Origin of the sequence: Micromonospora sp. NPDC006766 (assembly GCF_040636055.1) — a bacterium.
Lineage (GTDB): Bacteria > Actinomycetota > Actinomycetes > Mycobacteriales > Micromonosporaceae > Micromonospora.
Genome location: NZ_JBEYIX010000042.1, coordinates 1 through 52,643 on the forward strand (window position 1 = coordinate 1; position 52,643 = coordinate 52,643).

Consider the following 52,643-nt stretch of genomic DNA (forward strand, 5'->3'; position numbering starts at 1 on the left):
GGGGGCTCTTGTCGGGGGCGGGGGCCGCCCCCGCCCCCGGGGCGGGGGGGCGCGCCGCCCGCGCCCCCCCCCCCCCCCGGCCGGTTAGGCAGCCTCGTCGTCGACGACTCCCTCCTGCCGGCGGATCAGCCGCCAGGCGGCGCTGCGGGCGCTGCGGTTGAGCGAACTGCGGAAGTTCTGCTGCGGGTCGAAGTACTTGCGCCCCAGGTCGGCGGTGGTGTCGAAGTGGTCCATCATCTTGTCCTCGAAGACCGGGTCGAAGACGTGGCCGAAGTTCTCCTCGTCGTTGGCGACGGCAGCCAGCCGCACCTTCGGGTCGGCGAGTGCTTCGTTGAAGGGCTTGATGACGTCCTGCTCGGTGAACTCCGTGCCGTGCTTCGCGTTGAACCGGTCGATGAGCTCCGACAGCAGTGACTTCTCCGACTCCTTGGCGCCGCCGGAGCCGTCGCCGAAGCCCTTCATGTCGGTCGGCCCTTCCGGCACCAGGCTGACGTCGTGCTCGCCGGTCTTCTCCACCCGCAGGTGGCTGAGGTCCACCTCACCGATGTCCACGCCGCCGTCTTCACGGCGGGGCAGCCGGTTGAGCAGGTGTCGCCCGTACAGGTAGAGGCCCTCCAACTCGTCGTCTGTGTACGGGACGATGCCGGAGAGGAAGCTGTACTTGCGGACATAGTCGTTCAGGTCGGCGCGGAAATTATCGGCCGTCTCCTGGTCGTCCTCGCCGTCGCTGTCGAGCAACGCGGTGAAGCGAGCGACGGCCGGGTCCAGGTGTCGGTACAGCTCGGCGTGCAGCTTCTCCCACTTGGCCGTGTTGCCGGCGGCCTGCTCGTCGGCGGCCAGCCAGGCCGCCGCGAAGGCGAGCATCTCCTCGTCGACGAGGAGGTCCGCGGACATCACCCGACTCTGGGCGGTGTAGAGCAGGTTGGGGTCCGAGGGCAGAGTGGCGGCTTCCTCGAAGTACGGGCGGAAGGCGTCCTGGATCTTCTCCGCGTCGTTGGCGAAGTCCAGCACCGCCAGGTCGGACTGGCTCTTGCGATCGGCGGTGCGGTTGAGCCGGGACAGGGTCTGCACGGCGGCGATGCCGGTCAGCGTCTTGTTGACGTACATCGTGGTGAGCAGCGGCTGGTCGAAGCCGGTCTGGTACTTCTCCGCGACCACCAGGATCCGATACTCGCGCTGCCCGGCACCGCTGGACTGGGCGGCCTTGTCGTCGGCGCGCGTGTAGGCGAACGCGTCCGGCAGGGCGCTCTCGGACAGCCCGCCGTTCTCCTTCGCCTCGGTGATCTCCTCACCGTCGTAGCTGAGGGTGCCGGAGAAGGCCACCAGGACGCCCGGGTCCGGATAGCCGAGGTCGCCGATGTACTTCTTGATCGACCGAGCCATCTGTACGGCCTGCGGCCGGCCCGCAGTGACCACCATCGCCTTCGCCCGCCCGCCGAGCCTCCCGGCGGTGTGGGTCCGGAAGTGCTCGACGATCACCTGCGCGTGCTGGGCGACGGTCGCGTCGTGGGTCAACGCATACCGGGCCAGCAGGGGGTTGGCCTTGGCCCGGTCGACCTTCCGCTCGTCGGGGTTGCCGTTGACGAGCTTCCAGTAGGTGTCGTAGGTGACGTAGTTGCGCAGCGGGTCGAGGATGAACTCCTCCTCGATGGCCTGCCGCATCGAGTAGGTGTGGAACGGATGGAATTTCCCGTCGTCGCCGAGCGTGCCGAAGTCCAAGAGGGTCTTGTGCTTGGGGGTGGCGGTGAACGCGAAGTAGGAGAGGTTGGCGGCCCGGTGCCGCTTTTGTGCCTTGGCCTTCAGCTTGGCCTTGGTATCTGCCGGTGCGACAGCGCTGGTCGCACCCGGATCTCCGGAGTCGGCGTCCAAACCCAGGTCGCGTAGCACTTCACGGACGGAGCCGGCCGCGTCACCGGACTGGGACGAGTGCGCTTCGTCGATGACGATTGCGAACCGTCGGCCCTGAATCTCGGTCGGGTTCTGCTTGAGATAGTCCCGGAGCGCCGGGAAGGTGTGCAGCGTGACGGTGACGATCTTGCCGGTCTCGCGGGACAGCGCCCGGGCGAGTTGCTCCGACTTCGCCCCCCGGTTCTCTTCGATCTTCACGACCAGGCCGGAGGTCTGCTCGAAGCTGCCGATCGTCGCGCGTAGCTGCGTGTCAAGATTCCGCCGGTCGGTGATGATGATGACCTTGTCGAAGACGGGGGCGCCCGGCGTGAGACCGGCCTTGACCGCGTCCGGGTCCAGCTCGGCCACGTCCGTGTGCGCGTGCAGCGACGAAAGGCGGTGGCTGAGCCAGGCGATGGTGTTCGACTTTCCCGACCCCGCCGAGGCCATGATCAGGTAGTTGTGGCCCGCGCCGTGCCGAGCCACGTGCGCGGTCAGCTTCTTCACGACATGCCACTGGTGGTAACGGGGGAAGATCAAGGACTTCCGGGTACGCCCGTCCGCACCCCTCTCCTTGTGTAGGTGGACGAAGCGCTCCAACAGGTCGAGCCAGTTGTCCCGCTGCCAGATCTCCTCCCACAGGTAGGAGGTCGCGTACTTCCCGTACTCCGTGGCCGGGGGGTTGCCCTTGCCGCCCGGTCGACCCGGACCTTCCGAACCGGTGTTGAACGGCAGGAACCGGGTCGGCTTGCCGCGCAGCTGGGTGGCGACGAACACCAGGTCCGGATCAACGGCGAAATTGGCGATCACCCGGCGCGAGAAGATCAGCTCGGTCGGATCCCGTTCGGTGCGGTACTGCTCCTTGGCGTGCTCGACACCCGAGCCGGTCAGCGGGTTCTTCAACTCCGCCGTGGCCACCGGGATGCCGTTGAGGAACAGCGTCAGGTCCAGCCGGTTGCCCCGGTCGGCCTGCTTGGTGGCGTAGGCCAGCTCCCGGACAACCGTCAGCCGGTTGCGCCGGTAGTCGGCGAGGATCTCTTCCGACTCCACGAACGACGGCTTGAAGTAGGCAACCCGGATACGTACCCCGTGGTCCTTCACGCCCTTGCGAAGCACGTCGAGAAGTCCGTCAGTGGCGATCGCCTGGTCGAGACGCTTAGCGAACCCGCGCTGCGCGGCGCTCTGGTCGCCACCGTAGAAGGTGACCAGGTCGTCCCACTCGGCGGCCTGGGTCGCGCCGATGAAGGTGAAGAGTTGCCCGGTGTCCAAGCCGAGATCGGCGCGGTAATCGGCGGCGCTGCCGAGCTCCCATCCACCGGCGAGGAGAGAAGCGACGATCGCGTCACCGAACGCGGCCTCATGATGGATGGGGCTCATGCGTCCTCGCCGAGGTCGTCGTCGTTTCGGGTTTCCAGTGCCAGCCTCCACAGGGACTTCCCCTCCGCGTCGCACCACCGGGCAGGCCCCTGGGCAGCGACGGGCGCCTTGCTCCACTCTGCCAACTGCCACATCTTCTGCACTAGCCCCGAGGGGGAGTAGCGCTTCCCGTCGGCCGCCCAGAGCAGTGGTCGCACCCGTTGGTTGACCCAGGTCGCGGTAGACCGAGCCGGATCTGCGGCGAGCCATGCGGCCATCGCTTCCCGCTCGGGCTGGCCGATAGCCCGGAAGGTCAGTGGCGTGCCCTCGGCAAGCCGGTTGGCATCGACCAGAGTGGGGACGGCGTTGCGTCGGCGCTGTCTCGGGACGCTCCGCACCGGTCGGTACTCCTGCGGCAGGTCGGGAACCGGGGCACCGCTTCGCAGATCCCGCAGCACCAGCCCGGCGAGGATGCGACAGGGCTCGGGCTCGGAGAGCGTGCTGGACACCAGCTGCTTCTTGAACTCGGCGTCGACGTGGTGAACGAGCAAGTCCGTGGCACGTTCGACGATATTGGGCACCTGGGTGAGGGTCCCATCCCAGTCGGTGTCGGGCTCGTCGATGCCGTCGAGGTCTAGGTGTTGGAAGACGATGTGCGCGATCAGCCGATTCCCGCGCTCCACGATCGCCTCGGCCCGCGCCTGACGGTCCTTCGCCGTGCGGTAGAGCGTGGCGTCGATCTCCCGCAGGACGAGGACGCTGCGCCAGATCTGGTAGGCGGAAGGTTGGTCCTGCACATTAAACAGCAGGTGGTAGGCACCCTGCGAGCCTTCCTCCCACAGCAGGTCCGCGCCGAGTTTGGCGCGGACCGCGAGATCGGAGTTCCGGTGCGCGCAGGCCAGCGCGACGGCTGCGACCTCCACCGAGCAGCCGCTGTCCGCTGCGGGCTCCGGCTCACCGCGCTTCACCGTGTAGGTCTTCTGCAGCGAGAGAAGGAAGTCCTGTTTGATGCGCCGCTGCACGGGATCGAGGGCGACGAAGTCGCGCCGCTCGACCCGGTTCTGAGTGTTCGTGGCTGTGGTCACCGCATCGGCGAAGCCCGGCGGGCAGTTCTTGAGCGAAATGACCCGGACGGTCACGTAGCCGTCGGCGATCGCCTCGGGATCCTTGCGGAACGCCCGGTGGATCGCGTGGACGGTCTGCGCGCCGTTCACCACGCTGGCCCCGTCCAGATGGAGCGTGACCGGCGACCGCCGCGCGCCACGCTGGAAGTATTCGGGATTCATCGTGTCGCAGAGCACGGTGATTCCGTTGTTGAAGAACCAGAAGTTGTGCGGGTCAGCGGTCAGGGTGTCAGTCAGGCCCTGGTTGACCTGTGTGATGCCCAGCGGCTTGCGGATGTTGCGGTCGAAGAGGCGGTCCTCGTGAGTGTCGTACCACTCAGCGATGTCGGCGACCGAAACGATTCCCTGGAATGCCTCGTACGGCTCGGTGACTCTGATCCAGTCCTGCATCCTGGCGGTCAGCGGGATGGGCGGTTCCGCGAAGTCGTTGCGGACCACCTCCCAGATGTCGCGGGCCAGGTAGATGCGCTGGCCGAGCATGTTGCCGAACTGGTTGAACTCCTCCTGCGCGTCGGAGAGCCGCTGCACGACGTCTTCCGCGAGTGGCTCGGTCCGCATCACGGTCGGAACCAGGGTGATCTTCGACCCCCGGTTGCTGAGCACGGCGGTCACCTGGTCCGCGAGATTCTGGAACCGGATGTTGAAGCGGTCGAACCTTCGTGCGTCAATACAGCGAAGACCCTCGATGAATTTGAGCGCGTCGGCAACCACGAACTTCCCCTTGCCGCTGTCGCTCCACTTGGACTGGACCAACCAGAGATGCGACGCGTTCTTGTCGGTGGCCACCGCATCGATGCCGATGTCATCCCGGCCATCGATGACTGCGTCGGCGGCGGCTGCTGAGTCGCAGCCCGTCAGGTCGCGGACCGTCAGCGCGGCCAGTGCCCTCGACAGAAATGCCTGCTCACGATCGACGGCTGACTTGTTGGCGAGATCCTCAACGTCGATCAGCCCGTCGAATTCCCGCAGGAGGGCGTCCCGGACCTGTCGGACCTGCGTCTTCGGGGCAGTGTCGTAGGGCGACGCACCAGGCGCTCCAGGCTTCCCGCTCACTCGATTACCTAACTGCCGACCGTCATCGTCATCTGCCGCACGTCGCGCTGGACGGGCCGAGCGCGCCGGGGCTGCGGCCGGACGGATGCGTCTCAACCGAGCTAGCGTGCCCCGCGCAGCGTCTTGCGCGTCGATCACCGATACAACTGATCTTGGCGCGCGTGCGCCACCCATGGTAGCGGCCGTCGTGGATTCGTGGGCCCGCCGAGAAGGCCCTGTCGGGAATTGAGCGCTTGGCTTGCGCCGGGGTCTGCTGACGCTGCGGCCGCCTGATCGGGTGCGCCGATGCCTACGTCGCGGCCTACCCACGGTGCGGCGGACGTCACCGCAGCCACAAAGCCATCGCGGCCTGGATGAAGCAGCGTTCCGCGTTCCCCATCGTCGCGGCGGAGGCCGTGACGGCGACGGCCGCGATGAGGGCGAAATGGTCGCGGCCAAGGGCGCGAAGCGCTTGCTTGAGGGCGATGGTGGCGGCACCGGTGCGGATGGGGTCGCCGGTGACGGCCCGGCCGGCGGCGCGAGCCATGCGAGATCGGCCGCACCGACCTTGACGAGCACATGAACCTCTCTCCGTAGCCCCGTCTCGTGGACGGTGCCGCAGCCGCGTAGACCGGGCGGCAGCTGGTCAGTCTCCGCTGCCCCGCCCGCTGGCGGTGGAGACGTCAATCTGGCCGGTGACGGCGGCCGTGATCAGGGTCTGACGACGCTCGGCAAGTAGTGCGATCTGACGATCTAGCTCCCGCTTTAACCGCCTGATCGCGTCGATCTTGCTGCTGGCGCTACGAACTAGCTCACGTTGGCGAGACAGGGAAGGCAGCGGGATCGGGAAGCTGAGAATCTTGCTGCTGTTGGTCGACGCAAGATTGGTCGTTTTCGAGCCGGTGCTCTCGAAATAGCAGCGTCCGTGCACCGTCCGAGTCATGAGCGCTAGGTAGTCACCGTCGAGTCGGTCCGCATCTGGACGAAGCGCGAAGACGTGGTTCTGGTGCAGGCAGCCTGGTAGCTCGCCGTTCCACACAGTGCCGCGGCCGAGCTTGTCCAGATCCCCACCCTCGGTCATCAGGACGTCCCCTGTGCGTAGCGTGCAGCGTCTTGCGGTTTCGCGCGGCACGGTGACCTCGGTAACTGTCGTCAAGTCGACGTAACCGGCCTGCACATTTGCCACCCGCAGGTACGGGCGAGAGACGACATCGCCACTCACGTCACGGTTGCCATCCACGGTCAAGCCATTCTGCAATCGGCAAACGTAGCCGAGGCGGACCAAAGGTCCGCCTGCGGAATTATCAGGCAACCAAGGCCAGGGCGAATTTCCGCTCGGAGCGGTTAGCGCGCCGGGTAGAAGCGTCTCGGAAACCTCGGCGTAGGAGCGCTCCTCGAGAAGAGCATGCTGTTGCATTCGATCCCCTGCAAGCGAGTCGACACGCGCGGTTTCGGCGTCGAGAAGCTCGACGATGCGGCGCTGCTCTTCGAGTGGCGGCAAAGGGATCGGTGCTCCGCCGAGCTTCTCGCTGTTCAGCTCGATCTGATTGGTAGCCCCGACGATAAGCGCCGAATAGATGAAGCTTTGAAACGGCTGGGATCGCATCCAGTAATAGCCGAAGCGGGGGTGGACAGCGTGCGACGAGAACCGTGCAACTGTTACGTGGCTGTCGGCAACGCAAGGGATGCTCCCCGGCGAACCCTGGAAGTACCCGACTCGCCCGAGCGTGCCCGTGCCAGTCGAGTTGATAATGACGTCGTCTGGCTCGAGGTAACCCTTCAACTTCCTGGGATCACCACTGAAACCATGGAACCTTGTCCGCGACCAGTCGATTCCAGCGTCCTGGTTTGAAGCCTGGCTGATGGCTACAATCGGCCCGACGTCGACGTAGTTGGGCGCCAAACCACGGTTTATCAGTGGGGTTACCCGCTTGAGCGGTGCGACCGTCCAGTGCGCAGGCAGGGGTACACCGAGGACCTCAGTCATTCGGTCACCTCACCCAACAGCGTTTGGATCTCGGCCTCAAGCGCCTTCAACTCGGCATCGATTTCCGCGAGCGGTCTCGGGGGCTTGTAGACGTAGAAGTGGCGGGTGAAGGGGATCTCGTATCCGATTTTGGTCTTCTCGTGGTCGATCCAGGCGTCTGGGACGTGCGGTAGCACCTCGCGGCGCAGGTGCTCCTCGACGTCCTCATCGAGCGACACGTTCTCGTAGTCGCGTAGCTCGGGGTCGGGCTCGGGGTTGCCCTTGACGAGCTGGACCTCGCCCTCGGGGTCGCGGACCCCGATGATGTCCCGCATCGCCTTCTGGAAGGGGGTGCCGGAGGGCCAGAGCACGCCAGCCTCGGCCATGGCCTTCCGCAGTGCGTCCCACGCTGCCCGCTTCGTCGTCCACATCTGCCCGACCAGGGGCTTCAGCGCGGTGGTCAGCGCGTCGGCATCCGACACCTTCTGGATTGGCTTCGAGACGGCCAGTGCGGTCAGCGTTTCGTCGGTGACCTCGAAGCGAAGCCTCAGCGGGCGCTCGACGGTGATCCGGCGGTAGCCGAAGTCTTCGTTGGCGAAGACCTTCACCTTGCTGTGCTGCGGGTGCTCGGAATCCTTGGCGGCGTCGAGCGCCTCCGCGTACAGCCGGGTGATCTGCTTGATCTGTTCAGGGGTGACGAGCTTGCGCTTGTCGCCGAGTGACTTGCGCATCTTGGCGAACTGGTCGCGGGCGTCGAGGAGGACGACCTTGCCCTGGTGTCCCTTGGCCTTGCGGTTAGTCAGGATCCAGAAGTACGTGGAGATGCCGGTGTTGTAGAAGAGCTGGTCAGGTAGGGCGACGATGCCTTCAAGCCAGTCGTTCTCCAGGATCCACTGCCGGATCCGCGACTCGCCAGACTCGGCCGCCCCGGTAAACAGCGGGGAGCCGTTGAAGACAATGGCGATGCGGCTGCCGCCCTTGCCGTCGGCGGTGACCGGTTTCATTTTTGAAATCATGTGCTGGAGGAAGAGCAGCGAGCCGTCGTTGATCCGGGGCAGCCCGGCGCCGAACCGGCCGCTCTCCCCGAGCGTCTCGTACTCGGTCTCGATCTCGTCCTTGACCTTCTTCCACTCCACGCCGAAGGGTGGGTTGGCCAGGAGGTAGTCGAAGTGGGCGCCGCGGTGGCCGTCGTCGCTGAACGAGTTGCCGAACTTGATGTTGTCCGGGTCCTGATCCTTGATCATCATGTCGGACCGGCAGATCGCCCAGGACTCCGGGTTGAGCTCCTGCCCAAAGACCTTTACGGTCGCCGACCGGTTGAGCGTGGTGATGTGCTCCTCGGCCGCCGCCAGCATGCCGCCGGTGCCGCAGGCCGGGTCCAGCACGGTACGGGAGATGCCTGGCACGGTCAGCACGTCATCATCGGGAGCGACGAGCAGACTCACCATCAGCTCGATGACCTCGCGCGGGGTGAAATGCTCACCGGCGGTCTCGTTGGAACTCTCGGCAAAACGCCGGATTAGCTCCTCGAAGACGTACCCCATCTGGTGGTTGGTGACATTGGGGATGGGCTTGCCGGTCTCCTTGTCGAGGATCAACTCGCCGGTCTTCTTATTGCGCTGGCAGGGGTGCAGGTCAAGGTCGGCGAACCGTCCGGTCACCCGGTAGAGCAGGTTCGCGTTGTCGAGGCGTCGCACCTGCTGGGCGAACTCGTAGCGCTCCATCACCTCCTGCGCGTTCTCGGAGAACGCACCGATGTAGGCGAGCAGGTGCTTCGCCATCTGGCCGGAGTCGTTGACGATCGACTTCAGCGTGTAGCGGCTGAGGTTGTAGAAGCGGTGCCCGGCGACGCGAGGCAGGAACCGCGCCAGGTCCAGGTTCTGGTCCTTGCGCCGGTTGTATTCGGCCAGCACCTTGTCGCGGGTGGGTTCGAGCACGCACTCCAGGCGACGCAGTACGGTGAACGGCAGGATCACCTTGCCGTAGTCGGACTGCTTGTAGTCGCCGCGCAGGAGGTCGGCGACCGACCAGGCGTGGTTCGCCAGTTCGGTGTGCTTGCTGCTGTTCAACGGATTCCTTCCGATGAGCCGGTGCCGGGTGGCTGGGGGAGTCGGGCCAGTTCAGGATGGCGTCTGATCGGCGCCAGGTGGTTGCAGCGCGCCGCCAGTGAGGCCTGCGGCCAGCGTGCGGGCGGTTTCGTCGGCGAGGCGGCTGGCGATGTCGGCTGCGGTGCGAAGAGCGTGCAGTTGGCGGAATGCCCTGCCGTATCGCTGCTGCTCGGCAAGAGGTAGCAGCGGCACTCGCAGGCGGCGGGGGTCGAGGCGGACAACGGTGGCGCCGGATGATGCGGCGTTGATGTTCTCCTCGGCGACCAGGAAGCCGGCCAGGAACCACGGGTCGAGGCGGGTGGGATCGGGCCGCAGGAGATGCAGGTGACGACCGAGGCGGTTGCCGGCGTCGCGGGCATCGGCGACACGGGCAGTGCCAGTGGCGTTGTTGTGGAGTAGTTCCGGGAGGATGACGTCCCCTTCCCGGATCTCGATCCCGGCGCCTGTGTGCTCCTCTTCTCCGGGGCCGGAGGCGGGGCGGTGCGACATCACGTCCCCTGCGGTCAGGGTGCGAGGCGCGGACGGGTCCTCCACGAGGGGAGAGGGGTTGCGAATCGCCGCTGGCACCCGCAGCAGCTCCAGCGCGTTGCCGCGTAGAAGGTCAGCGACGCTGGCGGTGCGCCACGACTGGGGGGCGCTGCCGACGGGCGGCCACGGTTGGCCGCCGCTGAGAGTGATCAGCCCGGTGGCTGCTCGCCGTAGCCGGGTGCGCAGCTCATGGCCGATCGCAGCGAGTTCGTCGGGCATCGCCGGCACCGGCGTGGCCCGGACGTGGCGGGCGGGCGTGAGATCGACCGTCTCGTCGAGCAGGTCGATGATGGGGACTGCTTGAGCGACGCCCGGAACGGGATCGAAGTTGTCCGGGTGCCGGTCGTAGTCGTTCCATGCCTTCAGGACGCTGTCGCGGAGGGCGGGCCAGTCCAGCGTCGGCCGCTTGCTCGGCGACTGGACAGGGCGGGAGGCATCGGGCGCGGCGGTGTCGACCATGAGGACGTTCAGCGGCAACGTGGCCTGCGGGTGCGGGCGTTCGATCACCCACAGGTGAAGCCCGACGTGCAGGGGTTGCGCGACCCCGGGCGGAAGGGCGATGACGGCCCGTAGCGCGCCGCTGCGGAGGATCTCGGCCCTGATTCGGCGGCCCGAACCGCGCTCGGCGGTGGCTGGCGGCATGAGGAGGACCGCGCGTCCACCGTCTGCCAGGTGTGCGACGCAGTGCTGAAGCCAGGCGAGCTCCGACTCGCTCTTCGCCGGCAGACCGAACATCCACCGTGAGTCGTACGCCAGCTCCTCGTGGCCCCACTCGCGGTCGCCGTAGGGTGGGGCGCAGAGCACGGCTTCGGCGGTCACGGTTGGGAACGCGTCGGCGCGGATGCTGTCGCCGGCGTGCACGCTCACCTGAACTTTGGTCCCCACCGTTTGGAGGGCGAGGCGTACGGCTGCCTGTGCGGCCTGTGCGGGGACGATGTCCTGGCCGTACAGCTTCTGTGCCCCTCGATCGGCGGCAGCGACAAGGAGGCCACCGGCGCCGCAGGCGGGGTCAAAGACAGCCGCCGGGTACGGCTTGCCGGGCTCGGCGAGCAGGTCGGCCATCAGTGCGGCCACGGGCGCGGGCGTGTCGTACAGGCCGCTGGCACTGGTGCCGTCGAGGTCGTTCTCCGCGAGCACGTCCGCGGCCCGCAGTGCTCCCTCGTCCGCGACGCAGCACAGCAGCGCGCGCAGCAGCGGTGCCTCGCCCGCGCCGTACGTCAGGTCGGCAGTCCCGGGTATCTCGGCAAGGTGTGGCCGGATCGCCTGTTGTGCCCGTTCGGGCAGTTGGCGGTCGGGCAGGTCGACGAGTTGCTTCAGGTCGCTGTCGGTCATCCGGGCTGCGGCCAGGACCAGCGGAAGCAGTCTGGTCGGCGTGCCGGCGCTGGCCCGGGTGGCGCGCACGGCGGTGCGTAGGTCGTCGGCAGGTGAGGTGGCGGGGAGTTGACCTCGCGCGGCGAGCCAGGCCTGGACCGCGTCCAGGTCGTAGGCCGGGCTGGTCTCGGTCCCGCCCGTGGGGGCCGGGAAGTCCGGGTGACGCCGACGCCAGTTGCTGACGGTGGCGCGCGTGACCCCGGCTAGCCGGGAGATCTCGGCGGCGGTCACCTGGGCGTGTCTGGGCATCGGCGTCCTGTCAGTTCGTGCATCGTCCTGCTCGCGGCTCACTCTACACGAGCCCTGAGGCGTGTAAACGGTTTGACGCTGCTTTCACGTTCGAGTGTGCTAGTGTCGGTTTCAGTGAGCGGGCCGAGTATGCCTCGGCTGCCGCCGATGCTTCCTGTCCGGGTGTCGACGCCCGGGCGCGCCACCCCATCTGTAGGACCACGCAGGCACCACGTCCGGCTCAGCGCCTCCGCCGGACAGATCCCCCATGCCGACGTAGCGAGTAGCGCCCTCTTCCAGTGCGGCCACTCGTCAGCCATCCCGCGAGAGGAGGCACCACATGAGCATCGACCCTCAAGCTGACACCGTCGACCAGCTCATCCTCGACCACCTCGACCAATCCGACCTGCCCGAACCCGCCAAGGACCTCGTCATCGCCGCCCTGCTCGGCGGCGAAGAACTCTCCTCGGTGCTCGGTGGCGCAGCACCGCGCCGACCGGCGCCCCCATCGCCCGACGCCGAAGCCCTCGAGCCGATCGGGACCTACCTCGCCAGCATCGAGGTGACCGGGTTCCGCGGCATCGGGCCCACCGCCACGCTCAACCTCGTACCCGGCCCGGGACTGACCATCGTGACCGGTCGCAACGGCTCGGGTAAGTCCAGCTTCGCCGAAGCCGCCGAGTTCGCCCTGACCGGCCAGAACAAGCGGTGGGCCGGCCGCAGCTCGGTCTGGCAGGAGGGCTGGCGCAACCTGCACGCCACCGAAAGTCCCCGCATCCACGTACGACTCGGGGTCGAAGGCCACCGCAACGGCGCCAGCGTCGAATGCAACTGGGAGTCCGGAGCGGGCCTCGACGACCGTACGTCGTTCCTGCAGATCTCTGGCGACCGCCGGCAGTCTGTTGCCGATCTCGGCTGGGATCAGCCGTTGGAGCTGTACCGCCCGTTCCTGTCCTACAGCGAACTTGGTGGCCTGCTCAGTGGCCGACCCAGCGACATGCACGACTCGCTGCACCGCATCCTCGGTCTCGGCCGGCTCGTCGAGATCGAGAACATGCTCAAGACCGCCCGCCGGGAGATGGACGACCGGCGCAAGCTGGCCGCCGCTCAGTTGCCGGAGCTGCGGTCCACGCTCGCGTCCCACCCCGACCTGCGCGCCCGCCGCGCCGAGCAGGCGCTCAGCGGCAAGGCCGCCGACCTGGACGCGCTTGCGGCGTTGGCCACCGTCGAGGAGCCCAGCACCGACACGACCAGCGTGCCGCTGCGCCAGCTTGACGTGCTCGACCTGCCCGAACGGGACGGCCTGGTACGCGAGGTCGAGCGGCTCCGGGGCGCGCTGCAGCAGATCGACGACCTGGCCGGCACACCGGTGGAGCAGGCGCGGGCGCTCGCCAAGCTGCTCGGCGACGCCCTGCGTCACTACCACAGGCACCCGGGCCAGCCCTGTCCAGTGTGTGGGGGTCGCACCCTGGACGAGGCGTGGGCCGAGCAGGCGCAGGCGCAGCTGCACCAACTCACCGAGCGCGCCGAGCGGCTCGACGAAGCCCATGAGGTCGAGCGGGAATCGCGTCGCGTGCTGCGGAGCTGGCTACCCAAACTGCCGCCCGTACTCGCCCTCGACCTCGGTGCTGAAGGGGTGGAGTCCGGCGACGCCCGGGTCGCGTGGCAGCACTGGGACGAACTGATCGGGTCGGCCGACCCGCACAAGATCGCCGAGGGCGTGCTCGTCACGTTCGACGCGCTTGCCGCCGCCCTGCAGCCGGTCAAGGCCGCGGCGCGACAGGCGCTCGAACGCCGGCAGGCTGCGTGGCAGCCGGTCGCCGACCAGATCCGCGCCTGGATCGACACCGGGCAGGCCAGCCGGCACGCCGCGCAGGTGTTCGCGGCGCTGAAGGCGGCGGTCACCTGGCTGCAGAAAATCGGTGGGAAGATTCGCAACGACAAGCTCGCACCGGTAGCCGCGGAGGCGACCGAGATCTGGAACACCTTGCGGCAGGAGAGCAACGTCGACCTCGGCCCGATCCAGCTCGCCGGCACCGGCACGAGCCGCCGGGTGGACCTGAAGGTCAACGTCGACGGCGTACCAGGGGCGGCGCTGGGGATGATGAGCCAGGGCGAACTGCACTCGCTCGCCCTCGCGCTCTTCCTTCCCCGCGCCACGATGCCCGAAAGCCCGTTCCGCTTCCTCGTCATCGACGACCCGGTGCAGTCCATGGATCCGACCAAGGTCTACGGCCTAGCCAAGGTCCTGGACCAGGTGGCGAAGCACCGGCAGGTCATCGTCTTCACCCACGACGACCGCCTCCCGGCCGCGGTGCGGCACCTGCAACTCGACGCCCGGATCCGGTTCGTCAGCCGACTGGCCCAGTCCCAGGTCACCGTCACCGGCGACGCACACGGCGACCCCGCCCGGCGCTACCTCGACGACGCGATGGCCATCGCCCGCGACGACGACCTGGCCGACGAGGTCCGCCGCCCGGTCGTCTGCAACCTCATCCGCGACGCCCTTGAGTACACGTGCCACGAGCGGATCCGTACCCGCGACTTCCGGGCCGGACGGCCGATCGCGGAGACCGAGGCGGCGATCAGCGAGGCGCAGGGGCTGCGGGCGACCCTCGCGCTGGCCCTCCTGTCGGACCACCGGCGGGCCGGCGAACTCAAGGAGCCGCTGGAACGGCTGCACCGCGCGGCCCGGCGGGTGGTGGCCTTCGCCAACCGCGGCGCGCACGGCGACAGCTCGGGCGACCTTGGAGGGCTGGTGACGGACGCGCGGGCGGTGGTGGGGAGGCTGAGCCAGTCGTGAGTCCACAGAAGTACCTCGACGCCGCCGGTGAGCTGCTGATCCAACCACCGTCGAGCATGCGTCGCTGCTGGCAACGCGGATCCGCCTGCCTGACCCGCCTCGCCCTCGAACAGGGGCTGCGGGACTACTGGAACCGGGTCGCCTCGTCCGTCGCCGACCGCCCGATGCGCCACCAGCTGCTCGTCCTGCCCACCTTCGCCGGCACCGAGGCGGCATCGATGGCGTGCACGGCCTGGCACGGCCTGGCACGGCCTGTCCCGGGCGATGCACCACCACACGTACGAACTCGCGCCCACCGTTGCGGAAACTCCACGGCTGGCACCAGGACGTCACCGCGCTGCTACCCCAACTCGAGCAGGCCGACCCAACCCCGCCATTCCCCCGAGTGGGGCGGCGGTCAACCTGACCCGCCCACCGTCGTGGCCGACCGGGCCCACTCTGCTGACCGATCGGGCGGGGTGGATGCCATGGTGTTCGGTTTGTCTTGAGTCCACCGCAGCTCGCTTGCATAGTCGCCAGACGGCACCGACCCAGTTCACATGAGGGAGACCGTGTCACACGCATCCGAGATACTTCGGCTTCGGGAATCCGAGTGGGCGCCGTCCCTGCGCGCGGTGTCGCTCGTCGCCGAGATCGACGCGCCGGAGGACCACGCCAAACAGGTCATCCGCGCCCTGGGACGGGTCTACTGGTACAGCGCACTCCACGACCGGCACCGGTTGCTCACCCGCCAATACCCGGCGTGCCTGGTCGTCGGCCTGGCCGGGATCGGTGCCGTCGGGTACGAGCACGGCGACTACTGGACCGCCGTCCACAATGAGCTGCCGGGCCAGATTGACCAGACGCTGTGGGGGAGGGCCTTCCGCGCCAACCTCGACCACTTCCGGCTGGCCCGGTTCCATGGTCTGCCGCAGGTCAACGTCGGTGAGATCCTCATGCACGCCGGGGTCCCCGCATACTGCCTCGGCGACCTGCTGAATCTCCTCCTGCAGCGCCAGTCCCGCGACCCCGGACTCACCGGTGAGAGCTTCCTCGCCTGGGCGCTCGCGTCCGGCCGCGAGTCGCGCCTGAGCGGGACCGACAAGCCGGTGCAGCGGTTCCTTCAGCGCGGCGAAGACTACGCCGAAGACCTCATCGACCGCTGCCTCGACCTTCTGGAGCGGCTGCGGCAGCCGGGGATCACCGCGGACGGACTCGGACTGTCCCCACACCTGATCGCCAAGGCCCAGGCGCTCGCAGAGGCGGGCCAGCTCGACTGGACGGGCAGCTCAGACCGCATCGACTCGGCCACGCAGCCAGCGCAGCAGCGTCCCCACCTGGAGTTGGAGCCGTTCGGTCGGGGCCTGCTGGTGTGGCTGCCGCCGGTCCACGACGCACTGGACGGTCGTGTCATGTGGCGGTTGCGCTTTGACGGCGAGGTCGAGTCGGTCGTCAGCCAGTCGCGCTGGCCGGGCACGACCGAGACGGCACCCGCAACAGCGGTAGCCATCACGCGCCCCGCCCGGCAGGTGGCGGTCGAACTGGCCGGCTACGACCAGGAGTACGAACTGGACGTGGTCGACCCGCGCGACCCCCTCCTGGTCTTCACCGCGGACGGTCGACGGGTGCCGGCAACCTCCGGTCTGCCGCCCGAGCCGGTCTGGTTGCTGTATCCGCAGGAAAGCGACGGCGGTGGGCCGCTCGAACTGCGGGTCGACGGCGACTTGCTCGACACGTACGACGTGCCGGCCCCGTACGGCTGGCTCGGCTGGACGCTGCGCCGCGCTGACCTTCGCCAGGTGTCCCAGCTGCGACTGGGGGATGGGACACCCCGCCGGGTCAAGGGTGCCCGCCGCGCCCAACTGCAGCTCGCCCAGCCGTTGCCCGGGGTGAGCAGCCTCGACGGCGCGCCGGTCGTCGCTACGGCCCCGCGGCTGGCCCTGCCGACCGATCCCGGCGTGACCACCGAATGGTCGATCCGGATCCGCCGGCCCGGCACCGGCCAGCTCCTGCACACCGAAAGCCTCTCCGTGGGCGACGACACGACGGTCGACCCGTGGCGGCATCTGGTCCGTCCCCTGGTCGGCACGTACGAGATCACCGTCCGAGGTCCGCTCGGCCGCGGCCTGTCCCGCACGCTGGAGATCGCCGAAGGCCTGTCGGCCATCTCCCACCCCTCCTGGCGGGCGATCACGGCGGACGGGCTGGAACCGGCCACGGTAGGGGCCCGCGCCACCCTGCCCGGCTTGTCGGTCACGTCCGCCACTATCCACCTGGGTGCCGCCGAGACCACCGCCGAACTTCAGCTCGACAGCACCGGTGGCGGGACCACCGTACGAGTCACGCCCGCACACATGGCGGTCCAGCGCCTCGGCGGCGGCAGCCGCGCCGAATGGTCCCTGCAGCCTCTGCGACTGGACACCGAGACGATCGGCGAGGGTGAACTCCTGGTCCGGCTGCCGCGGGCGGCGGACGCACGGCTGATCGTCCGGTCCGGGGGCCGCGAGCGGCAAACCGTTCCGTCCGGGGCGACCTATGGGCAGCCGATGGCCCGGTTCCGGCTCGCCGACATCGCCGACACGGTCGGCGCCCACGGCCTCGCTCAGCTGGACGTCCGCTTGGACGGGCAGGACTTCCCGGTGGCGCGCTGCACGCCTCGACGCCTCGCCAGCGCGGTACGCGTCGAGGACGACCGGTTGGTGCTGGTCGACGGCGTGCGGGCCGGAGGACTGACGGCTGGGCTGTACCAGGTGTACGCGCCGTGGCAGCCGCCGCACATCACGCACCTCACCGCGGATCTGGTCAGCGACCCGCTCCCGACGCACGTCACGACCGCCGGCCCACTGGTCGCGCTGCTACGCATCGAGGATCCGTGGCTGCCGGCGGACTGGCCGGACTGGCCCGGACGCGACAACGCCTACGACATCACCGACCTCACATGGGAAGCGACCGGGCAGGACCCGGCGGGCGAGGCGCTCTCGGCGTACCTGGCCGGAACAGGCGACCTGCCAGACCGGCCAGACATCGCGCCGCTGCTGTTCCACCTCTACCCGCGCGCGGACGACATCCGCGCCCGAGGCGTCACCGCCGACGTCCGCGGCACCGCCGTGCTCCTTCGCCGGCATCCCGCCGCGGCGCTGGCCGCGCTCACCAAACACCAAGCCTCAGCCGACCAGGTAGTCGCGCCCCTGGTGCACTCCGGCCTGATCACCCTGCCACCCGAGAACTACGTCAGCGAAGCCGCCGAGGCACGGCTGTGGACCGCGAGCCCCCTCGCCGGCATGCTCGCCTCGGCACACCGACTCCCTGACATCGCCTCCCATGCCGATCTGCGCGAACAGATCGCCGCAGTGTGCGGGGAGGTGGCAGACCAGCTGCTCGCCGGCGGCCCCGACCCGTATGAGACGGTCGGCAGATTCGACCAGTCGGCCGAGAGGTTCGCGCTGCTTCCCCCCGAGGAACGCGACCGGGTATGGCGGGCGATGCGGATCGTCCCCGGCGGCCTGCTCGACGCGGACGAACGGCTGGCGGCGGCCCGCCACCTCTTCGAAGTACGGGTGCGGCCCGGCCTGGGACGGGTCTCCAGCCATGCCGAAGGGCTGCTGCTGACCCTAAAAAAGCCGTTGGCAGAGTTCGGTGGACCGAGGGTCGTCGCCGCGGTGCAGGCCCGCCAGCCGACCCGCGGGTGGCTCGCCCTCCCCGCACTGTCGCTGGCGTTCGCCCTCGTGGCGCGGCTCGCCGCCCGAGGGCACACCGCCCTGGAGCCGCAGCTGCCACGAATCCTGGCCCACCACGCGACGCTCGCCCGCAGCGCGCCCCGCCTCGTCACCATCGACCTCCTCCTCGCGGAGTTCCTCCTGACCGGAGCCGGAGCAGCCGAATGATCCTCGACCCCCTCACCACCAGCGACGCGATCGTCTCCACCTACCGGCGCTATCTGCGTACCCTGGTGGAGCCCAAGGATCCCCGGCTCGCGACCGCGCTCGACGCCGCGATCGGCGAGGCAATCAACCAGGAGATCACCAAGGGACCGCTGCTCGAGGCGACCCCGCCCTACGTCACCGGTTCCACACCCCGCCAGCTCATCGACGCGGGCGCGCTGGAACCCGGCATCGCGACCCTCGGCGACGGCCTGGCCGTGGACCGCCCGCTCTACCGACACCAGGAGAGGGCGATCCGGAAGGCGGCCGCGGGCCGCAACATCGTCGTCGCCACCGGGACCGGATCCGGCAAGACCGAAAGTTTCCTCATCCCCATCCTGAGTCGGCTGATGGCCGAACGTGCGGCGGGCACCCTCGGGCCGGGCGTCCGGGCGCTGCTGCTGTATCCGATGAACGCGCTGGCCAACGATCAGATGAAGCGGCTGCGGAGCCTGCTGGCCGAGGCGCCGGACATTACCTTCGGTCGGTACACGGGAGAGACCCGCCGCAGCCGCCGGGAGGCCGTGGAGGTCTTCGAGCAGCAGAACCCCGGCGAGCGCCTGCTCACCAACGAGCTGCTCAGCCGGGAGGAGATGCAGCAGCGGCCGCCGCACTTCCTGCTGACCAACTACGCCATGCTCGAATACCTGCTGCTGCGCCCCTTGGACATGGACCTGTTCGAGGGTGACCACGCCGGGCACTGGCAGTTCATCGTCGTCGACGAGGCGCACGTCTACGACGGGGCACGCGGGGCGGAGCTGGCAATGCTGCTGCGCCGACTCGCCGACCGGGTGGAGTCGGGCCGGCCGGTGCAGTGCATCGCGACCAGCGCGACCGTCGGCGGCGACATGAAGGCCGTGGTCGACTTCGCCGCCTCCCTCTTCCCCGTCCCGTTCGAGTACGACCCCACGGATGAGGCGAGGCAGGACGTCGTCACCGCCGACCGGGTCGAGCTGCCACCCGGGCCCGAGTGGGGCCCCCTGCCCGCATCGGCGTATGAGGAGCTGCTCAACGCGCCGGATCCCGCCGGCGCCGTCGTCGCCCTTGCCCCCAAGCACGGGTACGCCGGGGACGATCCCGCCCAGGCGCTGGCCTACGAGCAACGCATCCGCCGGCTCAAGGCGATGCTCGCCCACGGGCCGATACCGCTGCACGAGGTCGCCCAGGCCCTGCTCCCCGGTCACGGTCCGTCCGCGTCCGCGGCGATGGTCGCCCTGGCCAACAGCGTGCACGACAAGACCGGCACCCCGGTGCTCTCCGCCCGCTACCACCTGTTCGCCCGCGCGACGGAAGGCGCCTTCGCCTGCCTCGGATCCAACGGGCCGCACGTCAGCCTGACCAGGCACGAGCGGTGCGGACGGTGCGGCGACGCGGCCTTCGAGTTCGGCACCTGCCGCCGCTGCGGCACCGTCTACCTGATGGGCACGGTGGAGCAGATCGGCACCCTCAGGGTATTCCGGTCCCGCCGCTCCCGTGACGAGCAGCAGGTGTGGATGGCGCTGGTCGACGGTGTGGCGACCGACGAGGACGAGGAAATCTTCAGCGCTGCCGCTAATGCGGCCGGCGAGATGGGGGCGATGTGCACCCGCTGCGGGGTGTTCCAGGCCGGTGCGACAACCAGCTGCCCGCGCTGCCCGAACAGCGCCATGCGCGCCGTACGCTTCCTGCGACAGCGCACCGACGAGCTCACGGCATGCCTGGCGTGCGGCGGACGCGGAGACGGCCTGATCCGACTGTTCGCCAGCGGCAACGAAGCCTCCGCCTCGGTCCTGGCGACAGCCCTCTACCAGAAGCTGCCCGTGGCGCCCGACCCCGTTCAGCAGGGCCTACGAGGCGGCGGACGCAAACTGCTGCTGTTCAGCGACAGCCGGCAGTCGGCGGCGTACTTCGCGCCGTACCTTGAAGACTCCTACGAACGGATGCAACACCGGCGGCTGCTTCACGAGGGCGCCGTCACCGCCACGGCAAGCGGTGACGAAGTACGCCTTGAGGACGTCGTCTACCACACCTCCCGCGCCGCCGACCGATACGGCATCTTCGAACGCCGACAGAGCCGACAGGCACGGGAGCGGCAGGTCGCCCTCTGGGCACAGGTGGAAGCCGTCGGCGTCGACGAACGCAACTCCCTGGAAGGCAGGGGACTGATCGCCTGGGACATGTCCCGCGACCCCGCCTGGCGGCCACCCCAGCCACTGCTCGCCCTCGGCCTCACCGACGAGGAAGCCTGGGCGCTGCTCGCCGAACTGATCCGCTCGATCCGACTCCAGGGCGCCGTCGCTGCCCTCGACGGCGTGGACCCGCGCGACGAGGCGTTCCAACCGCGGCTCGGCCCGATCTACGTACGCGGCACCGGCTCCGACAAGCGCCGCAAGGTGCTCAGCTGGCTACCGACCAAGGGCACCAACCGGCGGGCCGACTTCGTGGCCAGAGTGCTCACCCGGCTCAACCGGCAGGCGAATCCGATTCAACTGCTGGAGGGCGTGTGGCGCCTGCTGACCAAGGGGCCGCAGGCCGAGTGGCTGATCGCCGGCACCGAGCCCGGCATCGGGCAGGTCTACCAACTTGACCCCGCCCTGATCACCTGCACGCCCACGGCCGGCGGCCTGGCCCTGTGGCAGTGCACCCGATGCCGCAAGCTCACCCCGTTCAACGTGCGCGCCACCTGCCCCACTATGGCCTGCACCGGTGACCTCGAACCCTGGACGCCCCCCACGGACGACACTGACCCGGACCACTACCGCAACGTCTACCGGGACATGAACCCGGTGCCGCTGCGCGTACTCGAACACACCGCCCAGTGGACGAGCGAGCGCGCCGCCGAGATCCAGCAGCAGTTCGTCCGCGGCGAAGTCAACGCCCTCTCCTGCTCCACGACGTTCGAACTCGGCGTCGACGTCGGTGAGCTGCAGGCCGTCATGCTGCGCAACATGCCACCGACCACCGCCAACTACGTCCAACGGGCCGGTCGGGCCGGCCGCCGAACCGATTCGGCCGCGCTCGTGCTCACCTACGCGCAGCGCCGTTCGCATGACCTCTCCCGTTTCGCCGAGCCCGACCGGATGATCGCCGGGGAGGTCCGGGCACCGTACGTGCCCCTGAACAATGTGCGGATCGACCGACGGCACGCCCACTCCGTCGCGCTCGCGGCGTTCTTCCGGCACCAGTTCCGTGCCCATGGCACCATCTGGCGTACGGCGGGGGAGTTCCTCCTGCCAGGAGACGACGGGATCGCCCCGGTCACGTTGGTCCGCGACTTCCTCACCCCTGTTCCTGCGCAGGTCACCGCCTCACTGCGGCAGGTGCTGCCGCCCGACGTGCGAGACAGCGTCGGCGTCGACTCCGAAGAATGGGTCGAGCACCTGCTCTACCTGCTGGAATCGGTCCGGGCCGAACTACAGCAGGACGTCGACACGTACGAGCAAAAGCGGCAGGAGGCATTCGCCGCGCGCCAGGACGACAAGGCCGCGCGGTATGGCCGCGTCATGAACACGATCACTCGCCGTGAACTGCTCGGGCTGCTCGCCAACCGCAACGTCCTGCCGAAGTACGGCTTCCCCGTCGACACCGTCGAACTGCGACTGGCCTTCGCGGACGCCCGACATGCCAAGCAGCTCGAGCTGTCCAGAGACCTGTCGTCCGCCATCTACGAGTACGCGCCCGGTGCGGAGGTCGTCGCCGGGGGACTGGTCTGGCAGTCGGCCGGCCTGTACCGGCTGCCCGGGCGAGACCTGGAGCGACGCTACTACGCGGTGTGCGACGGATGTGGCCACTACCGCGACTCGATCGACCGCCTCGACCAGGAATGCCCAGCCTGCGGCGCCGCCCTGATTGGCGCGCCCCGCCAGTACGCCATCCCGGTCTTCGGATTCGTTGCGGCACGGGGCGCCGGCAGGCGACCCACCAGCGCACCCCGTCGTGCGTGGCACGGCGCGACCCATGTCGTCTCACCCGGCGCCGAGCTCTACGCGGACAAGCTGGACCTCGCCGGTGGAGCGGTGACCATCCGGGCCGGCGCCCGGGGTGAGCTGGTCGCGATCAGCGACGGCGCGATGGGACGTGGCTTCTTCGTCTGCGCGACCTGTGGCTTCGCCTGCCGGGCCATCGACGGCCGCGCCGATCACCAAAGCCCACTCAGCGGCCGCGAGTGCCGTGGCCGCATGGAGAACCTGTCGCTGGCACACAAATACCAGACGGACGTCCTCGAACTGAGCTTCGACGGTGCAATCGTGGCCGGTGTCGACGAGAGCGCCTGGCGATCGATCGCCTACGCCCTGGTGGAGGGAGCGGCAATCGCGCTCGAGATCTCCCGCGACGACATCGACGCGACGGTCTACCGGACCGAAGCGGGCCGTAGCGTGATCATGCTGTACGACACCGTGCCCGGCGGCGCCGGCCACGTCCAGCGCATCGCGGAGCGGCTGCGAGACGTACTGGACCAGGCCCTGCGGCGGGTCCGCGACTGCGAATGCGGCCCGGAAACCAGTTGCTACCGGTGCCTACGGGTGTTCCGCAACGAGCGCTACCACGAGCAGCTACGCCGCGGCGCAGCGGCGGACGTGCTAGGCCGCCTACTCGGCAAACGCGACCAGGCGTCCGTCGGCGCCCTACGGGTGTCGCTCACCGATGTCGGACCCGCTCTCACCGCGACCCGCCGCTTCCTGGTGACGGAGGCACCCGGCGAGGTCTTCGAGCCGGTCACCTCTGGGCAACTCGACCTCTACGAAGGCCGAGTCGTCCTCGCCACCCGCGACGGCGAAGCCGCAGTAGGACGGCTCTGGCTCCGACGCGACGCCTACGGCGTGATCGGGGCGGGCCTGCAACCGACAGCCGGACCGCCGCTGGACAACGGCGCGGACGGGCTCACCCTGATCGGTGTTGCGGTGCTCTGATTCCGGCGGCTGTGCCCGTGCACGACCGCGTGGCTTTCCTCTGTCCATGGACGAAACCGCCACCCAGCTCGATCAACGCCCGGGCGCGAGCAATGCTCAAGACCTGTGAATCGGCCGGAAGGGGCGTACCTTCCCGGTGGTCGATTCGTGTAGGTCTCGAGTAAGGCCCGTTGGCGCGTCGGTCGGGAAGGCACACCCGTGCTGACTGTAGTCGCGGAGGACGGACAGCGACGCGAGGGCGTTTCGCTGCTGGATGACGTTGTTCGTGAGGGGGTGCGGCGGATGTTGGCTGCGGCGTTGGAGGCCGAGGTCGATGCCGACCTGGCCGAGCTGGCGTCCGAGCGTGACGAGCGGGCCGCAGGTTGGTGGTACGCAACGGCCACGCCCAGCCACGGCAAGTGATGACCAGTGCTGGGGTGATCGAGGTGGTCGCGCCGCGGGTCGACGACAAGCGCATCGACCCGGTCACCGGACAGCGTCGACGGTCCCGTTCAGCGATCCTGCCGCCGTGGTGTCGCAATTCGCCGAAGCTGGCCGAGGTACTGCCGCTGCTGTACCTGCACGGCCTGTCGTCCGGGGACTTCGTGCCGGCGTTAGAGCAACTCCTCGGCTCGGCGGCCGGCCTGTCCCCGGCGGCGATCACCCGGTTGACCGCCCAGTGGACCGACGACTACCACACCTGGCGCAAGCGGAACCTGCCGCAGGTCGACTACATCTACGTCTGGGCCGATGGTATTCACGTCAAAAACGGTGCGTCTCGAGGAGGACACGCTGTGCCTGCTCGCTATTGTCGACGTCCGCGCCGACGGCACCAAGGAACTGGTCGCCCTGGCCAACGGCTACCGCGAACCGACCGGCTGCTGGGCCGATCTGCTGCGTGACTGCGCCCGCCGGGGCATACGCGCCCCGGTCCTGGCCGTCGGTGACGGTGCGCTGGGGTTCTGGGCCGCGCTGCGGGAGGTATTCCCCGAAACTCGTGAGCAGCGCGACTGGGTGCACAAGACCGCCAACGTCCTCGCCGCGCTACCGAAGTCCGCGCATCCGGGCGCGAAGGCCGCCCTGGCCGAGATCTGGGGTGCCGAAGACAAGAGTCACGCCCAACTCGCCGCGAGACGGTTCGCTGACCTGTACGGCGCCAAGTTCGCCAAGGCCACCGCGAAAGTCACCGACGACCTCGACGTGCTGCTGATCTTCTACGACTACCCGGCCGAGCACTGGGTGCACCTGCGCACCTCCAACCCGATCGAGTCGACCTTCGCCACCGTCCGACACCGCACCCGCGTCACCAAAGGCCCCGGCAGCCGCGCCTTCGGCCTCGCCACGGCGTTCAAACTCATCGAAGCCGCCCTGGACCGCTGGCGGGCGGTCAACGCACCCCACCTCGTCGCCCTGGTCCGCGCCGGCGCCACGTTCGTCAACGGCCGCCTCGTCGAGCAGGTCGCAGCATGACCACGGGCGACAGCCGGCCGCAGTGGCCCACCGACAAGGTGAACGCACTACGCCTCGGCCAGCGCCTGGTGATCGAGGTAACCGCCTCCGGCCCAGGCCGGCGAGCGTTCATCGACATCCGGCCCATCGCGGCCGCCGCTGACTCCGACGCTCGACAGCAGGGCTGGACCCGATCCGACCGTGATCGCACCTTCAAGCTGGAGCACTGGGACTACGACGCCGACCAGATCGCCGGCTTCGACTACGACGTTGGCGCGGTCCTCGTGCAAGCCACCACCGTCACCGGCGAGGCCCAACTCACCGCTGCTCTCGAAGCATGGAACCTGCAGCCCGAACAGTTCCTCCACCCCTGGCAGACCGACGACCCGAAGTAACAGCCGACCTCACTCGCGAATCCACCGATCCACAGGTCTTGACGATTTCTCCGAGCCACCGTGATCATTGCTCCAACTGCATCAGCAACTCCAGCAGCGTGTCGTTGACAGCGATCAGGGCAGCGACATCACGGTCACCAGCTGCTTGCTTCGCCAACACACTCAGTCGCTGCCGCGCGATGACGGCATCCTGCTGGTCGCAGAGCTCCGTAACAGCGGCGCGCGCTGATGCCGCCCACGGATCGACCATCTCCTCAGCGATCTGCAGCGCCTTCAGACGCCAGCCGCGACTGCGGTCGGCTTGCTGCCGAGCTCGCTGTGCGCCGCGGTACTCCTGCCAGAACCCGAAGGCTGTTTCGCCGATTACGAGTGCGGGCCCGAGCGCACGAGCTACCTTCGCCGTGCCCTCGGCTGCTTTGACCGCTCCCCACGGGGGGAACTTGCCACCGATGCCGTGCCAGATCTGCTTGACGGCTGTGTTGCCGACGCCGCCAGGCCGGGCGCCGGCACCGCCGAAGTTACGGGCGATCGACTGCAGACCGAGCAGGATCTGTTGTCGGATGACCGGCCATGCGGGAACGGCGGAAGGTTGCTCGAGGACAGCGAGCTCTTCGCTTCTGGGCTTCGGCACATACCGTTCCAGAGCGCTACCCACGTTCTCGCTCGTCCGCTCCGCGTCGGCGTCCAGGACACTGTCGAACTGTTTCTGCGCCTCGGCGGCGACAGCGCTCAACTGGTCCTCGTCGATGTCGGGGCCCAGTTCCACGAGCTTCGACGCCACGAGCACCTTCGCCTCCTCCGCGGCGCGGCTGACAGATTCGTTCATCTGTTGCCGCTGTTCAGCGATGGCGCCAGCGACCTCGTCGAGTTGGCTGAGGAGCGGGTCGCCGCCGGCTGTGACGGACGTCCTGTCGATCGCGTCACGGCCGTAGGCGGCGAGCTCTCGCAGTGGTGTTGCAAGCCGCAGGTGTGCTCCACGCGCGCGAACTATCTCGTCAAGAAAGTCGGCCAGTTTGCGTATGCCTGACATCCGCCGCCGCTGCTCTGGCTGCGGGAAGTCCTCTGCCTGCAGCCAACTACGTGCGTCCGTACGCACCACCGGTATCAGGTCGAAGACCTCACCGAGTACATCTCGTAGGTGATTCTCAACCTGTGCCGGGTCTGACCCTTCTGCGGCGCTCTTATTGACGACCAGGAGCAGTTGACTGAGAGTCCGTAGCCGCTGCCGCAGGAGTGCGAAGTAGTCCGCGGCGACGTCATCGAAGCCTTCTGCTGTGGCGACGAAAACCACTGCGTCGGCGCCGCGCAGCGCCTCCTCGGTGATCCGGTCGTGCGCTTCGTGTTCCCCAGTCCTTACTCCCGGTGTGTCGACGATGAGATGGCCTTGCCACGGGTATGTCGTCGCTCGCGTCGTCGCGATGTCCGCGCCGGTCTCGATGTCGAGACCGGTGAGGCACTTGATGAGCGACGACTTGCCCGCTGAGTACTGACCGACGAACACGACCGTGACCGCGTCCGCCGCATCGGCGGTCGGCACATCAGTGGCGAGCGCACGGAGCTCGTCGTGCGCCGCGTTGGTGAGGACTGTGACAAGTCGGTCGCGGGCGTCGTGTGTCGCGCTGACGATGCGGGCAAGCGCGAGCAGGTCGGCGCCTGCCTGGCTGATTTGGCGATCAGTCATGTGTCCGTCCGTGATTCAGCTTCACTTGAAAGTTCCCTGACCAGGCGCGTGAGCTGAGCGGACCACATCGCGTACGTCTCAATGCGCAGAGCCATCTCGTTGAGGACTGTATCAATGCTCCGGCTGATTGGCTCCCAGCTTGCGCGCGCAGCGTCTTCGGCGCAGGTACGGGCCTGCGCCAGGGCGGTCATGTACGCGGCCTGGGCCGCGTTTACGGAGGCTTCCCGTTTGGCCAGCTCACGCTCGACCGTTGGCGCAAGGTCTTTCCGGATGTTGTCGACGGTTCGTTCGTCCACAAGGCCAATCAGCAATGGGGTGACCCGTCGGTCGGTAAGCGCGATGGCGGCCACCGCGGCGGCTCCCTTCACCCCGCGAGCTACCCAGTTGGCAGCGCGCGCGTTGAGTGGGTCGCCCTCGAGTGGCGCTTCTGGCAGTTGCGGCGCCTCGACCTGCATCTGCAAGGTCGGCAGGTCGAGACCGTGGCCGTCGACGAGCTGCTGCAGGCACTTCTCGGCGGCACCCTCTGCGGCCTGCGCGAGACTCGCGTGTGCCTGCTTGCTCGCTGCGACCGCCTCGGACCGCATGTGCTCCTGCGCCTTCCCCCGGTGCGGCTCCTCCGCCGCGTAGCGCGCAGCTGCCACGACCCGCGTGGTGGTCGATGCGAACGCGTTCGCAGCTGCGTGCCTGACCCCATCCCCGTATTCGTCCGTAGCTGCCTCGGTGTCATTGCGCAGGGCTTTTCTGTCGGCGACGAGTTCCCTCTTGTGGGCCCGAAGCGTCGCTGCGACGACACGCGTTGCCGCCGCTGCATCAGCAGCGCGTGCGCGGAGCACCGCAGCAGCGGTTGCGGGGCGACGTGCGTGTGCTTCCGCCGCGGCAACCGCCAGCGCCGCCTCTGCAGCCGGCACACCAGACTGGCTCAAGAGCCGCTGGTCCTCGCCCTCGAGACCGCGCTGCGCAAGCCACAAGTTGACGTGCGCGATCGTCGGGTCGCTGACATCAACTTGCGCCAGCACATGGCGAATCCGTGCTTCTTGACCACTAATGTCGGAGAAGATCACTGCGGGCGACAGATCGCCGACGAGCTCCTCGGCTGTGAACGTCTGCTTGTGATTGACAAGGACGAAGACTGGGATGCCGGGAGCGATCGCTTGCAGCACGGGGGCTACTGTCGCCGGCTGCTGGCTGTCGGACCCCGCCACCCACACAACGAGGTCAGCATCTTTCGCGGCCGTCAAGGCGGACGTATCGTCGACGGCTCCCTGGTAGGCGCCGACGCCGGGCGTATCGACAACGTCAATGTCCCGCCACCGATATGTGACGGGGATGCGCGTCGTGCGTTGCCCGCCCTTTCCGATGCCGTCGGCGCCCTCGCCCGTCAGCACGAAACGAAGCGTCGACTTCCCCGCCTTCGTACGACCGATGCACACCACCCGCGCAGCATCGCCGCGCACCCGGACCAGCTCGGCCAATAGGCCTTCGATGATCTCCCGTGCCTGCGCGATCTGCAGCTTCAGCGAGGCATCACGAACCGTGTCATCCTCTGGTCCGGTGGCGGCCTCGACCTCTTCGAGCATCGCCAAGAGTCGGCCGGCGACGTCGACGGCCTTCGCGTTCCCGCCCTGCGCTTCCGCAGGCACTCTTGCCTCCTCTGTGCGGCCAACGCTGCCCGTGCCGAAAACCCCATCTGCACAGGTCAGGCGGCCTTTCGGTCGCCGGTGCCGTGGTTCTAACGGCGGCATTATTGCGCACCAGCGGGCCTCGGGGCGTCCCGTCCATCGAGCTCGGCTGGTTTCTCTGGCAGGCGGGCGGCCGCGTAGTCCGTCCATGACGGTCGGTCGAGGGTGGACCACCCTTGGACGGCGGTGTTGCCCAGGCCGAGGTTGTCGCAGAGGACGGCCCGGGGCATCTCGCCGGCCAGATGGAGCAGGGGCGGCAGTGCGGTAGCTGCTGGACTGGAGGCCGAGGCGTTGGAGCCGGTGAGTGATGGTGCCGGGCAGGACCGGCCGGTCAAGATGCGCGCTGGGAAACAGCCAGGGCCAGGGTCGGCGATCCGTTTGGCGACCCGGGCGGGGCGGGCGGTCAGCAGCGTGGCGACGTGGCGGGCGAAGGGCTGAACAGCCGCGACCGCACCTGATATGACCGCAGCGTCGCCCGACCGAACCCCCGCCCGCGAAGCTCCGCCCAGACCTCCTCCGCATCCGCCCGGCGTCCACACCCACGGATAGTCGTTGGTGAACTGCGCAAGCGGGGGAGGCGACGCGGGCCGGTCGGCCTGTGAGGATCGGCGAGTCTGGCCTGATCTCGGTCCCCGAGGCACGTACCTTGGTGGTAGTGAACGACGAGTCCGACCATCGCTAGTGCCGGCGCAGAGACAACGCCTCGCCTCCCGCGCCGACTGCTAGCGGACCGTGGAAAATCCTTGCTGACGGACAGTTGAGTCCCGGCTCGCGGACACCGGAATTCCTGGTGGGCGGTCAGGTGATCTCCGTCTCGACCTCGTTTTGTGGATCTCTCCGGCCGGTTGGCTGGCGGGTTGCTGACCTTGCCGTCGAACCGGACCGGAGAAACCGTGACCAAGTCTGACAGGGAGATCATGGAGATCTTGGAGGCGTACGACCTGACCGGGTGTGCGCATTCGGCTGGGCAGTTGGCCGGGTGTGATCCGAAGACGGTCCGCCGGTATGTGGCGCGTCGTGATGCCGGCGGTGGGGATCCGTTCGCGCGGGCGGTGCGGCCGAAGCTGATTGATGCGTTCCTGCCGAAGGTGGAAGAGCTCGTGGAGCATTCCAGGGGCAAGGTTCGGGCGGACAAGGTGCATGAGCGTCTCGTCGTGTTGGGGTTCGCTGGCACGGAACGCACGACTCGGCGGGCGGTCGCGGCGGCGAAGGAGGCCTATCGGGCGGGCCGGCGGCGCACGTATCGGCCGTGGGTGCCGGAGCCGGGGTTGTGGTTGCAGTTCGACTGGGGCGACGGACCTCGTATCGACGGCCGCAAGACGAGCTTGTTCTGCGCGTGGCTGGCCTGGTCCCGGTTCCGGGTGGTGATCCCGACCTGGGACCAGACGTTGGGCACGTTGATCGCGTGTGTGGACGCGACGTTGCGGCGTGTCGGTGGTGCGCCGACGTATCTGCTGGGTGACAACGCCCGCACGGTCACGGTCGAGCATGTGGCCGGGGTCGCGGTGCGGCATCCGATGGTGGTCGCGGCGGGCCGGCACTACGGGGTCACGGTGCACACCTGCGAGCCGTTCGACCCGGAATCCAAGGGCGGGGTGGAGGCCACGGTGAAGGTCGCCAAGGCCGATCTGGTGCCCACCGAGGCGAACCTGCGCGGCGAGTACGCCTCGTTCGCCGACCTGACGCGGCGTGTGAGGCGTGGTGCGAGCACATCAACGCCCGTGCGCACCGCGAGACCGGCGTCGCGCCGGTCGAGCGTCTCGCGGTGGAGCGGGCCCGGCTGCACGTGCTGCCGGCCGACCCGCACACGGCGGCGCTGGGTGAGGAACGCCTGGTCAACGACGACCAGACGGTGCGGTTCGGGTCGGTGCGCTACTCCACCCCGCCCGGACACGTCGACACCAGGGTGTGGTGCCGGGTCGTGGGTGACGAACTGGCCATCGTCGCCATGGGCCCGGCTGGTGCGGTCGAGATCGCCCGACACGCCCTGTCCACGCCGGGTAACCCGCGCATCCGCGACGCGCACTACCCGCACCATCCCGGCGGCAACCACCCGCGTCCGCCCCGTCCCCGGGCACGGACGAAGGCCGAGGCGGACTTCCTGGCCATCGGTGACGGCGCTCACCAGTGGCTGATCGAGGCCGCCGCGACCGGCGCCAGCCGGGTGCGGGCGAAGATGGCCCGCGCGGTCGAGTTCGCCGCCATCCTCGGCCCGGCCCGCGTTGACCAGGCCCTCGGCCTGGCCGCTGCCGCCGGCCGGTTCGGCGAGTCCGACCTGGGATCGATCCTGGATCACCTCGACCGCCGTGGACCCGCCAGCGATGTGGTCCACGCCGACGAGACCTACTCCGCACAGCCCGGCACCAGCGGCTGGGAACGACTCGGCCGATGACCACCCCGATGCCTGGACCGCTGCTTGGCCTGCACCGTGACGACGTCGATGACCTGGCGCATCTGCTCGGCCGCATCGAGGACTGGCTGCGTCACGCCGACCCCGACACCCGCGCCGACCTCGCCGCGTTCCTGAACGGCCCCGGCAACGGCGCCCTCGCCGCCACCGGTCTCCTCCACGCCCTGGACCAGCACACCCTGCAGCTGCGCCAGCTGCTACACGAACAGGACAACACACCCCGATGACTCGACCAACGACCCGACGAACCACCACACCAGCCGCCGCACCCGCGCTGCCCGAGGAACTGGACCGGCTCCTGCGCCGGATGCGGCTGCCCTACCTCCGACAAGCCGCCCCCGACGTCATCGCCACCGCGAAAGCCCAACGCTGGGACCCCGCCGAAGTCCTGCGCGTCCTGATCAACGAGGAAGTCATCGGCCGTGACGCCGCCACCCGACGGACGCGCCGCAAAACCGCGAACTTCCCCACCGGCAAAACGTTCAACACCTGGCGGCCCGACCAGTCATCGATCCCCGCCCCAACCCAGCAGGCCCTGACCACCCTGGAATGGATCAACCGAGCGGAGAACCTCGCCATCGCCGGCCCGTCCGGAACCGGCAAAAGCCACTTCGTCGAAGCCCTCGCCCACACCGCGATCGAAGCCGACCTACGCGTCGCCTGGTTCACCCTCGAAACCCTCACCGCCACCATCGGCCGAGCCAAAGCCGACGGCTCCACCGCCCGCACCGTCGCCCGCATCTGCCGCAGCGACCTCATCGTCGTCGACGACATCGGCATGCTCCCCGCCGGACAAGACGCCGCCGAAGCCTTCTACCGCATCGTCGACGCCGCCTACGAACGCCGCTCCATCGCCGTGACCAGCAACATCCACCCATCCGGCTTCGACACGATCATGCCCAAAACCCTCGCCACCGCGACCGTCGACCGACTCCTGCACCACGCCCACCTGATCACCACCGACGGCGACTCACACCGTCTCCAACAGGCCCTCGCCGGCAAAGGAGTGAAAGCCTTGACCTAACCCACCCACGGAGATCACCTGACCACCAGCACGGAATTCTGCTGTCCGCCCACACGGAGCTTCAAACAGGACTTCGTCCTGACCGTTGACACCATGGCCCTGATCAGAGGATCCCGCGAGCCGGCCTGGCGGGTCGTGCCGGTGAACAAGGCGTGGGACACCGCCGTCACGACGATCGATCCGTGCCTTTGGGCTGCTTCTGGGGCATGGTGCATAGCGGGCCCGAGGTTCTACTCTCTGCCCATGGCTGATCCACACAACGTGGTTGATGGCGACGTCAGCGCCGAGCGGCCAAGCGAGGGCTGGACCCCTGATCTTCGGGTGTCGGAGGATCTGACGCCGCTGCCTTACGTTGATCGGGCGCTGCCGATCCTCGGTCTGTTCGCCGGGCTGGTGGGGCGCGGAACCCTTGCCCGGTATCGGGTCGCGTTGCTGCGTGAGCTTGCGGCCCAGCCGCGAGCACGCATGAAGATTCGGGAGATCCAGGAGAGTATCGATTGGCTTGAGCCCGCGTCGGTGACCCGGTTGGTGCAGGATCTGCGCGGCACAGGCCTGTTGCTGCTTGATGCTCGGACGGGCAGCTACCAACTCGGCGCTGAGGCGCGGGTCGTGGCCGCGGTGTGTGGGGCCGTGACGGCGCCGACGGTCGATTACACGCAGATCATCAAGGTGCTCGCCGCGACAATGAGGCTGGCCGACGCGATGAATGTGCCTTCTGAGGCGGCATACGCGACGTTGCTGTCGGCGATCGCAGTGCTGGAGTTCGATTACCAAACCCTGCAACGGTTGCTAGACGACTACTCCGAGGACGCCCTGCTCGAGGCGGCCACGATGGCTGAGCGCCACATCGAGGACATGAAAGATCTGCTCGACGAGCAGGCCGGCATGTTCGTCCGGTTTCAGGAGGATCCAAGGTTTCTGGACCATGACCAGCGCGCGTATAACGTGATCGCCACGCTGGGACAGCTTTCCTCCGAGGTGGTACGGCTGCTGTCCCACCGTGCCGACACTCGGATGCGCGGCACCCTGCGGGTCAGCAGGCAGGATGTGCGGCGGCTCATCGGGGAAAGCACGTTGGACGAACTAGCGGCCCTTGTCGACGAACGTGTGCGGCTGGCAGTGTTCTTGCCTGCCGTCGACACAGTGGCTGCGTTCACGGCACTTGATGACTATCTCGGCCGAGCTCGCCGGCCGCCGACGCCACCGCCCGCGCCGCGGCGCTTGCCTGTGGAATCACCCGGTCACGCAGGCGCTGATCCGGTCCGTATCGCCGCCGACGCGTTAGTTGATCTGGCCACACAGGGTGAGGCAATGCTTGCCGATTGGGTTGTGCAAGACTCATGGCCGGGCGCGCTTTTACGGATGACCAGCGCGGTGGAGGCGTGGTCACGGCATGGGCCTTGCGGTGATGGCACCCTCAACGCAGTGCTGGAGGCGCGGCCCGACGTGGCCACAGTGAGGCGTGATGGAGTCGGCTGGATGTCGGTGACCACGGTGAGGCCGCCTGGCCAGGGTGCCGCATGACTCCGGTGGAGATCTGCCGCACCGTTCTGGCGGGGATTACGCCCGCTGCTGCCGTGCCAGAACTGGGCGACGATGACGTGCGCCGCGAAGTCAGCGTCCGGCTGCAAAACGCCGGATGCGAGCTGGCTTACTCACCGGTCTTCGATTGTTGGACCGCTCGTTTCGCCGGGCCGTTCCCGGACATCGACGCCGTCGACTCTGCCCACCCACTAAACAGCGCCGACCTGGCTGTCCTAGCCGCGTGCTGGCTCCATCTGCGGTTCCTTCCTGCTGAGAACACACGGCTCCTGCCAGCTGATGGCGAAGGCGACGCCTTGTTCGCATTGCCTCCGGCAGCGGAGAGCGGCTCGATCGAGTTCAGCGACTTGGCACAACAGTTCCCGACGTTGCCGCCACGAAACGTCGGCATCTCGGTGGGGAAGCTACGCAGGCTCAGGTACCTAGACCAGCGCGAAGGGCGGGTGTTTGCGGGACCGCTGCTCGACAGCCTCGACGACCTGCAGGCAGCAGAACAAGCGAGACGCTTGCTGCTGCGGCACCAACGGATGCGCCACCTCGCGGTGCCCGTGTTGAACGGGTACCCGGTCGGCAACGGCGCCAGCGGGGACAAGGCCGAAGGCAGGACGACCGATGCCACAGATTGAGGAGGTCCAGTTCGTCTACTGGGGATCGCTGCCGTCAGATCCAGTGCCGCTGGCGGCCCCAGGGATCACGGTGGCGATCGGGCCCAACGGAGCAGGCAAAAGCTGCTGGCTCGACGGTCTGAAGTTACTTCTCGGCGTTAGCGACCTGTCTGGAAATCGAACACCGGGAAGTTACATCTTCGACGGCGGGCCCGGTGGCATCGCAGCCGATCGGGCATGGCTGCGCGCTACCTTTGCCAACCCCTTGGTCCGGGGAGCCAGACATCGGGTGTTCGCCTACGCTGGCGGTGGCTGTGAGAACGCTGAACATGTAACGGTGGTCTGCCGGGTTGCGGGCAACACGCGCTCCTACCTCGTGCTGCCAGGCCGCGTAGTGTGGGGCGTTGAGCAGCCGCTCGAAACTGACTTGGAACAGCTGGATTCGCAGACTCCGGTCACACGGTGGCGCGGTCCGCAGCAATACGATCAGCTGCTCGACCGAGCTGGCGTGAGCAAGGCGCTGCGCGGCGTGCTCGCTCTGCCTCAAGGCGAAACAGACCGGCTCACAAAGGAAACGCCGGCCGGGCTCATGCGGCGCTTGCTGGACTTGACCGGCAGGCAGGTCACGCTGAATGAGTTCCGAGCGGCGCGCAAGACGTACGAAACAGCCCGCGCCGCGCACGAAAGCGCACGCCAAAAGTTTGAGTTGGAGCAGGCCCACCTCAAGCTCCTTGAGCGGAGGGTGAGACAGCACCGCGACTGGCAGGGTACGCGCGACGCGTTGGCTGAATTGGACGGCCTGTTGCTGCCCGCTGCCCGGCACTTTCGATGGCAGGACGAGGTAAAGGGGCTAAAGGACCGGATCGCTGCAGAGAAGGCGACCAACCAGAAGCGCAGCGAGCAGGTTACGTATCTGACGGAGCAACACGGCCGTAAGGCAGACGAGCAAGCGGAGCGGACCAAGGCTCTGGTCAGCCTGGAGTTGAAGCTGGAGCAGAAGGAACAAGACAAGTCGTTTGCCGACAGCACGTGCGGATCGTTGCATGAGGGGGCACGGCAGGCGAGACGTCGGTTGGTGGCCACAGCCGCGGCCGTGGGGACCGAAACGCTAGCTGACGCGGCGGCTGCTGTGGCAGCGGCCGAGGAGGCGCTGGCATACGCGCTGGCCACCGGGTCTGCGGCAGCTAGTGAGCTTGCTGCCATCGGCGAGGAAGAAGATCACCTCCTGGCCGGCGGGAGCCTAGCGCCAATGCAGGTAAGGCAGTTTCATTGGAGGCTCATGGACGCTGGCGTCGCGTCACTCGTCGTGGCCGATGTGCTCACCGCATCGTCACATGCGGAGGCGGCCCTGGCACGCGCTGCACTGGGCGACGCCGCACTAGCCGTCGTCGTGGCCGCGAAGGACTATCGCCGTGCGTGCGAGTTGGCCTCGGCCATCGAGTACCCGTGGCCCATCGTTCAAGCAGGCTCGGGCACGGCTGAGGGCGTGCTTGCGGCGGTTTCCGGCCCGCCAGACGTGGGCGCGCTGCTTGAGCATCTGGATGCGATGCCCGCCCAGGACGCCGTGGCGGCGCTCGAGCTCATTGTCGTCGGGTCGCATGCCGTCACCGGTGATGGCATGCGATTCGGCCCTTTGATGTCCCAGTGGCGAGGTTCCGGTGGTCATCTGTTCGAGCCTGACGCACGGGAGGCCACACAGGTCCGACTTCAGGACCGATCGCAACGCCTCAGGGAACGCCTCGATGTGCTGGAAGAGCAGCTGCCCGGCCTGCGAGCGACGCTGAGCGAGCGCTACGCCGTTCGAGACGCGCTGGAGCAGCTCGAACGGCATCGCCGTGAATTCAAGGACGCATGCGCCCAGTTGGCCAAAGCATTGGCCCAGCGGCACGACGCATATGAGCAGCACGGCAAGCTAAGAAGACAGGTCAGGGAAACTGAGCTTGCCATTCGGGGAGCAGACGCCGATCTGAAACAGCGCGCCGCTCAACTGGAGGAGCTAAAACAAGCGATCAGCAAGGCCAACGGCGACATTGACCAAGTTGAACGTGATCGCCTCAACGCTGAGATGGCACTGTCGCAAAACACTCTGCCACAGGCCTTCGGCGAGAAGGAGATGCTCAGGCTTGAGCCGCTAGAGCAGCTTGAGCTACAGCGCCAACAAAGGGCCAGCGACGTAGCCAATCTAGAGCGCTACCCCGAGGACGTACGCGATCCGGTTATAGTCTCACAGCACGCCGACGAGCAAGCGCGTCTGGCTGAAGTAGCCGGCATGCTGGACGGTAAGCAGGAAGAACTCGAACGCCACCAAGCCGTCGTGGAGGAGGCCCGGCTCCGCTACGACGAGCACGTTAAGGCAGTTGTCCGGCTGCTGAATGCAGAGTTCAGCAAGGTGTGTGCCGCAGCCGGTAGCACCGGGGAAATTGTGCGGGTGCCAGGAGACCAACAGCACGAATTCGGTGTCGACATCGTGGTCGCCCACAAGGCCGGCGAAAAGCCGCTGTCCTACCGCAACGACCATCATTCCGGCGGGCAGCGAACGAAAATCGCGGTTCTTCTCTTGCTCGCCGCGATGGGCTTGGGCGGCGCGGCTGACCTCTTGGTCGTTGACGAGCCTCACGCACACCTCGATGCGACCAACCGGCTCCAGATCACCGAACTCATGCGCAGTCTCGGCGACCGGGTTCAGTTCATCTTGGCGTCACCCACCGACGGCAAAGATAGCGACCAGCCCGAGTGGTGCGACCTGCAGCTTGCCTTCCTGCCGCGGCTCGCCCAGGAGCCATACAGTCCCTCAGTGCGTGTCATGTCGCGCCTAGACGCCGACCAGTTCGAAGCACGGTTCGCCGCATCCCAGCAACCATTGATCTGACAAGAGAATGAAGCGTGGACGGTTTTCAGCAACCTGAATCTGACGGGGTCCGCCTTGGTCGGCGCCTCGCGCATGGCCGTCGTGTAAAGGTGGCAACGGCGCCTGAGGAGTCGGCCACGATTCTGGGTCGGCTGGACCCGTCCGCCGCCGCAGCGGCAAGGCTGCTACTAGCCCGGGCGTTGAAATCCGAGACCATCACCGGGGTTTTGGTGAAGCCGCACGAGGAGCAGGTTGCGGCGGCCCTGGCCTCGTGTGGGGTCCTCCGCCTAGAGGAGCGCGTCAACGGCAGCGCTGCGGTGTACCACTGGCGACCGTACCGGGTGCGTATCGCCGACGGGCGACGGGACGAGGTGCGCCAGGCACTCGGCAAAGCCGATCCCGATCTGACTCGTCACGCCCTGAGCGCCGCGATCATTGGCACAGCAGAGCTCGCCGGCGAGCACTTGCTCTTGGTGGGCCAGGCAGCACGCTCACCGTTACGCCCCCCGCATGGATCAGCGACGGGTGCGACCCAGTGGACCGTTTATGAGGCCGCCCTTCGCGCCGCCGTCGGCTGGTACCGCGCCCGAGCCGCGAACAGCCCTGTCTCCGCACGGGAGCTTGCCGCCACTACGCTGGGCTCGTCGAAGGCATGGACACCAGCGCGCGAAGTCGCCTTTGCCCGCCTCATCAACATGAAGTTTGAAGACGCGGTCGAAACGATCGAGCCGGGCGTGCGCTTGCGCGGACCGTTACTGTGGTCAGCTGGGACAACGATCGTGGACGCCGCGATCGCCACGCCATGGGCCGCGATCCCGGCACGGAGCGCCCAGCAGATTGGCACCCTTGACGTCACCGGTGTCCGCGGCGTCCTCATCGTGGAAAACCTCGACACCTTCGAAGCCATCTGCCGGCACTCCGTGGTGCACGAACGATGGTTATGCCTGTGGGGAAGCGGATACGTCAACGACAGCCTCATCGGCTTGGTGCAAACAATCAATCGTCCGCTGGCGTGCTGGTCCGACCTTGATGCGCATGGCGTAGCTATCGTGGGCGACATTCAACGCCGCTCTGGCTTGACGGTCCATCCGGTCTTCATGGACGTAGAGCTTCACAGCGAATCGGCATTTCTTCTGCAAGACGATGAACAAAGACGCAAAGCCCGCCGCCTCGCGCAGGACGGGCACCCGCAACTACGTGAGCTGGCTGACAGAATCGCGGCCAACGGGCTGGGCCGGGAGCAAGAAACGATGCATCACCTCATTCCAAAACTCGGCGCCCGCTTGGCAGGCCTGGAAATTTCCACACGGGGCCAGTGATTTCCACTTCAGTAGTGCCGGCTGGCGTGTCCACCGCGTCGACGGGCGTCGCCACTGAAGAAGACATCCCGGCAACCCGCGCCCAGCAGCGAGGCGATCGCCAAAAGATGTCTGAGCTGGCCAATGCCGTTCTGCTCAGCATTGGAGCCAGCCGCATCGTGGACCGGCCCTGGCTCTCTGACTGGCAAGGGGTCATGGCCGTCGTGGCGCCGAGCGGACCCGCGGAAATCATCCAGCGTGTCCGGCAGGCGGAGGCACGCCGCGTGGTGGCAGCGAGCGGGCTCGGAGGAGGGCTTGTCGTACCTGCTCAGCGGCGGCGTCTCCGTAACTGCACCGCCCGATCTGCCAGTTCTTCGGCGACATTGCCAAGGATCGGGGGTTCGCCGCCGTCGTCGCAGCACGATGGCTTCGTCCGTTTACCCACCGGGGGATTCACCCCTACCAGTCGGTATAGCGCCGTGTACACGTCCATGCCGGGGTCGCTGCTGTCATGCGGGCCCACAAGTAGGAGCCATGCCCGGTTGACACTCTCAAATGCAACGACGATCCGGAGCTGGCCAGGCCCGGGTAGGTGCTTTACGCAGATGCGCTGTAGCGGATCATTACCTGTCAGGCGGTAGCCGAGAGCGCCGCACCCGCGAGCCTTCAGGTCTCGAAAGAACTCCTTGACTCGCTCTCGCTGCTTGTCATGTAAGGCTCTGTATTGCTGCTCCGCTAAGTCGGTGAAGACGGTTTGGGTGGCCACGGTGCCACCCTAGTGATTAACAACCCCTGCCGCTCGCCGGGGTCGGTCCAGTTAGTCCAGCTCGTCCGGATCAAAGTCGGTGCCCTGGCTGCGGCCCATTTGCTCTAGGCTCGCCCGCAGATCGTCGCGCTCAAGTAGCGCACGGTCGGATAGCTTGTACCAGACTGCTTCAAGCAGGTTGCGGTCTTGCCCGATCGCGCGTAGGTCACGCACGAGATGCAGCACGTCATGGATGCGGTGAGGGTCCAACAGAAGGCGCTTTGCCTCGATTTGTGCTGGTGTTAGCACCCCCTGTCTGGCCCAGGCTCGGACAGTGGGCTCGCTAAGCTCCAGCAAGCGGGCGGCAACGGAAGCTCTGACCGGGCCGACGGTGGCTAGAGCCTGGCGGGCAGCGTTCAGGAGCTTGGCCCTACGATCGTCGTCTTCGTCAAATGTGTCGGCGACCTCTTCGATCGTCTCAATGTGTTCGAAAGTGTTCTTGATGCGCGTCTCTTCGGCGGCGACAGACATGGCTCCCTCCCTGCTTCCGAGTATGCGCCACTTTCTCGAAAGTCGCCAGCCGTTGTGGGGAAGCATGGAGTTTCATACCCCCTCAAGGGGTACATAACACCCAAGTTCAAGGCTCTACGGCAGGGTCAGGGCCCGACCCGGCCTCCTGGTCATCCACGACCATCGCCGCTGCCGACCTGCTACCGAAGGGGGTTGGGCAGGCCCGCCGACTGGCTCCGCCCCTCATCTGAGGAGGCTTCTTGGCCGGGTGGTGTGGGGCCGGGGTGGACGCTCCTATTGTTCGTCAAGTGGTGTCGTGGATGACTGGCTGAGCCCGTAGAGCTCGTTGAGGTCGAGCAGGTGGTGGCCGAGTACCGATGCTGTTCGGAGGTTGAGCACGAGCGCCATGAACACGTTCGGGGTCCCGGACGCGATGAGGACGTGCTGATGGATGCCGTCGGGCATCTGCCAGACGTTCGTCACCTCCTCGCGGCTGAAGTCGTGGCCGGCGAAGTGATCGTGGGGATGGCGTCGTAGTAGGGCCAGAAGTCGAACGGAGGACGTTCATCGACGTCGACTGGTGTTGGCGGTGTCCCAATCGTGGCGGTGAACTCGTCTGCCGTCAGTAGTCGCACCGGGCCATGGTGCCTGTTCTGTTGGGCGTGGTGCGAGGTGGGTGAAGGCTTCTCTCGCGATGTAGCGCTTGAGGCATCGCATGATCTCGGTCTTCGTCTTGCCCTCCGCGGTTCGGCGGGTGACGTAGTCCTTGGTGGGCTGGTGGCAGCTCATGCGGACCAGCGTGATGCGCCAGAGGGCGCGGTTGGCTTCGCGGTCACCGCCACGGTGTAGGCGGTGGCGGTCGGTCCGTCCGGAGCTGGCAGGGATGGGGGCGACGCCGCAAAGCCGGGCGAAAGCCGCTTCGGAGTGCAAGCGGTGAGGGTTGTCGCCGGCGGGTGACGAGGAGTTGTCCAGCGGTGTCCACATCGATGCCAGGCAGCGCGACCAGCTCCGGGGCGGCGGCGGTGACGAGGGTGGCCAGGTGGCTGTCGAGGTCGTCGATCTCGGCCTGAAGGGCGAGCCAGCGTCGGGCGAGGCTGCGCAGCGCGAGCTTGGTGGCGGTCGCCGGATCAGATACCGTGCCAGGCCTCAGAGCGGCGCAGACGCGGATGCGTTTCTTGCCGGCCAGCCGCGCACCAGCTGTCTCACGGGTTCGGGCGCCGAGACGATGAGGGCTTCGACTTGATCTCCGGCTTGAATCCGAGCCTTCATCGCTCCGCGGCGGGCGACGCGCAGAGCCCGGATCATTTCGACCTGGGCGTGACGGGTCTTCGGGGTGCCGCTGGCTCGGCCGGACAGGACCGCTCGGGCGGCGGACTCGGCGTCGATGGTGTCAGTCTTGCCGATCCGGCGGCGGGTGGAGCGGTCCGGGCGGCCGACCTCGACAACGACAGGCCGTAGTCCGCCAGGAACCGCAGCAACCCGGCGCCGTAACTACCGCTGCCTTCCAGACCAACCTTGACGATCGTGTCGAAGGATTCTGCCCATGTGGCGAGCTGCGCGTAGCCGCGCATCGTCGTCGGAAAGCTTCTGGTGGCCAACACCCGACCGGTCTTGTCCAACACCGCCGCGACGTGCACGTCCTTGTGCGTGTCGACCCCGACGGTCACGTCCTGGTCCTCGTTCACGCTGCCTCCTACCTGCTGCATTGACGGCAAGGCTCGACCACGGAGCACGAGGGGAACGCGGGACAGAACGGGGATGAGGGACGAACCCGAGCTCCTAATCATGTCACCACGCCGGCCCGTGCAGGTGCCGAGAGAGGTGTCCCCGCCAACCGGGTCGACGGGTCCACATGAGGGCACGGAGCCAGTTCAAAGTCGGGTCAGGCCTGGCCGGCGGGGGACACCCTCCCAGAATCCCCGTTCAAAGTTCCCCGATCGGCGGCTGAGGCGGTGGAATCTTGCCTTCCGGTGAGTCGGCGTCGGTGGCCGCCGATGCGGTGTCGCAGGTGGCAGTTTCGTGTTCTTCCCCCTGCCTGGCGGGTTCCAAAGCCCTGCCACATATCCTGAGCTGGGTTTATGCGGCTCGTTCATACTCATGATCAGGCCGCCGAGGACGCTCTGGACGGCCTTGGCGACGACGAGTGGACCATTCGGACAGGCGCGCACCCGATACGGCACTGGCGGTTTGTCAGGAGCCGTGGTGAAGATGAGCAGTCCGGCGGCGGCCGGCCGTTCCGGGGTGGCTCGCCAGCCATAGAGGCGCTCGCTGTGGCTGGCGGCGCCCTGGCCGCAGGACGTCGCCATGTCGCCGATGAGGACCAGGGCCGCCCGGAGGATGTGGTCTTGTTGGCGGCAACCGATAGCCTCCCACCAAAGACGTGAAAGGGATGGCGATGGACCTTCGTGACGTTGGGCTTGGACGGCTGAAGGGCGTTGCTGACGCCGCTGGACGGATGGTTGCCGACAGCACGAGCACCGCGTGGCAGCTTGTCGCTGATGCTGCTGGCGATGCCCAGGAGAGAGTGAAGCAGTCCGCCGAGCAGGTGCAGACGAAGGTCGCAGAAGTCACGGACAGCCTGTCGGCGTGGTCGTCCCGCAACACCGCTGATCTCGGCGACTTGTCCGCGCTCAGCGTCGACGGGAAGTTGCTCTATTGCCGCGTGTTGGTGAGCTTGGCGCTGGTCGACGGCCTCCTCGATCCTCGCGAGATCGCGAATCTGTACTTGTTCGCATCGACGATCGGTCTCGACGGCGAAGCGCGATCGGAGTTGCGCAGGGAAATCACTGGGGCGCAACGCGATGCTGCCAGGGACGCAGGGGTCCCCGACACCACGGTGGAGCTGGCCAGGGAATTGCACGACCTCCTCGAGGAGGATCAGCGCGAGCCGGTGTTCACGGTGCTGGTGCGCGATCTGATGCGGATTTCGCGTGCCGACAGGCATGTTGCGGACGTTGAGCGTGAGCGGATCGTGCTGGTCGCAGGACTCGTGTTCGCCGAGTCAGCTGACCAGGTCGTGGAGGCGACCGAACGGTTTGTGATTGCGGAAGAGGATTTCGCTTCTGGCAAGATCACGACCAGCCAGTTGGAGACCACCACCAAGGACATTGCTGCCAAGGCGGCTGCGTTCGGTGCCCCGATCGCCGCGGTCAGCCTTGCTGGCAGCGTCTCCGGCCTCAGCGGGGCGGGAATCACCTCCGGTCTGGCCGCCCTGGGGTTCGGCGGCTTGCTGGGCTTGAGCGCGATGGTCACCGGGATCGGCACCGTCGTGATTCTCGGCGTCGCGGTCCATCAGGGGGCGCGTTGGGTGCTGGCCACCAACGAGCGTGAACGAGAGAATCGGCGCGAGCATCTGATTCAGCAAGTCATCAAGAATCACCAGCAGGCGATGGCCGAGCTCACCGACGACATCGCGGGGCTCGCTCACCGGATGGAGGCCTACCTCACCCAGACCACGAGGAACGAAGAGCGACTCGCCACGCTCAGGGCTGAGTTGGCCGCCTTTCAGTTGGCCCTGGTGAATCTGCAGACCAGCCAGGAGGCCTTCGAACGGCGGGAGCCCCTCCGTGTCGAGTGACCAGCTTTCGGCTGCTGCCACGGTCGTGGCTTACCAGGCCGTCACGCTGACCGAACTGCGGGGCTTGTTCGACCAGGTGGAATTCGACCTCAAGGATGTCCTCGAACGCGAACTTCGCGTCAGCGACACCCTGGACTCGGTCGAATCCGAGTTCGACGCGGTGCGCGCCCGCCTCCAAGCAATGGGCGTCCCCGTACCAGCCCAACAGTCCCAGTCGATCGCAGCGGCCACCGTGAGTGTCGAGACACCGAGGTACCCCCGTTACACCGTACCCATCGTCCCGACTGATGGCGACTTCGATCAGCTCGTCAGGCTTGCCGAAGCCCGGTTGGATCTGCTGGGTATCGATCTCACCCGGGACCCGCTCCAGCAGGTTCTTCCCCCCGGCCAGATAGCCCGCAGCCTCCGCAGCTACACCGAGGAACATGGCGACGTCAGCTGGGACAAGACCGACTGGACGGTCGTCCTGGTTGCCGGAGCCCTCGCGACCCTCCTCGACGTCATCCTCGTCCGCATCCCCCAGGATTCCACCTTCCTAGGCAAACAGCAGACGGGATCGCCCCTCACCAAATGGCTCCAGGAACGTGACCGCGCCAAAAACATCCACAACCACTTCTTCAAGAGGTTCGAGAAGCTGGCCAAAGTGCCCTATGACGCCCCCACCACGAAGGCCACCGAGGGCCTCGTCAGCGGCATGCGGCCGGATACCCATCGGCTCCAGAGCCTCGGCCACGATCCGACCTTGGGTTTCCTCGTCGGCGTGGCCGATATCATGCGCGGCACCGGCACCTACATCGACAAGGCAGGGAAACTGATCCAGGTCCCAACCAACGCCACCCCGATCGACCTGATCAACGCTCTCATCACCCAAGTGCGCCATCTGCTCTCGGACGTCTACACCCCTGCCGGCCTGCAGCCTCCGTTCTTCAGCCTGCTTCAACTCGGACAGATCAATTCCCCATTCGCATTGAGCCCCTGCGGCATCAAGGTGCCCTGGACCGACGTCGCCCGCTACATGTATACGAACGGCTATGACCTGCGCCATTTCTTCACGATGGGCATCACTCCTGGCGTCGTGTCCGCGATCATTCGCGGCTACTGGCTTCTCAAGAGCTATGCCGCCGGCGGTACCGCAGCGCAACGGAAGCTGGAGCAGGCCAAACTCACCTCCATGTTGCTGCTCGGGCACACCATCGCCACCTCGGGCACGCTTCTCAAGACCGGGCTGCTGTTTGGCATGAACCCGGCCGCCCTCAACTACAACCAGATTCTCGCCATGGCGCCCGCCACCATCGCCTGGTTCAAAGAAGCGATCGCCCGCGACCATCGAATCAATCAAGCCCTAGAGAAGCAATGGGAATTGCTCCTCACCGAATCCGAGGGGCAATCGTGATGAGCGAGCCGAGGAGCCTGGGCAGACTGTTAATCTGACTGTCTTTACATCGGCTTTCATCTAGAAGAATCCCGCACAGGTCCAGGCAGCCGGGATTCCTCGTCTTCGACCGCTGCAGCCTACGCGGTCGACCGCGGCTACCAGTTGACCGCCGTCGCGCCGGCCGGCGGAGCGCTGCGTATGGTCCTTGACGGACACGCCGACCTGCTTATCGCCGCCGCCCTGGATGACCTGCCGCAGGTCGAGGTCGCCGACACCCCCCGGCCCGTGGTCCCGCGGCAGCGCACCGCCTCCGACGACGTGGTGCCGCCGGGAGTGATACCGCCCGCCGGGCTCCACGCCGACGCGCCCCAGGTGCGACACGTGACGTACGCGGTGAGCGTTGAATCGCCGAACGTGAGCGTGGTTCCTTGACGTGGTGCACTGGGTGCTCATACGTTGACCTTCCCGGTCATCGATCGTCGTGCCTGGTAGAGGTTGATCTCCGCCGCGACACGATGGGGCCGTCGCGCCCGCGGGTCGTGCCCTCGACCATCCCGCAGCTCCGCGACGTCGACCTTTTGAGTTTCATGGAGGAGAGCAACCTCAGCATGAAGTACGGCTACGCCCTGTCCGCCTTCCGAGTGCGTCCGCACGGCGGCGACCCCCAGCCCCTCGGTTCGTTCGACGGCACCACCGATGCCTTGCCCATCCTCTACGGGGTACTGCGCGGCCTTGCGGGACAACCCGTGTCCGAACGTCAGCGCCACCTCAGCGTGAAGAGCGTCGAACCGGCCGGCCGCGCCGTACGGTTCTCCGTCAAGGTTGGGAACAGCGGTCAACGGTCGGAGTTCTACGACCGGGACGATGATCAGACAGTCGTGTTCCACCGGGACGACCGGCACATCGAGCACACCACGTTGAGGGGCTTGCTGTTGGCTCCCGCCGACTCGACAACCGGTCTGCTCGCGCTAGAGGTGCAAGGCCGGGTGGGCGCCAAGACCCTGCTTGGTCCCGCATTGTCGAAGCGTTTTCGGCACTTCAGCGACGGCTACATCCTCGACATCGCGTCGGTGGTCGACGAGGAAGGGCTAGCCAGGCTGCTCGCCGAGGCCCAGGCCCACCAGATCACGCTGCGGCGCGCCGGTCTGCCCCAGGACGTCGCCGACGCGGTGGAGATGTCGGCACAGGACGCGGAAACCGGCAAGCTGGAACTGAAGATCACGCCCGGGAAGATCAAGCAGTTCCAGCGAAGCCTGGTGGCCAAGCTGCGCGGCGAGGACGACACCGCCCGCCGGCGGTTGCTCCATGTCACCGGCGTCGACTTCGATGAGTTGAGCGTTGTCATGACCGTCGGCGAGCGGAGCACGACGTTGACCGTGACGGCAGAGCGCGTCCCGTCCTTCGTCTACGACCTGCCGGGTCGCGAGAAGCCCGACGACAGCCGGTTCTACGGCGAGGTGACGAGAACCATCAATGAGATATCGACTGCGGTCGGTGTTGTTGTCAGACCCGAATGGGACACTGGCAAGTGGTCGGGGGAAGCGCTGGAGGCCCGGCTCACACTGCCGCAGGAGGAGCTGATCCATGCGACGGACGGAGAGCAGTAAGTTTTCAGCCCTCGTGCTGGTTCAGGACCACTACGACACTCTGCGCAACTACGGCACCAAGCGGCGCCGCCCCGCGGACTACCTCGTCTACCTCGGTGGCCCGGCACTGATCGCAGGTTGTGTGTGGTTCTTCGACGGCAGGGCGCGCAACGTGCCCGACGTGCTCGCGGCCGTTGCCATCCTCACCGGGCTGATCTTCAACGTGTTCGTGCTGATCTTCGATCTCACCGCCCGCGCGACCGATATGCTGCCGTCGCACGCACGCGAGTTCGTTGATCAGTTGGCGGACGAGCTACGGGCCAACGTCAGCTACGCCGTCCTGGTGGGCATCGTCCTGACCGGCTTGCTCGGCGGCGTCGTGATGTTCACCGACACCGACAAGCCGCTGGGCCGGGTGTTCACGCTGGTGGTGGTGTTTGCCGGCGTCCACCTGCTCCTGACCATCTTCATGATTCTCAAGCGGGTTCGTGCGATGTTCCGTTCGTTCCGGGCGCGCCATGAGGAACCCATCCCGTAGCGCCTGCGAGCGCACCTGCGACAGGGGGAAACCAGCGGGCACCCCCTCTCGTGCTCCTGGCTTCGGAGGATCGGCCGATTCGAGCGTGACGTGCCTGGTGACCATTGACGGCTGCGAGTACGGTGCGGGAATGCACTTCGGGTTCCGGCTCCCCGGGTCGTTCCGGGTCGGGATCTCTGACAAGGGTCGCGTCACGGCCGGCGCGAGTTTCGGCCCGTTCTCCGTGTCCGGCGGCGTCGGCGGTGCCCAGTGCACGCCCCAGGGTGTGTTCTACCCGGGCCTCAGCCTGGAGGCGTTCGCAGCCCAGGCCGAGGCGGCCGGCTTCTCGACGCAGTCACCCCCGGCACGTCCGCGGTCGTCGAGCGGCGGTGGATGGCCATGCGGGCAGCGGTCATCGCCGGCCGGGGCCTGATGGTGCGGCGCAGCTGGTCGACCTGCCAGATCCTCGCGCTGATCGGCGCCGTGCTGCTGGTGCTGGCAGCCTGCCGCGGCCCCGGCATCTACAGTACGGTCACGAACTCCACAACATCCTGAGGCCATGGGGCAGACGTGAGCTCTCTGCTCGGCGGAACGCAGTGCTGGAGCTGCCGCCACCACCGTTTCGGTCGAATCACCAAGCGGTACCGGTCCCGCCTTCTGCGCGGCGTTCCCCGACGGCATCCTGCGGCCGATCTTCTTCGGCAGCGCGGGCCACCGGCAGCCCTACCCGGGCGACCACGGCATCCGCTGGGAGTCCAACGGTCAGCCGTACCCCTCGGAGTGGGACGCCCCGCCCTCCTAATCGAGGCGCGGACCGAGAGCGGCAGATTTGCGCCCTCGGCTCCTCTGCGATCACCAGTCGGCCTGCTGTGACCTTGCGGTGTATGCCTCGCGGCCGTCGGACTAGCCCTGGTTCCAGCCGGCCGTGTAGCCCTCGGCCCAGGCCGTGAGTTCAGCGTCGTTGGCCGGTACCCAGCGCGGGCTGACGCGTGCGCGCAGCGAGCGCAGCGCCGTAGGGTCGGTGCCGAGAGGTACGACAAGATCGGCGACCCAGGTGCGTCAGGAGACGCACCTGTCGGTGCCCTCCCGTACCGTGAGCGCCATGAGTGAGGAGACGGAGCGCAGACTGGAAGAGGCCCGCGCGCGGGCATCGCAGGCAGGCGCTCAGGTAGAAGGCCGCAAACGGGAGTTCCTGGACACCATCGCCAGTGACATTCCCGCACGCATCGAGAAGTTGGCCAAGGGCACCGCGCATGCCCAGCCCGACGTGAGTAAGGCGCTGGGGAAAGACGGGCTCAGGAAGCTCCGAGATGAACTGCGCGATCAGGCCATGGAGCTGGCGACCGAGGTCTGCGGCTCGACTGACAAGATCAAGTGGCCGAAGCCTCAGTCGGAATTCTCCTCCGTCTCAAGCCGGCACCTACACTCGGCGCTCTTTGACTTCCTCTACCCCCGGTGCAGGAGCCTTGCGGCGATCTTCAAGCGGTACGGCTTCAACGTTCACGACGACAACGCGCAGCACGCGCAGGGCCTGGTCACGCCTCAGAGTCACTTGTATAGCGAGACGGAGCAGGCCGCCCAGTTCACGGCCCTCGCTGAGGCACTGAATGTCCTCGCCGAGCAAGAGCGGGCGCTCGCGAAGGCGCAGGTGGCGTACGACCGAGACGTGGTCGACTCCCTGTGGGAGGACGACTAGCTCTCCGGCCGCAGCTTCGGCTCGGCGGCCCGGCGGGGGAAACACCTGCTGGAAGAACGCGTTCACCGACGGCACTGCCAGGACACGGGTGATGGCGCCGGCGACAGCGAGGATCGCCGCGGCCCACGCCTACCGCTCGATACCAGCCGCCTTCGCCGCCTCGGGCAACATGACCGCGACGGGCGGGATGTACGCGACGGTGGTGCACAGCACCGCCGCCACGGGTGCCGAGCCTGGGTGGTGGTGGCGGGGTCGGCCATTGATCGCCCCTCCGCGATGGGATCGGATGTGGTCGTCGAGGCGGGTCTCCACCCCGCCGAGGCGGGCCTCTACGCGGTTGATCGCGTCGCGCAGCGTCCCGCCGCTGTTCGGGTGCAGCTCCGTCTCAATCCGCCGCAACCGCTCCGGAACACCGGGCACGGCGTCGCGGCCCGGCCGGGCCGGCGTGCCGTACCAGTCCTGCCTGAATTCATCGTTTTGCTGCGAGAGGCGGCGCAGCGGCCGGCCCACCATCACGGCCAGGGTGCGGGAGACCTTCGCGCTGCGCGCGGTCAGTGTCCTCGAGCTCGCCGCCGAGGCGCAGGGTCGCCCAGGCCGGGCACAGGAGGAGGCCGCCTGGCGGGTGGTGGCCAGCGTCGGCGAGGCCCCGCCGTGCAGCCCCAGCGCGGGAGAGTCCACCGTGCCGGTGGACGAGCGGCTCACCGTCGTGCTCTGCGGTCGGCGTCTCGAAGCCGCCGACCGGCAGGTGGTCGAGGCGTTCGCCGCAGAGGCCGCCGTCGCGCTGCGCCAGGAACGCCTCGCCGAGGAGGCCGCCGCCGCCCGGCCGCTCGCCGAGGCCGACCGGATGCGCACCGCGCTACTCGCCGAGGTCAGCCACGACCTGCGTACACCCCTCGCCTCAGCCAAGGCCGCCGTGTCCAGCCTACGCAGCCACGACATCGAATTCGACGCCGACGACCGCGAGGAACTGCTCGCCACCGCCGACGAATCACTCGACCGGCTCGGCCGCCTGGTAGCGAACCTGCTCGACATGAGCCGCCTCCAGGCCGGCGCCCTCGGCGTCACCCCCACCTCGATCGGACTGGAGGACGCCGTACCCCGGGCCCTGGACGAACTCGGCCCGGCCGCCGACGTCGTCACCGACATTCCCGCCGACCTGCCGGCCGCCACCGCCGACCCCGGCCTGCTGGAACGGGTCCTGGTCAACATCGTGGCCAACGCCCTGCGGCACAGCCCACCCGGCCAGCCACCCACCATCACCGCCAGCGCCCACGCCGGCCAGGTCGAGCTGCGGGTCATCGACACCGGCCCCCGGCATCCCTGAAGACCAGTGGGAACACGTCTTCCTGCCGTTCCAACGCCTCGGCGACCGCGACAACACCACCGGCGTCGGCCTCGCACTGTCCTTGTGGACTCACCGAAGCAAGCGGCAGCGTCGAGGCGGCGAGGGCGAGAGCATCACAGGCAGCGGTCCCTGGCGGCACCCTCGCCCTACGACTCATCGACCTGGACCGCACCAACGGGCTCGTGCGCCTGACCGAGAAGAACGGCATTCTACGGTGGCAGCCGATCACTCTCGACTCGCCGAGCAACTACGCGCCCACGCCCACGACCACGGTGCCGTCCGGCCCACCGATCGGCTGCTGCGCTACCGCGATGGTCGGCCGATCAGCAGCCGCCGCTACGACCACCTGTGGAAACGCATCGGGGAGCGCCTGCCCTGGGTCGCCGTGCAAGGCATCTCCACCCACTGGCTGCGGCACACCACCCTCACCTGGTGTCGGCGTACGGGTGAACGTGCCCAGCCGCGTACAACCGAACGAGGCCAGTCCGCCGTACCTGCCCACGCCCTTCACAATCAGGAAGACTTCGACATTGATCAGCTGATGCGGGGCCTGCCATCGGGCCCGGCGAGGGAGACCACGCTCGCGCTCACCCGACCGGCCAGCGTCGACGCAGCCCTCGACGAGCACCGCGGCAGTGGGTCGAGACCAAGCCGACCCGCACCGCAGCCGCGCAGCGGCGAGGAGCGGAAGCGGCGCGGTAGTAGGGGCTATCCGCCTGCGTTCACGGCAACGATGTGCCCCAGGCAGGGTCTGGGCCGTGGGTAGGACGCTGGCCCTGTTCATCCGTACCTACCTGGTCCCGTTCACCCGTACGCCGACACCTGGGTGGAACGGCACTTCGGCTACGGGGTAGCCCGCGCCTACGCCGGCCACACCGACAGCCCCGGATCCTCCACCACCACCTACATCAAAGCCGATCTCAACGATGTGGCCGTCACGCTGTCGGCGATGACCGGACAGCCGCACCCCTTTGCCGTGGCTCGCGAGGCCATCGCCGCCCCAGCGAGAGGCACGCCTGCGTTGCCCTGGTCCATCGACGGGGCCTGCTTCGTGCGGCGCAATGGGTAAGCAAATTCACCATCGCGCCGCACGGCGCGGCTCACGCAGTCCTCAAGGTGCCGGCTATTCCGCCGTCTCAACTGTTTCGATTCCCTGGAAAAAGGGAACAGGACCGGTTGCATTACCCGCCCGACAACGTACTTCTGCCCAGCTCAGGCATGTAGTGTTACGCATCGTGAAGTGCTAGGCTTAATCGCATGAGCACCCATTTTTGTGCGTGGGTGCTACGCGTGGGGGTTCATCCCCCCTCGGACACCACTCTTCGTGCCAGATCACGGGAGCTCACCACCCTGGTGGCTCCCGATGAAGGCGCCGCGTAGCAGCCGTGCACACATCGACGATCAGGGCTCTCAACGCCACGCGCTGAGGCCGCGCGAACGGCTGCGGCGGTCACCATGACGGCCGCCCGGCAACCGCCCCGCCGACGCCTTGGCGAGCAGCTGATCAGCGCGGTCATCCCCACCCCGCTTCCTCGCCCGGCACCGCCCTCGGCTCCGATGCCGGCGCTGCCCGCAGCCCGCCCACCTGCGCGGGAACCGGTCGACGACCTCGTCTTCGACGTGGCCCGCCCGGACGCCGACGGCCGGGTAGCCGCCCGGGCGTTGCTGCGGGCGCTGGGCTGGCCTGCCGGTCACCGCCTCCACATCGACGTCACCGACGGCCTTCTTCTGATCACCGCAGCACCCGACGGGACGCACGTCGTCGGGGCCCGCGGGGCACTACCCCTGCCCGCCGCGGCCCGGCAGATGTGCGGCATCACCTCGCACCAGGTGGTGCTGCTGGCAGCGATCCCCGCGCGCGATCTGCTCGTCGTGCACCCCTCGAACACCATCACGCGACTCCTCGCGGACCTGCACGCCGCCGTCCTCGGGGACTACTCTCATGCCGGCTGACGTGTCACGCATCGCCACCGCCCAGCAGATGCTCGCCCACCTCGGCCTCACCCCGGCCGACCTCGCCACCCAGCCGGACACCTCCGGCCGCACGATGCCGACAGTCGCCGAATACCTGCCTCGCGTCGCGGCCGCGGCCAGCCCGGGCACCCGCCGCACCTACGGCACGTACTGGAACCGCATGGCCTCAATGCTGGGCCAACTGCGGTTGGACGAGGTGACTGCCAGCGACATCGAGGCCCTCATGCGGCAGGTCACCGCCAGCGCCCGGTCCCGACGCACGGGCCGCCAGGGTCGCCATGCAGGGGAGCACGTTATTGCCGCTGCCCGCGCCGTCTACCGCCGTGCCATCGCCGACGGCTACCTCGCCGCCGCGGACAGCCCGGCGCACCGGGTCGTTAAGCCGCGCCGGCTACCCAATCCCCGCCGCGCGCTCACGCCCGAGGAACTGCAGGACATCAACGTGGTCGCGCGTACCAGCGGCAACGATGTCGTCCTCGACGCCTTGCTGCTGCGGCTGCACACCGAAACCGCATGCCGCCGCGGCGGCGCCCTCGCGCTGCGCCTGGTCGACCTCGACACTCGTCACTGCCTGGTCCGCCTCACGGAGAAGGGCGGCACCCTGCGCTGGCAACCCATCACCCCGATCCTGGCCGTCCGCCTTCAGGAGCACGCCCAGGCTCGGGGCGCGGTCCTTCCCACCGACCGGCTGTTGCGCTACCGCAACGGCCAGCCGATCAGCAGCCGCCGCTACGACCACCTCTGGAGACGCATCGGCGAGCGCCTGCCATGGGTCGCCGCGCAGGGCATCTCCACCCACTGGCTGCGGCACACCACCCTTACCTGGGTAGAACGCCACTTCGGCTATGGCGTAGCCCGCGCTTACGCCGGCCACACCGACCGCCGTGGGCCCGCCACCACCACCTACATCAAGGCCGACCTCCACTCCGTCGCCACCGCCCTCGCGGCCATGACCGGCCAGCCCCACCCGCTCGCCGCCTTCACGCCTACACCCGATAGGTAGGCGACGGTCGTGCAGTCAGTGCATCGGCCGTTACCCCCGGATCCTGCGCCCGCAGCCCCCGATCGGTAACACTGCGTAACTGGTGCGCGCCACTTCGGCGAACACTCTGCATCCGGATCTGCTTGATATGCAGGTAATCCTCGTTGACCCATTGCCAGTATTGGTGGTGGGTTCGATGGAGAGGTTCCTGTATGTCTCCCTGGATCGATCTTTG

General features: G+C 67.7%; 32 protein-coding genes and 4 pseudogenes. 23 read left to right on the forward strand and 13 right to left on the reverse strand.

Annotation, left to right across the window (positions count from 1 at the left end):
• Positions 1 to 84: 84 nt before the first annotated feature.
• The 6 genes from ABZ671_RS25185 to ABZ671_RS25210 form a co-directional block, all read right to left on the reverse strand.
• Entirely contained in the window at positions 85 to 3,264 is a 3,180-nt protein-coding gene (locus ABZ671_RS25185) for a type I restriction endonuclease (protein ID WP_357862472.1), read from the reverse strand.
• Positions 3,261 to 5,516, reverse strand: coding sequence for an AIPR family protein (locus ABZ671_RS25190; protein WP_357862474.1), 2,256 nt, complete (start codon positions 5,514 to 5,516; stop codon positions 3,261 to 3,263). The genes ABZ671_RS25185 and ABZ671_RS25190 overlap by 4 nt, the downstream gene beginning before the upstream one ends.
• Before the next feature lie 226 nt (positions 5,517 to 5,742).
• Positions 5,743 to 5,946, reverse strand: a complete 204-nt coding sequence (locus tag ABZ671_RS25195) for a hypothetical protein (protein ID WP_357862476.1) — start codon at positions 5,944 to 5,946, stop codon at positions 5,743 to 5,745.
• A gap of 99 nt (positions 5,947 to 6,045) precedes the next feature.
• Positions 6,046 to 7,386, reverse strand: a complete 1,341-nt coding sequence (locus ABZ671_RS25200) for a restriction endonuclease subunit S (RefSeq protein ID WP_357862478.1) — start codon at positions 7,384 to 7,386, stop codon at positions 6,046 to 6,048.
• Complete coding sequence (locus tag ABZ671_RS25205; RefSeq protein ID WP_357862480.1) at positions 7,383 to 9,434, reverse strand: class I SAM-dependent DNA methyltransferase; 2,052 nt, start codon at positions 9,432 to 9,434, stop codon at positions 7,383 to 7,385. The genes ABZ671_RS25200 and ABZ671_RS25205 overlap by 4 nt, the downstream gene beginning before the upstream one ends.
• Positions 9,435 to 9,485: 51 nt before the next feature.
• Positions 9,486 to 11,621 (reverse strand): N-6 DNA methylase, encoded by a 2,136-nt coding sequence (locus tag ABZ671_RS25210; protein WP_357862483.1) that lies wholly within the window; start codon positions 11,619 to 11,621, stop codon positions 9,486 to 9,488.
• Between the two features lie 319 nt (positions 11,622 to 11,940).
• Here ABZ671_RS25210 and ABZ671_RS25215 point away from each other — a divergent pair, with 319 nt between their 5' ends.
• From ABZ671_RS25215 to ABZ671_RS25235, 5 genes and pseudogenes are all read left to right on the forward strand, one after another.
• Entirely contained in the window at positions 11,941 to 14,403 is a 2,463-nt protein-coding gene (locus tag ABZ671_RS25215) for an AAA family ATPase (RefSeq protein WP_357862484.1), read from the forward strand.
• A 551-nt stretch (positions 14,404 to 14,954) separates the two neighbouring features.
• The gene (locus tag ABZ671_RS25220; RefSeq protein WP_357862486.1) at positions 14,955 to 18,266 is read left to right on the forward strand and encodes a hypothetical protein; all 3,312 of its coding nucleotides are present in this window, start codon (positions 14,955 to 14,957) and stop codon (positions 18,264 to 18,266) included.
• Positions 18,263 to 23,191 (forward strand): DEAD/DEAH box helicase, encoded by a 4,929-nt coding sequence (locus ABZ671_RS25225; RefSeq protein WP_357862488.1) that lies wholly within the window; start codon positions 18,263 to 18,265, stop codon positions 23,189 to 23,191. The genes ABZ671_RS25220 and ABZ671_RS25225 overlap by 4 nt, the downstream gene beginning before the upstream one ends.
• Before the next feature lie 198 nt (positions 23,192 to 23,389).
• Positions 23,390 to 24,640: pseudogene (locus ABZ671_RS25230) on the forward strand (IS256 family transposase).
• Entirely contained in the window at positions 24,637 to 25,014 is a 378-nt protein-coding gene (locus ABZ671_RS25235; protein ID WP_357862490.1) for a hypothetical protein, read from the forward strand. Before ABZ671_RS25230 ends, ABZ671_RS25235 begins: the two are co-directional and overlap by 4 nt.
• Positions 25,015 to 25,078: 64 nt before the next feature.
• On the opposite strand, the gene ABZ671_RS25240 is transcribed toward ABZ671_RS25235, so the two are convergent.
• On the reverse strand, positions 25,079 to 26,695 hold the full coding sequence (locus ABZ671_RS25240) for a GTPase (protein WP_357862492.1): 1,617 nt from the start codon (positions 26,693 to 26,695) through the stop codon (positions 25,079 to 25,081).
• Positions 26,692 to 28,335: a GTPase domain-containing protein gene (locus ABZ671_RS25245; RefSeq protein ID WP_357862494.1), complete on the reverse strand. Its 1,644-nt coding sequence runs from the start codon at positions 28,333 to 28,335 to the stop codon at positions 26,692 to 26,694. The genes ABZ671_RS25240 and ABZ671_RS25245 overlap by 4 nt, the downstream gene beginning before the upstream one ends.
• Before the next feature lie 956 nt (positions 28,336 to 29,291).
• Here ABZ671_RS25245 and istA point away from each other — a divergent pair.
• The 7 genes and pseudogenes from istA (at position 29,292) to ABZ671_RS25280 (ending at position 38,122) form a co-directional block, all read left to right on the forward strand.
• A pseudogene (gene istA / locus ABZ671_RS25250) lies at positions 29,292 to 30,766 on the forward strand (IS21 family transposase).
• Positions 30,763 to 31,011 carry a hypothetical protein gene (locus ABZ671_RS25255; RefSeq protein ID WP_357862496.1) on the forward strand — a complete coding sequence of 83 codons (249 nt, stop codon included), beginning with the start codon at positions 30,763 to 30,765 and terminating at the stop codon, positions 31,009 to 31,011. Before istA ends, ABZ671_RS25255 begins: the two are co-directional and overlap by 4 nt.
• Positions 31,008 to 31,808 carry an IS21-like element helper ATPase IstB gene (istB, locus tag ABZ671_RS25260; RefSeq protein ID WP_357862498.1) on the forward strand — a complete coding sequence of 267 codons (801 nt, stop codon included), beginning with the start codon at positions 31,008 to 31,010 and terminating at the stop codon, positions 31,806 to 31,808. The genes ABZ671_RS25255 and istB overlap by 4 nt, the downstream gene beginning before the upstream one ends.
• A 243-nt stretch (positions 31,809 to 32,051) precedes the next feature.
• Complete coding sequence (locus ABZ671_RS25265) at positions 32,052 to 33,332, forward strand: hypothetical protein (protein ID WP_357862500.1); 1,281 nt, start codon at positions 32,052 to 32,054, stop codon at positions 33,330 to 33,332.
• Positions 33,329 to 33,976 (forward strand): hypothetical protein, encoded by a 648-nt coding sequence (locus ABZ671_RS25270; protein WP_357862502.1) that lies wholly within the window; start codon positions 33,329 to 33,331, stop codon positions 33,974 to 33,976. The genes ABZ671_RS25265 and ABZ671_RS25270 overlap by 4 nt, the downstream gene beginning before the upstream one ends.
• Positions 33,963 to 36,824: a hypothetical protein gene (locus ABZ671_RS25275; protein WP_357862504.1), complete on the forward strand. Its 2,862-nt coding sequence runs from the start codon at positions 33,963 to 33,965 to the stop codon at positions 36,822 to 36,824. The genes ABZ671_RS25270 and ABZ671_RS25275 overlap by 14 nt, the downstream gene beginning before the upstream one ends.
• A gap of 179 nt (positions 36,825 to 37,003) precedes the next feature.
• A complete protein-coding gene (locus tag ABZ671_RS25280) occupies positions 37,004 to 38,122 on the forward strand; it encodes a Wadjet anti-phage system protein JetD domain-containing protein (protein WP_357862506.1) in 1,119 nt (372 codons plus the stop codon).
• A gap of 796 nt (positions 38,123 to 38,918) precedes the next feature.
• Here ABZ671_RS25280 and ABZ671_RS25285 read toward each other — a convergent pair.
• From ABZ671_RS25285 to ABZ671_RS25295, 3 genes and pseudogenes are all read right to left on the reverse strand, one after another.
• Positions 38,919 to 39,377, reverse strand: coding sequence for a hypothetical protein (locus ABZ671_RS25285; protein WP_357862508.1), 459 nt, complete (start codon positions 39,375 to 39,377; stop codon positions 38,919 to 38,921).
• 273 nt (positions 39,378 to 39,650) lie between these two features.
• On the reverse strand, positions 39,651 to 39,839 hold the full coding sequence (locus ABZ671_RS25290; RefSeq protein WP_357862510.1) for a hypothetical protein: 189 nt from the start codon (positions 39,837 to 39,839) through the stop codon (positions 39,651 to 39,653).
• Between the two features lie 204 nt (positions 39,840 to 40,043).
• Positions 40,044 to 41,062: pseudogene (locus ABZ671_RS25295) on the reverse strand (IS110 family transposase); the annotation flags it as partial.
• A gap of 674 nt (positions 41,063 to 41,736) precedes the next feature.
• Between ABZ671_RS25295 and ABZ671_RS25300 the strand changes: the two are divergent.
• The 7 genes from ABZ671_RS25300 to ABZ671_RS25330 all read left to right on the forward strand — a co-directional run bounded on the left by ABZ671_RS25300 (position 41,737) and on the right by ABZ671_RS25330 (position 48,107).
• Entirely contained in the window at positions 41,737 to 42,933 is a 1,197-nt protein-coding gene (locus ABZ671_RS25300) for a TerB family tellurite resistance protein (protein ID WP_357862512.1), read from the forward strand.
• Positions 42,923 to 44,326, forward strand: coding sequence for a hypothetical protein (locus ABZ671_RS25305; protein ID WP_357862514.1), 1,404 nt, complete (start codon positions 42,923 to 42,925; stop codon positions 44,324 to 44,326). Before ABZ671_RS25300 ends, ABZ671_RS25305 begins: the two co-directional genes overlap by 11 nt.
• Before the next feature lie 180 nt (positions 44,327 to 44,506).
• The gene (locus ABZ671_RS25310; protein ID WP_357862516.1) at positions 44,507 to 44,740 is read left to right on the forward strand and encodes a hypothetical protein; all 234 of its coding nucleotides are present in this window, start codon (positions 44,507 to 44,509) and stop codon (positions 44,738 to 44,740) included.
• A gap of 176 nt (positions 44,741 to 44,916) precedes the next feature.
• Positions 44,917 to 45,915, forward strand: coding sequence for a hypothetical protein (locus tag ABZ671_RS25315; protein WP_357862518.1), 999 nt, complete (start codon positions 44,917 to 44,919; stop codon positions 45,913 to 45,915).
• Positions 45,893 to 46,432 carry a hypothetical protein gene (locus ABZ671_RS25320; protein ID WP_357862520.1) on the forward strand — a complete coding sequence of 180 codons (540 nt, stop codon included), beginning with the start codon at positions 45,893 to 45,895 and terminating at the stop codon, positions 46,430 to 46,432. The genes ABZ671_RS25315 and ABZ671_RS25320 overlap by 23 nt, the downstream gene beginning before the upstream one ends.
• 378 nt (positions 46,433 to 46,810) lie before the next feature.
• Positions 46,811 to 46,966 carry a hypothetical protein gene (locus ABZ671_RS25325; RefSeq protein WP_357862521.1) on the forward strand — a complete coding sequence of 52 codons (156 nt, stop codon included), beginning with the start codon at positions 46,811 to 46,813 and terminating at the stop codon, positions 46,964 to 46,966.
• A 547-nt stretch (positions 46,967 to 47,513) separates the two neighbouring features.
• Positions 47,514 to 48,107, forward strand: coding sequence for a hypothetical protein (locus ABZ671_RS25330; RefSeq protein WP_357862523.1), 594 nt, complete (start codon positions 47,514 to 47,516; stop codon positions 48,105 to 48,107).
• A 129-nt stretch (positions 48,108 to 48,236) separates the two neighbouring features.
• Here ABZ671_RS25330 and ABZ671_RS25335 read toward each other — a convergent pair whose 3' ends face one another.
• Positions 48,237 to 48,620 (reverse strand): hypothetical protein, encoded by a 384-nt coding sequence (locus tag ABZ671_RS25335; protein ID WP_357862531.1) that lies wholly within the window; start codon positions 48,618 to 48,620, stop codon positions 48,237 to 48,239.
• 7 nt (positions 48,621 to 48,627) lie between these two features.
• Here ABZ671_RS25335 and ABZ671_RS25340 point away from each other — a divergent pair.
• Positions 48,628 to 49,516, forward strand: a pseudogene (locus ABZ671_RS25340) (ATP-binding protein); the annotation flags it as partial.
• Between the two features lie 183 nt (positions 49,517 to 49,699).
• Here ABZ671_RS25340 and ABZ671_RS25345 read toward each other — a convergent pair.
• Positions 49,700 to 50,080 (reverse strand): hypothetical protein, encoded by a 381-nt coding sequence (locus ABZ671_RS25345; protein WP_357862533.1) that lies wholly within the window; start codon positions 50,078 to 50,080, stop codon positions 49,700 to 49,702.
• Positions 50,081 to 50,278: 198 nt separating this feature from the next.
• Here ABZ671_RS25345 and ABZ671_RS25350 point away from each other — a divergent pair, with 198 nt between their 5' ends.
• The 3 genes from ABZ671_RS25350 (at position 50,279) to ABZ671_RS25360 (ending at position 52,429) form a co-directional block, all read left to right on the forward strand.
• Positions 50,279 to 50,521, forward strand: a complete 243-nt coding sequence (locus tag ABZ671_RS25350; protein ID WP_357862525.1) for a hypothetical protein — start codon at positions 50,279 to 50,281, stop codon at positions 50,519 to 50,521.
• Between the two features lie 386 nt (positions 50,522 to 50,907).
• The gene (locus ABZ671_RS25355; protein ID WP_357862527.1) at positions 50,908 to 51,405 is read left to right on the forward strand and encodes a hypothetical protein; all 498 of its coding nucleotides are present in this window, start codon (positions 50,908 to 50,910) and stop codon (positions 51,403 to 51,405) included.
• A gap of 1 nt (position 51,406) precedes the next feature.
• Positions 51,407 to 52,429, forward strand: a complete 1,023-nt coding sequence (locus tag ABZ671_RS25360; protein ID WP_357862529.1) for a site-specific integrase — start codon at positions 51,407 to 51,409, stop codon at positions 52,427 to 52,429.
• The last annotated feature ends 214 nt before the right edge of the window (positions 52,430 to 52,643 follow it).

What these genes read in the sequence shown, in the direction of transcription:
- ABZ671_RS25185 (WP_357862472.1), bottom strand. Translation starts at nt 3,264, where the DNA reads ATGAGCCCCATCCATCATGAGGCCGCGTTCGGTGACGCGATCGTCGCT.
- ABZ671_RS25195 (WP_357862476.1), bottom strand. Translation starts at nt 5,946, where the DNA reads ATGGCTCGCGCCGCCGGCCGGGCCGTCACCGGCGACCCCATCCGCACC.
- ABZ671_RS25200 (WP_357862478.1), bottom strand. Translation starts at nt 7,386, where the DNA reads ATGACTGAGGTCCTCGGTGTACCCCTGCCTGCGCACTGGACGGTCGCA.
- ABZ671_RS25210 (WP_357862483.1), bottom strand. Translation starts at nt 11,621, where the DNA reads ATGCCCAGACACGCCCAGGTGACCGCCGCCGAGATCTCCCGGCTAGCC.
- ABZ671_RS25215 (WP_357862484.1), top strand. Translation starts at nt 11,941, where the DNA reads ATGAGCATCGACCCTCAAGCTGACACCGTCGACCAGCTCATCCTCGAC.
- ABZ671_RS25225 (WP_357862488.1), top strand. Translation starts at nt 18,263, where the DNA reads ATGATCCTCGACCCCCTCACCACCAGCGACGCGATCGTCTCCACCTAC.
- ABZ671_RS25235 (WP_357862490.1), top strand. Translation starts at nt 24,637, where the DNA reads ATGACCACGGGCGACAGCCGGCCGCAGTGGCCCACCGACAAGGTGAAC.
- ABZ671_RS25240 (WP_357862492.1), bottom strand. Translation starts at nt 26,695, where the DNA reads ATGACTGATCGCCAAATCAGCCAGGCAGGCGCCGACCTGCTCGCGCTT.
- ABZ671_RS25255 (WP_357862496.1), top strand. Translation starts at nt 30,763, where the DNA reads ATGACCACCCCGATGCCTGGACCGCTGCTTGGCCTGCACCGTGACGAC.
- istB (WP_357862498.1), top strand. Translation starts at nt 31,008, where the DNA reads ATGACTCGACCAACGACCCGACGAACCACCACACCAGCCGCCGCACCC.
- ABZ671_RS25265 (WP_357862500.1), top strand. Translation starts at nt 32,052, where the DNA reads ATGGCTGATCCACACAACGTGGTTGATGGCGACGTCAGCGCCGAGCGG.
- ABZ671_RS25270 (WP_357862502.1), top strand. Translation starts at nt 33,329, where the DNA reads ATGACTCCGGTGGAGATCTGCCGCACCGTTCTGGCGGGGATTACGCCC.
- ABZ671_RS25275 (WP_357862504.1), top strand. Translation starts at nt 33,963, where the DNA reads ATGCCACAGATTGAGGAGGTCCAGTTCGTCTACTGGGGATCGCTGCCG.
- ABZ671_RS25285 (WP_357862508.1), bottom strand. Translation starts at nt 39,377, where the DNA reads ATGTCTGTCGCCGCCGAAGAGACGCGCATCAAGAACACTTTCGAACAC.
- ABZ671_RS25310 (WP_357862516.1), top strand. Translation starts at nt 44,507, where the DNA reads ATGGTCCTTGACGGACACGCCGACCTGCTTATCGCCGCCGCCCTGGAT.
- ABZ671_RS25315 (WP_357862518.1), top strand. Translation starts at nt 44,917, where the DNA reads ATGAAGTACGGCTACGCCCTGTCCGCCTTCCGAGTGCGTCCGCACGGC.
- ABZ671_RS25320 (WP_357862520.1), top strand. Translation starts at nt 45,893, where the DNA reads ATGCGACGGACGGAGAGCAGTAAGTTTTCAGCCCTCGTGCTGGTTCAG.
- ABZ671_RS25325 (WP_357862521.1), top strand. Translation starts at nt 46,811, where the DNA reads ATGCGGGCAGCGGTCATCGCCGGCCGGGGCCTGATGGTGCGGCGCAGC.
- ABZ671_RS25330 (WP_357862523.1), top strand. Translation starts at nt 47,514, where the DNA reads ATGAGTGAGGAGACGGAGCGCAGACTGGAAGAGGCCCGCGCGCGGGCA.
- ABZ671_RS25335 (WP_357862531.1), bottom strand. Translation starts at nt 48,620, where the DNA reads ATGGTGGGCCGGCCGCTGCGCCGCCTCTCGCAGCAAAACGATGAATTC.
- ABZ671_RS25355 (WP_357862527.1), top strand. Translation starts at nt 50,908, where the DNA reads ATGACGGCCGCCCGGCAACCGCCCCGCCGACGCCTTGGCGAGCAGCTG.